This window comes from Vibrio sp. B172a (assembly GCF_030248355.1).
GTDB classification, from domain to species: domain Bacteria; phylum Pseudomonadota; class Gammaproteobacteria; order Enterobacterales; family Vibrionaceae; genus Vibrio; species Vibrio owensii.
The window spans coordinates 1-57,671 of record NZ_JAHGAC010000034.1 but is presented as its reverse complement, the minus strand read 5'-3'; the positions used below and the strand labels follow the sequence as shown (position 1 = coordinate 57,671).

General features: G+C 47.1%; 52 protein-coding genes and 1 tRNA gene (1 of these 53 running past the window's edge). 19 read left to right on the top strand and 34 right to left on the bottom strand.

From position 1 onward, the window contains the following. From acs to KIT90_RS24280, 3 genes are all read right to left on the bottom strand, one after another. A protein-coding gene (gene acs / locus KIT90_RS24290; RefSeq protein WP_005428764.1) for an acetate--CoA ligase crosses the window boundary here: on the bottom strand, window positions 1–128 show its 5' portion. It extends 1,825 nt beyond the left edge of the window; 128 of the gene's 1,953 nt are visible here — the first part of the coding sequence; its start codon is at window positions 126–128; its stop codon lies beyond the left edge, outside the window. Between the two features lie 218 nt (window positions 129–346). Then, a complete protein-coding gene (locus KIT90_RS24285) occupies window positions 347–979 on the bottom strand; it encodes a 3'-5' exonuclease (RefSeq protein WP_005440406.1) in 633 nt (210 codons plus the stop codon). 35 nt (window positions 980–1,014) lie between these two features. Further along, window positions 1,015–2,841 (bottom strand): DUF294 nucleotidyltransferase-like domain-containing protein, encoded by a 1,827-nt coding sequence (locus KIT90_RS24280; protein ID WP_285379110.1) that lies wholly within the window; start codon window positions 2,839–2,841, stop codon window positions 1,015–1,017. A 241-nt stretch (window positions 2,842–3,082) separates the two neighbouring features. On the opposite strand from KIT90_RS24280, the gene KIT90_RS24275 reads away from it, so the two are divergent. Next, entirely contained in the window at window positions 3,083–4,273 is a 1,191-nt protein-coding gene (locus KIT90_RS24275; RefSeq protein WP_285379109.1) for a 3-phenylpropionate MFS transporter, read from the top strand. 143 nt (window positions 4,274–4,416) lie between these two features. After that, a complete protein-coding gene (locus tag KIT90_RS24270; RefSeq protein ID WP_285379108.1) occupies window positions 4,417–7,848 on the top strand; it encodes a PAS domain-containing hybrid sensor histidine kinase/response regulator in 3,432 nt (1,143 codons plus the stop codon). 55 nt (window positions 7,849–7,903) lie between these two features. Here KIT90_RS24270 and KIT90_RS24265 read toward each other — a convergent pair whose 3' ends face one another. The 10 genes from KIT90_RS24265 to aspA form a co-directional block, all read right to left on the bottom strand. Further along, window positions 7,904–9,289, bottom strand: coding sequence for a lyase family protein (locus KIT90_RS24265; RefSeq protein ID WP_285379107.1), 1,386 nt, complete (start codon window positions 9,287–9,289; stop codon window positions 7,904–7,906). 16 nt (window positions 9,290–9,305) lie between these two features. Beyond that, window positions 9,306–9,686 carry a hypothetical protein gene (locus tag KIT90_RS24260; RefSeq protein WP_005440416.1) on the bottom strand — a complete coding sequence of 127 codons (381 nt, stop codon included), beginning with the start codon at window positions 9,684–9,686 and terminating at the stop codon, window positions 9,306–9,308. A gap of 215 nt (window positions 9,687–9,901) precedes the next feature. Further along, on the bottom strand, window positions 9,902–10,387 hold the full coding sequence (locus KIT90_RS24255) for a hypothetical protein (protein ID WP_285379106.1): 486 nt from the start codon (window positions 10,385–10,387) through the stop codon (window positions 9,902–9,904). 94 nt (window positions 10,388–10,481) lie between these two features. Further along, a complete protein-coding gene (locus tag KIT90_RS24250; RefSeq protein ID WP_005448271.1) occupies window positions 10,482–12,209 on the bottom strand; it encodes a sodium:solute symporter family protein in 1,728 nt (575 codons plus the stop codon). A 12-nt stretch (window positions 12,210–12,221) separates the two neighbouring features. Further along, the gene (locus KIT90_RS24245) at window positions 12,222–12,485 is read right to left on the bottom strand and encodes a DUF4212 domain-containing protein (RefSeq protein ID WP_005448273.1); all 264 of its coding nucleotides are present in this window, start codon (window positions 12,483–12,485) and stop codon (window positions 12,222–12,224) included. 200 nt (window positions 12,486–12,685) lie between these two features. Beyond that, entirely contained in the window at window positions 12,686–13,312 is a 627-nt protein-coding gene (locus tag KIT90_RS24240; RefSeq protein ID WP_005440423.1) for a MarC family protein, read from the bottom strand. Window positions 13,313–13,440: 128 nt separating this feature from the next. Further along, complete coding sequence (locus KIT90_RS24235) at window positions 13,441–14,076, bottom strand: response regulator transcription factor (RefSeq protein ID WP_005440424.1); 636 nt, start codon at window positions 14,074–14,076, stop codon at window positions 13,441–13,443. 195 nt (window positions 14,077–14,271) lie between these two features. After that, entirely contained in the window at window positions 14,272–16,092 is a 1,821-nt protein-coding gene (locus tag KIT90_RS24230) for a protein-disulfide reductase DsbD (RefSeq protein ID WP_285379105.1), read from the bottom strand. A gap of 161 nt (window positions 16,093–16,253) precedes the next feature. After that, window positions 16,254–17,561 (bottom strand): anaerobic C4-dicarboxylate transporter, encoded by a 1,308-nt coding sequence (locus tag KIT90_RS24225; protein WP_009707865.1) that lies wholly within the window; start codon window positions 17,559–17,561, stop codon window positions 16,254–16,256. Between the two features lie 176 nt (window positions 17,562–17,737). Next, a complete protein-coding gene (gene aspA, locus KIT90_RS24220; RefSeq protein WP_005440436.1) occupies window positions 17,738–19,189 on the bottom strand; it encodes an aspartate ammonia-lyase in 1,452 nt (483 codons plus the stop codon). 424 nt (window positions 19,190–19,613) lie between these two features. Between aspA and KIT90_RS24215 the strand changes: the two genes are divergently transcribed. Continuing rightward, on the top strand, window positions 19,614–20,132 hold the full coding sequence (locus KIT90_RS24215) for an FxsA family protein (RefSeq protein ID WP_005448278.1): 519 nt from the start codon (window positions 19,614–19,616) through the stop codon (window positions 20,130–20,132). Window positions 20,133–20,202: 70 nt separating this feature from the next. On the opposite strand, the gene trmL is transcribed toward KIT90_RS24215, so the two are convergent. The 4 genes from trmL to KIT90_RS24195 all read right to left on the bottom strand — a co-directional run bounded on the left by trmL (window position 20,203) and on the right by KIT90_RS24195 (window position 23,586). Then, window positions 20,203–20,682, bottom strand: coding sequence for a tRNA (uridine(34)/cytosine(34)/5-carboxymethylaminomethyluridine(34)-2'-O)-methyltransferase TrmL (gene trmL / locus KIT90_RS24210; protein ID WP_005440442.1), 480 nt, complete (start codon window positions 20,680–20,682; stop codon window positions 20,203–20,205). Between the two features lie 130 nt (window positions 20,683–20,812). Continuing rightward, on the bottom strand, window positions 20,813–21,421 hold the full coding sequence (locus tag KIT90_RS24205) for a superoxide dismutase (RefSeq protein ID WP_285379104.1): 609 nt from the start codon (window positions 21,419–21,421) through the stop codon (window positions 20,813–20,815). A 72-nt stretch (window positions 21,422–21,493) separates the two neighbouring features. After that, entirely contained in the window at window positions 21,494–22,897 is a 1,404-nt protein-coding gene (gene cpxA, locus KIT90_RS24200) for an envelope stress sensor histidine kinase CpxA (protein WP_005440446.1), read from the bottom strand. Beyond that, the gene (locus KIT90_RS24195; protein WP_005440448.1) at window positions 22,897–23,586 is read right to left on the bottom strand and encodes a response regulator; all 690 of its coding nucleotides are present in this window, start codon (window positions 23,584–23,586) and stop codon (window positions 22,897–22,899) included. Before KIT90_RS24195 ends, cpxA begins: the two co-directional genes overlap by 1 nt. Window positions 23,587–23,777: 191 nt before the next feature. Here KIT90_RS24195 and KIT90_RS24190 point away from each other — a divergent pair, with 191 nt between their 5' ends. From KIT90_RS24190 to pfkA, 3 genes are all read left to right on the top strand, one after another. After that, a complete protein-coding gene (locus tag KIT90_RS24190; RefSeq protein ID WP_005440450.1) occupies window positions 23,778–24,287 on the top strand; it encodes a CpxP family protein in 510 nt (169 codons plus the stop codon). Between the two features lie 123 nt (window positions 24,288–24,410). Next, window positions 24,411–25,319 carry a CDF family cation-efflux transporter FieF gene (fieF, locus tag KIT90_RS24185; protein WP_041060881.1) on the top strand — a complete coding sequence of 303 codons (909 nt, stop codon included), beginning with the start codon at window positions 24,411–24,413 and terminating at the stop codon, window positions 25,317–25,319. A gap of 285 nt (window positions 25,320–25,604) precedes the next feature. After that, complete coding sequence (gene pfkA / locus KIT90_RS24180; protein ID WP_005440457.1) at window positions 25,605–26,567, top strand: 6-phosphofructokinase; 963 nt, start codon at window positions 25,605–25,607, stop codon at window positions 26,565–26,567. 106 nt (window positions 26,568–26,673) lie between these two features. Here the strand turns inward: pfkA and KIT90_RS24175 are convergent, their stop codons facing one another. Further along, window positions 26,674–28,053 (bottom strand): MATE family efflux transporter, encoded by a 1,380-nt coding sequence (locus KIT90_RS24175; RefSeq protein WP_285379103.1) that lies wholly within the window; start codon window positions 28,051–28,053, stop codon window positions 26,674–26,676. Between the two features lie 228 nt (window positions 28,054–28,281). On the opposite strand from KIT90_RS24175, the gene KIT90_RS24170 reads away from it, so the two are divergent. The 3 genes from KIT90_RS24170 (at window position 28,282) to KIT90_RS24160 (ending at window position 31,332) form a co-directional block, all read left to right on the top strand. Beyond that, window positions 28,282–28,572, top strand: coding sequence for a co-chaperone GroES (locus KIT90_RS24170; RefSeq protein ID WP_005440461.1), 291 nt, complete (start codon window positions 28,282–28,284; stop codon window positions 28,570–28,572). Window positions 28,573–28,645: 73 nt separating this feature from the next. Next, window positions 28,646–30,292 (top strand): chaperonin GroEL, encoded by a 1,647-nt coding sequence (gene groL, locus KIT90_RS24165; RefSeq protein ID WP_005440463.1) that lies wholly within the window; start codon window positions 28,646–28,648, stop codon window positions 30,290–30,292. Window positions 30,293–30,768: 476 nt separating this feature from the next. After that, window positions 30,769–31,332, top strand: a complete 564-nt coding sequence (locus tag KIT90_RS24160) for a VC2662 family protein (protein ID WP_033006223.1) — start codon at window positions 30,769–30,771, stop codon at window positions 31,330–31,332. A 97-nt stretch (window positions 31,333–31,429) separates the two neighbouring features. On the opposite strand, the gene KIT90_RS24155 is transcribed toward KIT90_RS24160, so the two are convergent. Continuing rightward, window positions 31,430–31,927 (bottom strand): MgtC/SapB family protein, encoded by a 498-nt coding sequence (locus KIT90_RS24155; protein ID WP_005440468.1) that lies wholly within the window; start codon window positions 31,925–31,927, stop codon window positions 31,430–31,432. Between the two features lie 94 nt (window positions 31,928–32,021). Continuing rightward, a complete protein-coding gene (gene epmB, locus KIT90_RS24150) occupies window positions 32,022–33,044 on the bottom strand; it encodes an EF-P beta-lysylation protein EpmB (RefSeq protein WP_285379102.1) in 1,023 nt (340 codons plus the stop codon). A 32-nt stretch (window positions 33,045–33,076) separates the two neighbouring features. On the opposite strand from epmB, the gene efp reads away from it, so the two are divergent. The 3 genes from efp to KIT90_RS24135 all read left to right on the top strand — a co-directional run bounded on the left by efp (window position 33,077) and on the right by KIT90_RS24135 (window position 36,213). Further along, entirely contained in the window at window positions 33,077–33,643 is a 567-nt protein-coding gene (gene efp, locus KIT90_RS24145; RefSeq protein WP_005440472.1) for an elongation factor P, read from the top strand. A gap of 273 nt (window positions 33,644–33,916) precedes the next feature. Then, window positions 33,917–35,320: an SPFH domain-containing protein gene (locus tag KIT90_RS24140; RefSeq protein ID WP_005440474.1), complete on the top strand. Its 1,404-nt coding sequence runs from the start codon at window positions 33,917–33,919 to the stop codon at window positions 35,318–35,320. 209 nt (window positions 35,321–35,529) lie between these two features. Beyond that, window positions 35,530–36,213: a nitroreductase family protein gene (locus tag KIT90_RS24135; RefSeq protein ID WP_285379101.1), complete on the top strand. Its 684-nt coding sequence runs from the start codon at window positions 35,530–35,532 to the stop codon at window positions 36,211–36,213. Between the two features lie 75 nt (window positions 36,214–36,288). Here the strand turns inward: KIT90_RS24135 and frdD are convergent, their stop codons facing one another. From frdD to frdA, 4 genes are read right to left on the bottom strand one after another with little or no spacing between them, the layout of a single operon-like run. Next, entirely contained in the window at window positions 36,289–36,666 is a 378-nt protein-coding gene (frdD, locus tag KIT90_RS24130) for a fumarate reductase subunit FrdD (protein WP_009707853.1), read from the bottom strand. Between the two features lie 12 nt (window positions 36,667–36,678). Continuing rightward, window positions 36,679–37,062: a fumarate reductase subunit FrdC gene (gene frdC / locus KIT90_RS24125; protein ID WP_005440480.1), complete on the bottom strand. Its 384-nt coding sequence runs from the start codon at window positions 37,060–37,062 to the stop codon at window positions 36,679–36,681. Window positions 37,063–37,064: 2 nt separating this feature from the next. Then, window positions 37,065–37,823 (bottom strand): succinate dehydrogenase/fumarate reductase iron-sulfur subunit, encoded by a 759-nt coding sequence (locus KIT90_RS24120; protein WP_005440483.1) that lies wholly within the window; start codon window positions 37,821–37,823, stop codon window positions 37,065–37,067. Further along, window positions 37,823–39,643 carry a fumarate reductase (quinol) flavoprotein subunit gene (frdA, locus tag KIT90_RS24115; protein ID WP_061010659.1) on the bottom strand — a complete coding sequence of 607 codons (1,821 nt, stop codon included), beginning with the start codon at window positions 39,641–39,643 and terminating at the stop codon, window positions 37,823–37,825. Before frdA ends, KIT90_RS24120 begins: the two co-directional genes overlap by 1 nt. A 449-nt stretch (window positions 39,644–40,092) precedes the next feature. Here frdA and epmA point away from each other — a divergent pair, with 449 nt between their 5' ends. The 4 genes from epmA (at window position 40,093) to KIT90_RS24095 (ending at window position 43,248) form a co-directional block, all read left to right on the top strand. Continuing rightward, window positions 40,093–41,064 (top strand): elongation factor P--(R)-beta-lysine ligase, encoded by a 972-nt coding sequence (epmA, locus tag KIT90_RS24110; RefSeq protein WP_005440485.1) that lies wholly within the window; start codon window positions 40,093–40,095, stop codon window positions 41,062–41,064. A 9-nt stretch (window positions 41,065–41,073) separates the two neighbouring features. Then, window positions 41,074–41,448: a VanZ family protein gene (locus KIT90_RS24105; protein WP_258490814.1), complete on the top strand. Its 375-nt coding sequence runs from the start codon at window positions 41,074–41,076 to the stop codon at window positions 41,446–41,448. Window positions 41,449–41,469: 21 nt separating this feature from the next. After that, window positions 41,470–42,105: a TetR/AcrR family transcriptional regulator gene (locus tag KIT90_RS24100; protein ID WP_005440488.1), complete on the top strand. Its 636-nt coding sequence runs from the start codon at window positions 41,470–41,472 to the stop codon at window positions 42,103–42,105. A 186-nt stretch (window positions 42,106–42,291) separates the two neighbouring features. Then, a complete protein-coding gene (locus KIT90_RS24095; protein ID WP_039840844.1) occupies window positions 42,292–43,248 on the top strand; it encodes an acetyltransferase in 957 nt (318 codons plus the stop codon). 96 nt (window positions 43,249–43,344) lie between these two features. Here the strand turns inward: KIT90_RS24095 and KIT90_RS24090 are convergent, their stop codons facing one another. From KIT90_RS24090 to KIT90_RS24070, 5 genes are all read right to left on the bottom strand, one after another. Continuing rightward, window positions 43,345–44,493, bottom strand: coding sequence for a murein hydrolase activator EnvC (locus tag KIT90_RS24090; RefSeq protein ID WP_032803124.1), 1,149 nt, complete (start codon window positions 44,491–44,493; stop codon window positions 43,345–43,347). 26 nt (window positions 44,494–44,519) lie between these two features. Further along, window positions 44,520–45,341 (bottom strand): serine O-acetyltransferase, encoded by an 822-nt coding sequence (gene cysE / locus KIT90_RS24085; RefSeq protein WP_005440502.1) that lies wholly within the window; start codon window positions 45,339–45,341, stop codon window positions 44,520–44,522. 78 nt (window positions 45,342–45,419) lie between these two features. Then, window positions 45,420–46,457, bottom strand: coding sequence for an NAD(P)H-dependent glycerol-3-phosphate dehydrogenase (gpsA, locus tag KIT90_RS24080; protein ID WP_009707847.1), 1,038 nt, complete (start codon window positions 46,455–46,457; stop codon window positions 45,420–45,422). 205 nt (window positions 46,458–46,662) lie between these two features. Further along, window positions 46,663–47,127, bottom strand: a complete 465-nt coding sequence (secB, locus tag KIT90_RS24075) for a protein-export chaperone SecB (protein WP_005440506.1) — start codon at window positions 47,125–47,127, stop codon at window positions 46,663–46,665. A 201-nt stretch (window positions 47,128–47,328) separates the two neighbouring features. Next, window positions 47,329–47,763, bottom strand: coding sequence for a rhodanese-like domain-containing protein (locus KIT90_RS24070; protein WP_005425033.1), 435 nt, complete (start codon window positions 47,761–47,763; stop codon window positions 47,329–47,331). A 486-nt stretch (window positions 47,764–48,249) separates the two neighbouring features. On the opposite strand from KIT90_RS24070, the gene gpmM reads away from it, so the two are divergent. Next, the gene (gene gpmM, locus KIT90_RS24065) at window positions 48,250–49,782 is read left to right on the top strand and encodes a 2,3-bisphosphoglycerate-independent phosphoglycerate mutase (RefSeq protein ID WP_005425047.1); all 1,533 of its coding nucleotides are present in this window, start codon (window positions 48,250–48,252) and stop codon (window positions 49,780–49,782) included. Between the two features lie 119 nt (window positions 49,783–49,901). Here the strand turns inward: gpmM and KIT90_RS24060 are convergent, their stop codons facing one another. The 5 genes from KIT90_RS24060 to rsgA all read right to left on the bottom strand — a co-directional run bounded on the left by KIT90_RS24060 (window position 49,902) and on the right by rsgA (window position 56,708). Continuing rightward, window positions 49,902–50,789 (bottom strand): DMT family transporter, encoded by an 888-nt coding sequence (locus tag KIT90_RS24060; protein ID WP_285379099.1) that lies wholly within the window; start codon window positions 50,787–50,789, stop codon window positions 49,902–49,904. A 122-nt stretch (window positions 50,790–50,911) separates the two neighbouring features. Continuing rightward, complete coding sequence (locus KIT90_RS24055) at window positions 50,912–52,792, bottom strand: methyl-accepting chemotaxis protein (protein ID WP_264403898.1); 1,881 nt, start codon at window positions 52,790–52,792, stop codon at window positions 50,912–50,914. Window positions 52,793–53,078: 286 nt separating this feature from the next. Continuing rightward, window positions 53,079–54,494 carry a DASS family sodium-coupled anion symporter gene (locus KIT90_RS24050; RefSeq protein ID WP_032803123.1) on the bottom strand — a complete coding sequence of 472 codons (1,416 nt, stop codon included), beginning with the start codon at window positions 54,492–54,494 and terminating at the stop codon, window positions 53,079–53,081. A gap of 175 nt (window positions 54,495–54,669) precedes the next feature. After that, window positions 54,670–55,527 (bottom strand): archaetidylserine decarboxylase, encoded by an 858-nt coding sequence (gene asd, locus KIT90_RS24045; protein WP_005443754.1) that lies wholly within the window; start codon window positions 55,525–55,527, stop codon window positions 54,670–54,672. A gap of 116 nt (window positions 55,528–55,643) precedes the next feature. Then, on the bottom strand, window positions 55,644–56,708 hold the full coding sequence (rsgA, locus tag KIT90_RS24040) for a small ribosomal subunit biogenesis GTPase RsgA (RefSeq protein ID WP_009707840.1): 1,065 nt from the start codon (window positions 56,706–56,708) through the stop codon (window positions 55,644–55,646). A 128-nt stretch (window positions 56,709–56,836) separates the two neighbouring features. Here rsgA and orn point away from each other — a divergent pair, with 128 nt between their 5' ends. Next, window positions 56,837–57,382, top strand: coding sequence for an oligoribonuclease (orn, locus tag KIT90_RS24035; RefSeq protein WP_005443758.1), 546 nt, complete (start codon window positions 56,837–56,839; stop codon window positions 57,380–57,382). 156 nt (window positions 57,383–57,538) lie between these two features. After that, window positions 57,539–57,614: transfer RNA gene (locus KIT90_RS24030), tRNA-Gly, on the top strand. Window positions 57,615–57,671 lie beyond the last annotated feature (57 nt).

The window sequence follows — 57,671 nt, the reverse complement described above, 5'->3', positions numbered from 1 at the left end:
CCGTGTTCGCTCCAGAAGCCTTCAGGGTCGCTTACCGACTGCTGATACATGGCTAGGTAAGTGTCATTATCCGCATGCGTATGGTTTTTAATATTTTCTTTTACCGGATAAACGTGGGCTTCGCTCATGGCTTCTCTCCTTGTGCCTTTAATTCTCGACCTTCGTCTTTTGTAGGGCTGTTTCCGTTCTTTAGTCTGTGATTCATCAAGAACGTTGCTGTGCATATAACTGTCAGTCACAGCGCGTATTTCCACAATTAGACTTTAGGATGAGAGTGAGGAATGCGCCGCGATATTGCTGAATTTAAAGCGAATGTGGGAGGTGGATCGAAAGCTGCGTATTGAACCTATTGGGTATAAGGCACGCTCAGGTTTGGTAAATCGCCTTTGGTTAGGCGCACATACACCAAAGCAGCGGATTTTGCGTCTTGTAGGGCGTCGTGTTTGTCTTGAATCGGTAGCTCGAGGTGCTTACAAATTGCATCAAGACTTAAGTCGAAGTAGGCGTTAGGCAAATGACGTTCGAGCTTGTCGTGATAAATCTGGCTTACTTCGATGAGTGGGTTAGGTAGTGGAAAGCCTAAGTGCCTCAGACAAGCGAGGTCGAGGATCTTTTTGTCATAGCGAATGTGGTAGCCAACCAAAGGACGATTGCCGATAAAGTCGAGTAGCTTGATGAGCGCTTCTTTTTCGCTGATGCCATCCACCAAATCTTGATGGCGGATATGGTGAATTTTTACCGAGCCTGAATCGAGTGATTGCGGAGCGCGCAGTCGAACTTCGAACGGTTTGCTGGTGATGATGCGGTTGTCGATGATTTTGGTCGCTGCGATGGTGACCAGCTCGGCTCGATTTGGGTCCAAGCTGGTGGTTTCGCAATCGAGAGAGACAAATTCGCCTTTTTGCGGCGAACAAAACAGTGGCTGATAAGGTGAGCCTTTCAGCTTGTAATGCCAGTATTTCCTTTGTAGCCAATTCATCCCTGTTACCTCTCGTCTTATTTGCCTAAAAGACTCTAATCACGGATTTGATAATGGAAGCCTAAGAACTGCTTAAACTTCTTCACCACGTGTAAGCTGTGGCGCAGCAGATCTCGTTCTGTCCTGTCTAACTGTTTGATGTCGATATTGTTCAATGCTTCTTGCTTACTCAATTGCTGGTTCAAACGGATCTTGAAGAACAGCTTCAGCGCCTCATTGAGGTTATCGGCTGTTTCTGGTTCTAAGATACGCTTGTTTCTCAGTGCTTCGATACGCTCGAAGGTGTTCTTCTCTTCAATCGCGTATTCCAATGCCAAAGTGCGAATACCATGTACGATAGGGAAAATGCCACCGCGCTTAATATCTAGCCCATCTTTAGCACTTTTTACGTTACCAAACAGAGTAAGAGGCACGGAAAATTGCAGAGCAGGACGAGTGAAATCGGACAGAATCAACATACGATCTTTCATGCTGTCTCTGAGGTGATCTGCGATAGGCGTGAGTAACTCTCGATTGCCTGCGACCGCATGGGCGTCACTGAAGATGGCTAAATCCATGATTTGTTCTGGCTGTGCTTTGGCAATCCAACCATCGAGCGTTTTAATCCAGTCTTGCTGCGTTCGAACCCATTTCGGATTATTAACCATGACTTTGCCAGGGCAGAGTGGATAGCCCAGTTGCTGCAAGGTGTGGGTGAGGGTTTGCATGACTTCGGCGCAATGTTCCCATTCCAACCCATCTTGGATGATCAGTGCGTTGTCTTGATCCGTTTTAAGGATTTGCTCTCCACGACCTTCCGAGCCAAGCACAATCAGACAGCAGTGCTCGTGCAGTGCTGGTGGCACCACAAGCTCAAACGCTTTTTCGATGATTTGTTCGTTTACAGCAGAAATAAGCTCCATGATGAAGCGAGTGCGGATACCGTTAGTCAGCAAACTGTCCACCAACTGACGCTGTCGATTGGAAGCTAGGGCTAACTCTTCCACGCTGCTGGCTCGTGCAATACTGAGTGTCAGTACGTGTGAGTGAGTGGAAAACGCGCTGAGGATTTGTGTCATATCCAACATACCAACCGCTTGATTGCCTTCGCACACCATTAGACGCTTCATGCGATTGCGCGTCATGGTGATCATGGCGTTAAACAAGAAGTCACCATCATCGACGTGATAAACAGGGAAGGTCGCAATCTTACTCACTGGTGTATCGAGTGGATGGTCGTCAAGCATTACGGCATGGAGCATATTGGTTCGTGTAACTATCGCGTAGGGATGCGCTGATGGATATTGCTCTAGGCGTGGGTCATCTTGGTTAAGCTGAACCAAAGCGGCATCAATGCCATTGTCTTTAAGTGTTTTAGTGACCTGATTAATTGGCATATCGGGCGTCAATAGCATCGGTGGATGATAGATACTGCTATCGACTTTAGTCAGAATGAATTCGGCGAGGTTTTGTTGCTGTTGAGCTGCTTCAATGAGGGCTTGGCGTTTCGATAGGTTGTTATCGAAGTAGGCAGCGAACTGTCCGTTCTCGTTATATAGCTCAAGAAACACTTCTTTGGGCAGCAAGTACGATAGAGTATCTTCCAGTGCCACATATTGATGGCGCACGCTTTCTTCAAACAAAGAGCGCACATCAAACATGTCATCGTTGGCGTAGTGAGCAAACACTTCGTCTTGATCTTTTGAGCGCTCTTCTACAGCCCCTTTAATCAGCACGTGCAGGTGAGGGTTGTCTTGCCCACAAGCTAAAATGACATCTCGCGTTCGGTAGTACGCCACATCAAGAGACGAGCGCAGTCGATTTTGCTGTGCGTCAGTCAGGCGGTCGAACGGTGGAGATTGCATATTAAATTTGTCAGGCATGAGAGCACCTAAATTTGGTGGGAACACATTCTAAGTCTGACAAATTTCCCTGCCGAAGCCAGACGACTTTGGTCTAAATCGTCACAATCTAATTTTGCATTTCGAGACCCTGTGCCATTGAGGAAACGGTAAGTTGCCGATTCTTCCCTTTTTCTATTACGCATTGCGATCCATAATTCCGCGTCCCAAACGTTTACGTGGCGGAAGTCGTTAGTTTTTGTCGTTTTTTAGGATGTCAGTGATGTTGAAACCCTCTCCGTATGGCTGGATTTCCCAGTACTTTCTCGGATTCTTTTTTGCGTATGGCGTGTATCTGCCATTTTGGTCGTTGTGGTTTAAAGAGCAGGGCGTTTCTCCAACAGATATTGGTCTGTTAGTGGGTCTAGGTTTAGCGACGCGTTGTGTGGCGAACATGGTACTTACCCCACGTTTGCATAAAGTCGAACACCTTATGCCTGCATTACGCTGGTTGAGTTTTGCTGCCCTTATATTTGTTGGTTTCCACTTTTTCACTGGCGGCAGCTTCTGGTTGATGGCGCTTGCCACCGTCTTGTTCAACTTGTGTTGTGGTCCTGTAGTGCCTTTGTCGGATGCGATGGCGAACTACTACGCTCGTTTGAAAATGCTCGATTACGGTCGTACCCGTTTGTGGGGCTCGGTTGCCTTTATTGCAGGCTCGACTGTGGTGGGTTACTTGGTGGCAGAGTTTGGCTCTGACATGATTTTGTACACGGCGATGGTCGGTGTCTTTATCTCGCTCCTATTTGCAATGCGTAACACCAACCCAATGCCAGTGACTCGCGAAGGTCAACATTCTGAGCGTCCAAAACTCTCAGCGTTACTGACGGATAAACCGGTCGTGAAGTTCCTTGTGTTGATGGCGTTAATCCAAGGTAGCCACGCGGCGTACTACGGTTTTAGCGCGATTCACTGGAAAGCGGCTGGTCACTCAGAAGATGTGATTGGCTACTTATGGAGCTTGGGCGTGGCAGCTGAAGTTGCTGTGTTTGCTCTGAGTAAGCGTCTGTTCGCTGGCTGGTCTTTGCGCACTCTGTTTGTGGTTGCGGCTGGTGGTGTGATGCTGCGTTGGGGCATGACTGCGTCTACGACCTCTATTTTGGCGTTGGTGGTAGTACAAATGCTTCACGGCGTGACGTTTGCCATGGCGCACATTGCTGCGATTCAATACATCCAGAACTCAGCTGAGAACAAGATGGTGGCATTACAGGCACTATATAACGCAATCCCACTGGGTGCGTTTATCGCGTTGATGACAGTGATCAGTGGTTGGGGCTACGAGCACTGGGGTGCGAATATCTTCTGGTTGATGGCGGCGATGGGCTTTATTGCACTGTTTATCAAAGTTGATCCTCAAAATGATGAAAGTCATGTGGTTGATCTCTCAGCCAATGCACCCGAAGCACAGAATTAAGCTTCTGTGACAGAGATTAAAAACTAACCTTTGTCTCTGTTGTGAAAGCAGTGTTAAATGAAACCTCTCCCTTATGGAGAGGTTTTTTTATTCCTTGCTTTAAAAACAGCAAGAAAGGCAAGAAAAGTAAGAAAGGATATCGGATGCAAGGATGGCTAGTGATTCCCGTTTCTTTGGCGTATTTGGGAATCCTGTTTTTAATCGCTTGGTACGGTGACAAACAAAAGAGATGGTTAGCGCGTTGGCGACCATGGATCTACAGTTTGTCGATTGCGGTGTACTGTACGTCGTGGACCTTCTACGGCACGGTCGGACAGGCGAGCAACAATCCTTGGTCCTTCCTACCCATCTATATCGCACCGATCATCGTGTTTACTATCGGCTGGCGCGTCCTCGCTCGGCTGATCTTGATTGCCAAGCGCGAGCACATCACCTCCATTGCCGATTTCATTGCCGCCCGCTATGGCAAATCACAAGGCTTGGCGGTGGTTGTCACCTTAATCGCGGTGGCAGGCATCCTTCCATATATCGCTTTGCAACTGCGTGGTATCACCATGGGGTTGGAGATCATCGCGCCAGATTTAGCATCTGATCTCAGTTATCAAAACTACAGTGTGTCTTGGTTTGTGGTCGGGGCGATGGCGATCTTCACCATGCTGTTTGGTACGCGTCATATCGATAACACCGAACATCACCGCGGCATGATGATGGCGATTGCGTTTGAATCAGTGCTCAAGTTGGTGGCGTTTTTAGTGGTGGGTGTGTTTATTGTTTGGCTCGCGATGGATACCGAGAGCTTCCACCTTGCCGATATTGCTGCTGAAACCTATGAGTCACCTAACATTCCGACCTTGCTGATTCATACCATTCTGACCATGCTGGCGATTGTCTGTTTGCCACGTCAGTTCCATACCATGGTGGTTGAGAATGAACGGGCACAAGACTTACACGTCGCGCGTTGGTTGTTCCCGTTGTATCTGATTCTGATGGGCATTTTCGTTCTGCCAATCGCATGGGTAGGGCAAAGCCTGTTGAGTGGCAGCCCTGCAGATACGTACGTGATCAGCGTGCCGATGGCGGTGGGCGCGAATGACATCGCCTTGCTGGCATTTTTGGGCGGTACTTCTGCGGCAAGCGGCATGGTCATCGTCTCGACCATTGCCTTAGCGATTATGGTATCTAACGATTTGGTGATGCCGTTGATTTTGCGCCGGATGAAGTTATCAAAACGCAATCATCATCATTTTTCTACGCTGTTATTACGTATACGTCGCGGACTTATTCTGCTTCTTTTGATTGGAGCATGGGGCTTTTATCAGGCTTTAGATAGTATCCACTCACTCTCTGCGATAGGTTTTCTCTCGTTTGCTGCGATTACCCAGTTCGCTCCGTCTCTGCTTGGCGGTATGTACTGGCGTCAGGGCAATAAGAAAGGCGTGTATGTGGGTTTGCTGGTGGGTTTCACCATTTGGTTGATTACTTTGATGAGCCAAACCGACATGCTGGCAGGCGACGCAAGTAACAACTTGCTGATTTGGTTGATCACTCCGCCTGATTTATTGGCAGGCTTTGGTATTGCTGTTTCTGACTGGGGCATGATCCTCAGTGTAGTGGCAAATACCGCGTGTTTTGTCGCGGTATCACTAGCTACGCGCCCAAGCATAAGTGAACGCTTACAATCGGCATCATTCGTTGGTACGCCGTTGCCTGAAAGTGAAAACATCAGCTTGTATCAGAGCCGTGTAACGGTCAGTGAACTTGAGATGTTAGCGTCACGATTTGTCGGACGAACACGAGTGAAATCCGCCTTCCAAACCTATTGGAGTCAGCAACGCGAAGAGCTGCTTCCCAATCAACAAGCTCCCTCTACCTTGATTCGACATACCGAGCGCGTACTTGCCGGTGTGTTTGGTGCCTCTTCAGCTAAGTTAGTACTTACTTCTGCTTTACAAGGCAGAAACATGCAGCTTGAGGAAGTAGCGACCATCGTTGATGAAGCCTCAGAGCTGTACGATTTCAGCCGTGGCTTATTGCAAGGTGCGATTGAACATATTGGACAAGGCATCGCCGTGGTCGACAAGCAACTAAGGTTGGTGGCGTGGAACCAACGTTATCTGGAGTTGTTTGTCTTCCCGCCGGGATTGATTCAAGTCGGGCGTCCGATTGCGGATGTGATTCGTCATAATGCTGAGCAAGGTTTGTGTGGTCCGGGTGACCCTGAAGATCACGTTCGTCGCCGTGTTTATCACCTTGAACAAGGTACGAGACATACCTCTTCCCGTGTGCGTCCAGATGGTCGCGTAATTGAAGTGCAAGGCAACCCAATGCCTGGTGGTGGTTTCGTTATGAGCTTTACCGATATCACCGTGTTCCGCGATGCGGAGCAAGCTCTGAAAGACGCTAATGAGACACTAGAAGAACGTGTTCGTGCTCGTACTCGTGAGTTGGAACAATTGAACAAACAACTGGTGGCAGCGACCCAACGTTCTGAGCATGAGTCACAATCCAAGTCGCGCTTCTTAGCCGCGGTAAGCCATGACTTGATGCAGCCGCTGAATGCCGCTCGTCTGTTTGCTTCTTCTTTGTCGGAAGTTGCCAAAGACAGTGAAACCCAAAAGCTGTCGACTCACATTGAGAGTGCATTAGGCGCTGCGGAAGATTTGATTGGTGACTTGCTGGATATTTCACGTTTGGAATCGGGCAAGTTGGACGTCAATGTGCATGGTTTTGCGGTCAATGATGTGTTGGCAAACTTGAATGCGGAATTCAGCGCGCTAGCGAAACAACAAGGCATTGAGTTCACCATGATCCCATCATCTTTGATGGTGAAATCTGACCCGAAATTGCTGCGCCGCGTGGTGCAGAACTTCCTTACCAATGCGTTCCGATATAGCCCGAATGGCAAAGTGGCGCTCGGTGTGCGTCGCGTACAAGGGCGAGTGCGTATTGATGTATGGGACAACGGCATGGGCATCGAAGAAGGGAAGCAACAAGAGATCTTCGAAGAGTTTAATCGTGGTACTCAAGTCCGTTCTGACCAAGGTCTGGGACTAGGTTTGGCTATTTCGAAAGGTATTGCTCAAGTGCTGGGGCATGAAATCTCGATGCGTTCGTGGTTTGGTCAAGGCAGCGTGTTCTCGATTACCTTAGATAAGGCAGAGAAGGTGCACATTCCGGCAGTCAAAGCAGTGAAGAGTGCACAATCTGACTTGAGCCATATTCGTGTGCTGTGTGTCGATAATGAGCCAGATATTCTGGTCGGAATGGAAAATTTACTCTCACGCTGGGGGTGTGATATTCGCATTGCGACCGACATCGTTGAGAGTCTGAAAGCGATCGAAGACGATTGGCTGCCGGATGTGATTTTCTCCGATTATCGTTTAGACAACGGTCGAACAGGATTAGAAGTGTTGCAGCAATGTCGCTTGCGTCTGGGTAATCGCTTTGAAGGGGTGATCATCAGTGCCGACCGAACCGATGACATGATGGAAGGCATTAAAGCCAATGGGTTCAGTTTTATCGCCAAACCAGTGAAACCTTTGAAGCTGCGTTCGGTACTCAATCGAGTCGCCTAGAAAAAAGACCTCCGTTTGGAGGTCTTTTGCTTTAAGGGGGTGATCGGTCGGTGGCTTACTCTGCAACGCCGCCTTGAGTCAGTTTGGCTGGGTCGAGCAATCTTTCTAATGTGGCGCGATCTAAGTCCGTTTCTTCTTCCGCGACATCAATGATAGCGCGACCTTGTTTGTAGGCTTTCTTCGCTACTTCAGCTGCTTTTAGGTAGCCAATCACAGGGTTAAGTGCGGTGACCAGAATCGGGTTCTTCGCCAGTGCAACATCAAGGTTGTCTTGGCGCACTTCAAACGTCGCGATGGCTTTGTCTGCCAAAGCAACGGCGCTGTTCGACAGCAGTTCAATGCTTTCTAGTACATTGTGAGCAATCACTGGCAGCATCACGTTAAGTTGGAAGTTACCCGATTGACCTGCAACGGTAATTGTCGCGTCGTTACCAATCACTTGTGCCGACGCCATGGCCGCTGCTTCTGGAATCACAGGGTTCACTTTGCCAGGCATGATAGAAGAGCCCGGTTGTAAGCCTTGCAGTTCGATTTCACCTAAGCCGGCTAGTGGACCTGAGTTCATCCAACGAAGATCGTTTGCGATCTTCATGATCGCAACTGCTGTTGTTTTGAGCTGTCCCGATAGGGCGACGATCGCATCCTGACTGCTGAGATTGAAGAAGAAGTTTTTGCTTGAAGCAAACTCGATGCGCGTTGATTGCGTTAGGTTATCGGCAAAAAGATCGGCGAAGCGTGGATCGGCGTTGATCCCAGTCCCCACCGCTGTTCCGCCTTGGGCTAACGCTTTCACAGCTGGCAGTGTTTGCTCAATGGCTTGTTTAGCGTGTTCGATTTGGAACTGCCAGCCACCAAGCTCTTGGGCGAAGGTAATTGGCATCGCATCCATGAGGTGCGTACGACCTGTTTTCACAACATCTTTCAGAACTTGTTGCTTAGTCTCTAGTGTTTCACTTAGGTGGGACAGTGCAGGCAGTAGCTGTTTTTCAATCGCAATCGCAGAGCTAACTTGAATCGCAGTAGGCACTACGTCGTTACTGCTTTGACCCATGTTGACGTGATCATTTGGATTGACCGTTCCGCCTAGGTGCTCAGACGCCAATGTTGCAATCACTTCGTTAGCATTCATGTTTGAGCTGGTGCCCGAGCCGGTTTGGAATACATCGATAGGGAATTGATCGATGTGCTTACCATCAATGATTGCTTGAGCGGCATCGGCGATAGCATTGGCGATATCACCTTCTAGCAAGCCAAGTTGAGCGTTGGTGAGCGCTGCAGTTTGTTTGATGTGAGCGAGAGCTTGGATAAAGCCAGCCGGCATGGTGTGTTTACTGAAAGCGAAGTTATCGACAGCGCGTTGAGTTTGGGCTTGATACAAAGCGTTTGCTGGGACTTTGACTTCGCCCATGCTGTCCGCTTCGATACGGAATTCCGTGGTCATGGTAGGTTCCTTTTGTTTAATCGAGTGGCGTCTGTATCAGACGTAATTGTTGTTGTAATGAGAGAAATTTCACATCGCCATCCTCAAACTGGTAGTAGTAGCGTTTGAGACAAAGTAGCGGAGTGTGAATGGAATCGAGGCAGACTCGGCGGAAGATACGACTACGAGTAGGGTCTTGAATCGCGTCGAGAAGATGGAAGTAGACTTGGCGCAAATACAGCTCGCACAGCAACAGGTTTTCGTGCTCTGCATCGTGATCGTAGATGGACGACAGCACCATACCCCAATGGATGTAATCATGAATCACATCGGGTTCGAATCCGCTTGGCGCATACACATGAAGGAATCGGTCTTGCGCTTTAAAAAAGGCGTTGTAGATGGCTTGGCTGCTGTCCATAGTTACCTCGACACTTAAGATAATGATAATTATTATCAATTAATTGTCGATTAGCAACCACAGCTTTTTTGAGGAAATAACACAACAAAAAAAGCCGATACTCGGACTCAGTATCGGCTGAAGTGGGAGAGCTCAATCCCTACAATTAAGCTCGGTATTCTTTCGCGAGATAAGGTCGGCTCAAATGCGTCTTCAAGCCTTATGGAGCAAGTAAGTTATTTATCCGTAAACAGGGTTTCATATTTCACAAACGCCGTTTGCGTTTCTCCGTAGTAGAGCGTGCCTTCAGATTGAATCGCAACACGCAGCCAACTCTCGGCTGATGTAGGCTTAGGCAAAGTGATGGTCCAGTTTTGTCCGGATTGATCCGCTGGCGTCATGTCAATTGGCTGTGCGTTTTGCTCTTGGCTATCCACGACTGAAAGCTTCACCCCTTCCAGTGGATAAGCCGCATGTAAAGATAGTTCTAGGCTATCTTGAGTCAGCTTTTCTGAGCGAAACTTCACTTTAAAGTCGCCATTCTCCATATCACACAACCCACTGGTATAACGGCAATTCGACTTGCTGGCCAGTTTGTAGCTTTCCCCTTCTTTAGCGGCATGAGGCTTTTCACTCAGAGCCATGTCTGTACCGAAATAAGCGATCAAAGAAAGAATTGGGGCGATCAACAGAGCGATAATAAAGTGCTTGTTTTTGAACATGTTGGCTTCCTTGCTACAACTTCATAAGGTTAAATTAACCTAATCTAGCGAATAAAAAAGCCCCAAGCGGGGCTTTTGTGGTTTGCGTTATATTTTAGTGGTCTACCGCACCGCCAGCGCCTGCTGGTACACGTACGTGCTCGACTAGGTCTTTTACTTCTTGTGGTGTTTCTGCCGTTACTTTCGATACAGCGAATGCCACGATGAAGTTGAACACAGCGCCAATTGCACCAAATGCGTTTGGTTCGATGCCTAGGAACCAGTTCTGACCCCAGCTTTGTAGGTAAGTCCAGTCAGCAACAAATAGGATGCCTTTATGCTGGAATACGTAGAACAGCGTGATACTGATACCTGCAATCATACCTGCGATTGCGCCTTCTTTGTTGATGCTCTTACTGAAGATACCCATCATCAACGCAGGGAAGATGGAGGATGCTGCCAGACCGAAGGCGAGCGCTACCGTACCGGCTGCAAACCCTGGCGGATTCAAGCCTAAGTAACCGGCGACTGCGATGGCGACTGCCATGGAAATTCGACTCGCGAGCAGCTCTTTCTTCTCGGATATGTTCGGATTTATCACACCTTTGATTAAGTCATGGGATATTGCGGACGAAATCGCCAGTAGTAGACCTGCAGCCGTCGATAGTGCTGCTGCCAGACCACCTGCTGCGACAAGTGCGATAACCCAGTTAGGTAGCTTAGCAATCTCTGGGTTTGCTAGTACCATGATGTCACGGTCAACTTTCAGCTCATTGGTTGCTGGGTTTGATGTGTACTCAATCAGACCGTCGCCGTTCTTATCATCAAAGCCTAGTAGACCTGTTTTCTCCCAGTTCTTGAACCAATCAGGACGCTCATCATAAGCAAGGTGCTGACCCGGAGCTGGGTTAACGGTATCCATTAGGTTTAGACGTGCCATTGCAGATACTGCAGGTGCTGTTGTGTAAAGGATAGCGATGAAAACTAGTGCCCAACCTGCTGATGTACGTGCATCACGAACCTTAGGCACGGTAAAGAAACGGATGATTACGTGTGGCAGACCCGCAGTACCGATCATCAATGACATGGTGTACACGAACATGTTTAGTGTGTCGCCACGGACTTGGGTGGTGTATTCACTAAAGCCGAGCTCGGTGACCACTTGGTCGAGCCTATCGAGTAGATAAACATCGGTGCCTTGTATGGTACTACCTAAGCCGATCTGTGGTAGTGGGTTACCTGTTAGTTGCAGAGAGATAAAGATTGCAGGAATAGTGTAAGCAAGAATGAGTACGCAATATTGAGCAATCTGCGTGTAGGTAATGCCTTTCATGCCGCCCATTACGGCGTACATGAATACGATACACATCCCGATCAGTAGACCCGTTGAGTAATCCACTTCTAGGAAACGACCGAACGCCACGCCCACGCCTTTCATCTGACCGATAACGTAAGTTACTGATGCGATGATAAGACACACAACCGCTACGATACGTGCTGCGTTAGAGTAGAAACGCTCACCTACGAATTCTGGCACAGTAAACTTACCGAACTTACGTAGGTATGGCGCAAGCAGAAGTGCAAGCAGTACGTAACCGCCTGTCCAGCCCATCAGGAATACCGAACCGCCGTACCCCATGAAGGCAATCAAGCCTGCCATTGAGATGAACGATGCTGCTGACATCCAGTCTGCTGCGGTTGCCATGCCGTTAGCGATAGGGTTTACACCGCCGCCTGCTACATAGAATTCTTTAGTTGAGCCCGCACGAGCCCAAATCGCAATACCGATGTAGAGGACGAACGTCGCGCCAACCACCAGATAGGTAATAGTTTTCAAATCCATCTGAGTTACTCCTTACTCATCTACGCCGAATTCACGGTCGATTTGGCGCATTTTCCACGCGTAGTAGAAAATAATACCTAGGAAGGCATAGATGGAGCCTTGTTGAGCAAACCAGAACCCGAGTTTGTATCCACCTAATTGAAATTGATTAAGTACGTCGACAAATAAAATGCCGCAGCCGAAAGACACTACGAACCAGATGACCATCAGGGTAATCATGAGCTTCACGTTCTTGTCCCAGTAGGCTTTGGCTCTTTCTTCGCTTTCAAATGCCATTGCCGTCTCCTTACGATTGGTATTGTTGTTAAAAAAATGTTTCAACATGTACATTAGCAAGGCACTGGCAAGAACTCTTTTCAACTTTAGTCGGCACGCTAAAAAGCAAAAACGCCCGTTTTTAGGGCGTTTGAGAGGAGGTGGGAATAAAAGTGTGATGTTAATTTGATGTTAAATTAGCCAAAGGTCTAAGAGTTTTATCAATTAACATAGAAATCTTTTATACCAAGCAGCAAATTATTCAGTGCAACAGCAGCAAGGATAAGCCCCATTACGCGGCTGATGATGGCTGCGCCTACGTTACCAATCACTTTTTGAATCGTGTTTGCACCCAGTAACAAGAATAGGGTAACCAGAAGTACCGCAATCATGACGCCTGCGGTCATAGCTTGGTCGATGAAAGAGTAGCGGTTGTTATCGGTGAGCATCACGATGGCCATCATGGCACCCGGCGATGCAATCGAAGGGATCGCAAGAGGGTAAACGGCTAAGTCAGCGAGATCGGAGTGGCTGACTTCTTCGCCCAGTTTTTGTTCTTGTTCTGGCTTGCTTTCACCAAAGATCATCGATAATGCAAACAGCAATAACACTAAGCCACCAGCGGCTTGGAACGCGGGTAATGGGATTTGCATTGCTTCCAGCAACAACTGACCGGCAATAAGAAAGAACAGCAACACACCCATCGAAATGGCAATCGCTTTCAACGCGACGAGACGACGCTGTTTTGCCGTGAGGTGTTGAGTTTGTGATAGATAAACGGGTACTGAACCAATCGGGTCGATGACGGCCCAGAGTACGACGAATTGAGTGACGAGAATACTTAGCAAAGTATGACCTCCCAGAGTTAGCGGTTTAACAGAGGGATGAAAAGGCTACATAGTGCAGCCTGTTTATTTTAACGTCTGTTGTTCTTTTTGCGTCATATAAATGTGAATTAGATATATTTACTAACACATTACTGCTCGGGTTCCATTTGCTGCAGTAGGATGACGGCTTGAGTTCGGTTCTTCACGCCCAGTTTGCGGAAAATTGCCGTCATGTGCGCTTTGATGGTGGCCTCGGAGACATTGAGCTCGTAAGCGATTTGCTTGTTGAGTAAGCCATCGGAAAGCATACCCAATACTTTGTATTGCTGAGGGGTAAGTGCGGCAATTTTCTCTGCCAAGTCATTACAGGCTGCGTTATTGGTGATCAAGCCTTCTGGGAAGTATGGGTCGCCATTAAGGACTTGGTTAAGGGCATTGACCAGCTCACGCATGTCGCTCGATTTTGGAATAAATCCGAACGCACCGTGGCTCTTCACTTGCGTGACCACGCTAGGCTCTTCACTGGCAGACACCACTACCACAGGAAGATCTGGGTATTCAGCACGAAGGTGAATCAAGCCCGACATGCCATTGGCGCCTGGCATCTTGAGATCTAACAACACCAAATCTGGCTCTTCTTCTTTTTCCAGCAACGCGAGTAGAGCGTCCAGCGTATCCGCTTCGAGAAGGTTGGCACCACTCACAGCCATGTGTACCGATTGGAACAAGGCATTGCGGAACAGCGGGTGATCATCAGCGATGATAATGGTGTAGGTCGAATCCATGACGTTAAACACTTTTGACTATTTCGTTAATGGAATTATTGTCCACCTTTAAGAATGTGGACAATATTTATCCGCTAAAAGTCTGAACTAAATCGACTTTTATTAGAAAAATTGCATATAAACGCAACTTTCTTGGTTTTATTGAGACAACAAAAAACGCCAGTGAAAAATCACTGGCGTTTGAAAGATTCATCATCAGAATCGGTTGATGTGCTCTAAGAAAGGCTCGGCTTGCATAAAGCCCGTCAAACGAGCGTTTGAAACGTGTTCGCCATTGGCATCCCAGAACTCAATCGTTGGTAAACCAAGTACATTCATATGCTTAAGCAGCTCGATGTCTTGCACTTGGTTCTTGGTTACGTCTGCTTGCAGAAGAACGAAGTCTTGCAGTTTGGCTTCGACGCTTGGGTCATGGAAGGTGTATTTCTCGAACTCTTTACATGCTACGCACCAGTCGGCGTAGAAATCCAGCATCACTGGTTTGCCGGCTTGTTTCGCTTGAGTAAGTGCAGCCTCAAGTTCTGCCACGTTAGCAATACGAGTAAAACTCACGGTTGCTTGCTGAGTTTGTGTAGTGGTATTACCGCCAAACCAGTAGTTCAGTGCTGGTTGAGCAGAAGCAAACAGGCCAAGCACGGCAATGATGCCTACTGCGCTTTGCTTCCAACCGCCAAACTCTAAGCTGTTTTTGATGTGGTATAGCCAACCAAAAGCCGCGATGCCCAGTGCTGACCACAATGCCGTTGCCCACATTTCTGGCATGATGCGCTCAAGTAGGAAGATAGGTGCAGCCAGCAGAATGAAGCCGAACAGTGTCTTAACGCGATCCATCCAACCTCCAGCTTTTGGCAGAAGTTTGTTGCCGAATACTGCAACAAGAATGAGTGGAATACCCATACCCATCGCCAGTGCGTAAAGCGCGATACCACCTGTCAGTAAGTCACCACTTTGTGCAACGTAAAGTAGCGCACCAGACAGAGGCGCCGTGGTACATGGTGAGCACACCAGACCTGAAATCGCACCCATGGCGAATACGCCTGCGCTGCTGCCACCTTGTTGTTTGTTGCTGAGGTTGTTTAACCAAGTTTGTACGCCGCTTGGCAGTTGCAGGTTATAAACGCCAAACATAGACAATGCGAGTGTCACGAACAGCACACTCAAACCAATCAACACATAAGGATGTTGCATCGCTGCTTGGAACTGCATGCCAGCAGACGCGACTACAAGGCCGAGTAGGGTGTAAGTCAGCGCCATGCCTTGCACGTAGACAAACGACAAGCCTAGCGCGCGGCGTTGGCTCAGTTTGCCACTGCCAAGCACGATGCTGGTCAGAATTGGGTACATCGGCAGCACACATGGTGTAAACGCCAAGCCCACACCAAGCGCCAAGAACAGAAGTGGTGTCCACCAGTTATCAGCTAGGTTTGCGGCAAGGCTATCTTGCTGTGTTACTGGAGCCGATGATGTGTCGCCAGACGTAGATGATTGCGCCGCTGGTGGCGTTACCGTTGGTGTTTGCTCTGCTTTTGGTGCAGTCGTCGCCGCTGTTGAATCTGAGTTCGATGAAGTAAACGCGCTGATAGGAATCACGCGAGTTTCTGGTGGGTAACAGAAGCCTGCTTTCGCACAACCTTGGTATTGCACTACCACGCGTGCTCCGTCTTGCCAATCATGCATTGGTACGTTGACGAACAGAGGCTGAGTGTAGATATGCACGTCACCAAAGAATTCATCTTTATGCGGCGTTCCGTCTTCCATTTGCAGTTCGCCTAGCGATACTTTCTCACCCGCTACCGATAGGCGTTCTTGATACAGGTAATAACCATCGCGTACTTGCCAGTCCAGCATCAGTTTGCCGTCTTGTTGGTAGTAGTTGAATGGGAAAGCCTGATCGACAGACACAAAGGTATCGTTGCTGCTGCCAAAGGTGTTTTGGGTGTCATTACCAAACAGCGCAAAAGAAGGCGCAGAGAAGGTAATAAGCCCTAAAAGTAAGACGGAAAATAATGCACGCATAAAAGGTTCAATTCATCTTAGATAGTTGCCGTTAGTGTAACTCAATCAGACCTGCTGGCTAGCCAATAAGTTTCATGGAAGTGAAGATTTGTTAAGCGCTATCCAACGCGACAGGCAATAAAAAAGGGAGCCGAAGCTCCCCGAGTAAGACTCTGTTTCTACTAGATCAGTAGACCACCAAATGCGAAGCCTAGTGCTACCGCTGAAGCGATGGTCACCACACCTGGTACGAAGAATGGGTGGTTGAATACGTACTTACCGATACGAGTTGAACCCGTGTCGTCCATCTCAACCGCTGCTAGAAGCGTTGGGTAAGTTGGCAGTACGAATAGCGCACTTACTGCTGCGAAAGACGCAACTGCGGTAAGTGGTGCCACACCGATTGCTAGTGCTGCTGGCATAAGCGCAACGGTAGTTGCACCTTGCGAGTAAAGCAGCATTGAAGCGAAGAATAGAACAAGTGCTAGCATCCATGGGTAGTCTGCTAGTAACGCACCAGCCACTTCTTTGATGCCGTCAACGTGCGCGTTAACGAACGTAGAACCTAGCCATGCCACACCAAGAACACACACACACGCTGTCATACCAGAGCGGAATGTTGCTGCTGCTGGGATTTTGCCAGCGTCGATTTTACAGCTCATTACGATAGCTGCCGCAGCTGCTAGCATAACCGTCATGATAGCTTCGTTACGACCTAGCGCAGGGTTCTCGATAAGGCCAACAGAGCCAGAGATTGCTGCTGCGTAACATACTACGAATGCGATTGCGCCTAGGAAGATGAAGGTTGCTTTCTTCGCTGTTGGCAGGATTTCGCGCTTAGATTCTGTGTTTAGCTTGATCAGGCCTTTTGCTAGACGGTCTTGGTATTCAGGATCGTCTTTAAGCTCGCTACCCATGAAGTTCGCTACGAATGCACCGATCATACAAGCGATGAACGTTGTTGGGATACAGATTGCTAGTAGCGTTAGGTAGTCAACGCCAAATGGGTGAAGCATTGCTGCGAACGCTACAACAGCCGCAGAGATTGGCGACGCTGTGATAGCGATTTGCGATGCTACTACCGCGATAGACAATGGACGAGAAGGACGAACACCTTGGCCTTTCGCTACTTCTGCAATAACAGGAAGAGTAGAGAATGCCGTGTGACCAGTACCCGCAAGTAGTGTCATTAGGAATGTCACGATAGGTGCGTAAAAGGTGATGCGTTCGGGATGTTTACGCAAAAAGTCTTCCGCAACCTGAACCATCCAGTCCAAACCACCCGCTACCTGCATTGCAGCGATAGCAGTAATTACAGACATGATGATCAGGATTACATCGACAGGGATGAAAGACTGGCTTGTCGGGACACCTAGGATTAAAGACAATGCAATTACCCCAGCACCACCGGCAAAACCAATGCCGATACCACCGATTCTTGCCCCCAAATAAATGAAGAGCAGAACCACGAAGAGTTCGACCATTACCATATTGATACCTCTTTTAGTTTTTAATGATTCTGATTTTTTGAGCACTCAGGAACAGGAGTAAGTGTTCAGAAAATCAGAACCCGAGCGGCTTACGGCAATAAAAAGCGCATAAAAATTGTGGTTAACCGTATTCGAGCCTAAAAAAGGGCCCCGTCAGGGGCCCCTTTCACATGCGATTACTCGTAGCGTTTCGCTTTATAAGTCGGATGCATGAAGTTTTCAACCGATAAGATGTCATCTAGCTCTTCTTCAGTTAATAAACCGCGTTCTAGAACTACATCACGTACACTCTTACCTGTTTCTGCACAGATCTTACCAACGATATCGCCTTCGTGGTGGCCGATGTATGGGTTTAGGTAAGTTACGATACCGATAGAGTTGTAAACGTAGTTTTCGCAAACTTCTTTGTTCACAGTGATGCCATCGATACATTTATCGCGTAGGTTCACACACGCGTTGTGTAGTAGAGAGATAGACTCAAACACACTTTGTGCGATAACTGGTTCCATTACGTTTAGCTGTAGCTGACCGCCTTCTGCTGCGAAAGAAACCGTGTTGTCGTTACCTAGAACTTTGAAGCAAACTTGGTTTACTACTTCTGGGATAACTGGGTTTACTTTAGCTGGCATGATTGAAGAGCCTGCTTGCATTTCTGGTAGGTTCAGTTCGTTAAGACCTGCACGTGGACCAGAAGAAAGTAGACGAAGGTCGTTACAGATCTTCGACAGTTTCACTGCTAGACGTTTCAGCGCACCGTGCGTCATTACGTAAGCACCACAGTCAGAAGTCGCTTCGATTAGGTCTTCTGCTGCAACCACTTCAACGCCAGTTACTTCTGCTAGGTGTTTAACTGCTAGCGCTTGGTAACCTGTTGGTGCGTTTAGACCAGTACCGATTGCTGTTGCACCTAGGTTGATTTCTAGTAGTAGCTTAGACGTGTAATCTAGAGCACGAATTTCTTCGTTTAGTGTTACAGCCCATGCGTGGAACTCTTGACCCACAGTCATAGGAACCGCATCTTGCAGCTGAGTACGACCCATCTTCAAGATGTCTTTGAATTCTTGTGCTTTAAGCTCGAATGCGCCTTTTAGGTATTCGATCGCTTCCATCAACTGATGAACACTGTTGTAAACCGCGATACGGAAACCTGTTGGGTACGCACAGTTTGTTGATTGGCTCTTGTTTACGTGATCGTTCGGGTTGATGAACTCATATTGGCCTTTTTCCTTGCCCATAAGTTCAAGTGCAACGTTCGCGATAACTTCGTTAGTGTTCATGTTCACTGACGTGCCTGCACCGCCTTGGAAGACGTCTGAAGGGAACTGATCCATGCACTTACCTGTTTCAAGGATCAAATCACACGCTTCTAGGATGTAGTTAGCAACGTCTTTTGGAATTGCGCCTAGCTCTTTGTTTGCTAGTGCAGCGGCTTTCTTAGTCATTACCATGCCACGTACAAATTCAGGTACGTCAGAGATGGTAGTGCTTGAAATGTTGAAGTTTTCGATAGCGCGAAGTGTGTGGATGCCGTAGTAAGCATCGGCAGGGACATGACGTTGGCCTAATAGATCTTCTTCAATACGAGTGGCTTGGTTTGCTGTCTTTGGAGCATCAGATAGTGTAGCCATAACAGGATCCTTAGATAATAATTCTGATATTTAAGTTATTTATTAGCCATTTCTGCAATCTAGAATCCATTCATCAGAGTTTTTGGCTGGAAAAACCGTCCTGACTTATGTGGCACATCATACTGCACCTAGCGCATAAAAATAGTAAGTGGATCACCTTTTTCGCTTTTGATGCGTCAATATTTTGCAAAGTATGAACGGGATATTAATAACCCTTTATGGGTAGGCGATTTTCCTCGACAAACATGGATATTAAGAGTCCGAAAATAGCACTTTTCAACGACCAATTTTTGTATATGCACCTTTATTCAAAGGGCGTTTTTTGCGCAACGCATTCTCCCTAGTATGAACACGCTTTTTTACAACGATTCGTTTGAGCTTAGTAGGCTTTTGCCATTACACTGAAATCAACAAAGGAGGGCGTGTGTTTCCTATCTTATTATTGGCGTTTATTTTCGTCCCGATCATCGAAATCGGCTTATTTATTCAGGTGGGAGGCTTCTTAGGTCTCTGGCCTACGATTGCTTTAGTATTGATTACTGCATTTGTTGGTGCGTCTTTGGTGCGTAGCCAAGGCATCCAGACATTGATGTCAGTGCAAGGTCGCTTAGAGCAAGGTGAGCTTCCGGCTCAACAGATTTTTGAAGGTGTGATGCTGGCAGTTGCAGGTGTATTGCTGTTAACACCAGGTTTCATGACCGACGCATTGGGTATGTTGGTGTTGTTGCCAGCACCACGAGCGGCGATTGCGAAATACCTAATGAGCAAGATGGTCGTGAAGACCATGAATGGTGGCGGCTTCCAAGGTGGCTTCTCAAATCAAGGTCCATTTGAGCAAGACCCATTCCGTCGTGACCCATTTGATTCTCAATCGGATAATGGCAACACCTTCGAAGGTGAATACGAGCGTAAAGACGACAATGATCGCAACAAGCTCAACTGATTCAACCGGTAAGTAAGAAAAGAAAAAGGGCGCATTCAGCGCCCTTTTTAGTATCTGTTATTTGCAGTGCTTACAACGCGCCTTCAAAGCCCATTTGACGCCATGCTTCAAACGCAATAATCGCCACGGCGTTTGAAAGGTTCAGGCTGCGCGCATCCGGCATCATCGGAATACGAATACGTTGTTCCATTGGCAGGCTATCAATCACGTCTGCTGGCAGGCCGCGTGTTTCTGGACCAAACATCAAAACATCGCCTTCTTGGTATTTTGCATCCACATGATGACCTGTGGTCTTTGTCGTACACGCAAACAGGCGGTAGTTGCCTTGTTTCTCTTTCTCTAAGTATTCCAAGAATGCTTGATAATCTTTATGACGAGTCACGCGAGCCAAATCGTGGTAATCCAAACCTGCGCGGCGGACTTTCTTCTCTTCTAGATCGAAACCCAGTGGCTCAATCAGGTGGAGATTCGCACCACAGTTAGCACACAGGCGAATGATGTTGCCGGTGTTCGGCGCGATTTCTGGTTCGTATAGAGCGATATCAAACATGGTATTGAATTAGATTGGTCAAAACAGGCGAGCAGTATATACCCAAGTCACCATGAGAAGCGAGATTCAACACAATGACGGGTAATAGAAGAGGGCAACCACTTCATTGTGTTGCCCTCATTTGGATAGATTAACTCAGAGCGCGAGCGTAGTTCTCTTCCACTGCGCGCCAGTTGACGACATTCCACCATGCGTTGATGTATTCAGGACGACGGTTTTGGTAGCTGATGTAGTAAGCGTGCTCCCACACATCCAATGCTAGAACTGGCACGCCTTGTACTGCGGCAACGTCCATCAGAGGGTTGTCTTGGTTGCTGGTGGAGGTAATGTGAATCTCACCATCTTTTACGACTAGCCAAGCAAAGCCAGAGCCGAAGGTATTGATAGCCGCTTGGGCAAATTCGTCTTTGAATTTTTCGAAGTCACCAAACTTGTCGTTGATGGCCTCTGCAAGAGCACCTTGAGGCTCACCGCCACCATCTGGTGACATGCAGTTCCAGTAAATGATGTGATTGTAGTAACCACCGCCATTGTTGCGGATAGCTGGGCTGTGTTGAGAAATGCTAGCGAAGATGTCATCGAGGCTTTGGGTCTCGAGAACGCTGCCTTTGGCGGCAGCCATGAATTTATCGTAATAGGTTTTGTGGTGTTTGCTGTAGTGAACTTCCATGGTTTTCGCATCGATGTAAGGCTCTAACGCATCGTAGCTGTACGGAAGCTCTGGGAAAGTGTGCGACATTGTAAATCCTCCTTAATGGAGGATTTACTTTAATGTTAATGAAAATCATTATCAACTTTGATCTTTGTGGGGTTATTTTGCCTCACTGATCAATGGCAGGGTAATGGTGACGCGTAAACCACCCAATGGGCTGCGACTTGCGATAATCGAACCACTGTGCTGACGAATCGCACTTTCGGTGATGGTTAAGCCTAACCCTGTACCACCTGAATGGCGGTCGCGCGCGGTCGACACACGATAGAACGGACGGAAAATCGCTTCCAACTCTTCCTCTGGTACGCCTTCACCGTTGTCATCCACCACAATGCGTAGCGTATCGAATGAATCCTGAATGTTGATTTTCACTTCGTCTTTGCCGTAGTAAATCGCGTTGCGGATGATGTTCTCTACCGCGCTCATCAACAGTTTCGGGTTACCTGAGATACTGCGTTCTGGCACAGCAGAGTAGCTAAGCGTTTTACCCATCTGTTCCGCTTCGAACTGTGCGTCTTTAATGATCTCTTCCCATAAGCTAGCAATCGGCTGGGTTTCACGCGTCATGTGGCTGTTCACTTGCATGCGTGACAGCTCAAGCAGCTCGGCAATCATCTGTTCTAAGCGTTGGGCTTCGGTATCAATACGAGTCAGTTCTGGACTTTCACCTTGTTTACGAGTCGCCAACGCACTTGCCATACGCAGACGAGTCAGCGGGGAGCGTAGCTCGTGAGAAATATCCGAGAGTAAACGCTGCTGACCAGAAATCATTTGATTCACCGCCTCAACCATTTGGTTAAAGCTGGTACCTGCTTGGCGAAACTCCGTAGTGCCTTTTTCCAGATTCGGGTCGATAACAAACTCACCTTTGGCCACACGCTGTGCCGCGGTTTCCAGTCGTCGAGCTGGTTGGCTCAATGCCCATGCGAGCCACAGCAGTAGCGGTGTGCTCACCAACATGACGGCGAGCAGCAATTGCAATGGGTGATCAAACAGGCGCAACATGATCGGCGGCGGCTCGTTCCATTTAAAACCGACGTACATCAATAAGTCAGAGTTAGCGATTTTGATCGGCACCGGGCCTGCGATCATGTAGCGGCCGTAGAGTTTTTGTTTCGGCTGCGACTGATCTTCAATGCTGGTGACAAAGTTTTGCAGCGCACGCAGTTTGAAGTCTTTGTGGCTCGATGTGGTTAACACATTGCCTTCGTGATCAGAAAAGAAGATACGCGGACGCGGATCATGCTTGCTACGTCGCTGACCTTCGATGCTGAACAAAATCTTGCCGAGGTTATCTTGCTTGCGATACTTCTTCTCAATGCCGTCACGTATGTCAATCATACGCTGATAGTGGTCTTGTGGGATGTCGCGTGCTTTCCGTGGGTCAAGGTGTGGCAATGACAGCACCGCCATCAGAACCAAGAACATGGTGAACCAAAAGATGGCAAAGATGCGTCCATACAAGCTGTTTATCTTCGGCAGTTTGAAGCGTGGTGCTCGCATTAATCCTCCTCAATCAACATGTAGCCGCGCCCTCGTAGGGTTTTAATGCGTGGCTTACCGTTGCTTTGGTCTGGCAATTTTTTACGTAGGTTGGAGACGTGCATATCGATCGCACGGTCAAAGGCAGCAAGGCGTTTACCAAGCACATCAAGGCTGAGGGTTTCTTTCGTTAGCACTTGGCCTGGGTTCTGCACAAAGTGCGTTAACAGCGCAAATTCGGTCGTGGTTAAATCCAAAAGAGCTTCTTCACAGTACGCTTCTTGTTTGCCTGGGTAGAGTTTGATTTCTCGATACTCAATGCAATCGCTGTTCTTGGTGTTCTTTTGAGTACTGCTGGTGCGGCGTAAGATAGCTCGAATACGCGCTAACAGTTCACGGTCGCTAAAAGGCTTTGGTAGGTAATCATCGGCGCCAAGCTCTAGGCCAATTACGCGATCGATCTCTTCACCTTTGGCGGTGAGCATCAATACTGGTGTTTCCCAGTTTTCGCGCAGGCGTTTTAGGGTCTCCATTCCATTGAGTTTTGGCATCATGACGTCAAGCAGTACAAGATCGATCTCACTGTTAATAGCCAATAAGCCTGCTTCACCATCATTGGCTTCACTGACTTCGTACCCTTCAAAGCTCAGCACTTCTTTCAGTAGGCTGGTTAGCTCTGTGTCATCATCAATCAAAAGAATGTTCGCCATTTGAATACCTATTTATCATTCGTGGTTGCTTTAATATTACATGGTAATGACGAGGAGGAATGAGTGTAAAAATCACTCTTTACGATTCTTTACGGTCTCTATACGTCGCTTTACCTAGTAGGTCGTATTCTACACTCAAGCGCTGTGAGAACAGCTCAGAAGAATCACTAACCTGTGTAAGGAATCTCATTATGAAAACTGCAAAGAAATTAGTACTAGCGGCTGTTGTTCTACCTCTAACTCTAGGTACAGCGAGTGCATTCGCATTCGGCGGTAAAGACCACAAAGGTCATCGCGGTGAATGTGGTATGGGTATGGACCGTGGCATCATGCGTCAACTAGACCTAACTGATGCACAGAAAGACCAGCTAAAAGAAATGCGAGAAGCGAACAAAGCAGAAATGAAAGCGAAATTCGCCGACGGTCACGAAGCTCGCATGGCAGAGCGTCAAGCACACCACGACAAAGTACAAGCGCTACTATTGGCGGATAACTTCGACGAAGCAGCGGCAAACGACCTAGCGAAAGAAATGGTTGAGAAGCAAACTGAACGCCGCGTTAAGATGATGGAGAAAAAACACCAAATGCTGAGTGTTCTGACTCCTGAGCAAAAAACAAAATTTGTTGAGCTACAAAAAGAGCGTCAACAAAAGTGTGGCGAAAAAATGCAAAAACGCATGGAAAAGCACCACAACAGCTAATCGTTGAAAGATAAAGTGAAAGAGGTAGCCAGAGTGCTGCCTCTTTTTGATCTTGGCGATTTCATACTCATTAAATCATTCTCAAGGTATACTCAAAGCACGGTTTGAGTTAACTATTTGATTATGAAACAGCAATACGCACGTTTAGTGACGATGGCAGCTTGGACGGCAACCATCGTGGCGACGCTTCTTTTGATTGTCAAAGTCATCACGTGGTGGGTGACGGGCTCTGTCAGCTTACTTGCCTCATTAATTGACTCCATGTTGGATATTGCCGCATCGGTAGTGAACCTTATTGTGGTGCGCTATTCCCTCCAGCCGGCAGATAAAGAACACACCTTCGGGCACGGCAAAGCCGAGTCTTTAGCTGCGTTGGCACAAGCGATGTTTATCTCGGGCTCCGCGGTGTTTTTGATCCTAAACGGTATCGAGCGCTTCTTCCGTCCACAAGATCTGCAATCGCCAGAGTTGGGTGTTTACGTTTCACTGTTTGCTATGGTGATGACATTTGGACTTGTGATGTTCCAAAAGCGTGTAGTGCGCATGACGGGCAGCCAAGCTATCGCTGCAGATTCTCTGCATTACCAAACAGACCTTTATATGAACGGTGCCATTATGGTGGCGCTAGGTTTGAGCTATTTTGGGGTAACGCAAGCCGATGCGGTGTTTGCGGTCGGTATCGGTATCTTTATTTTGTACAGCGCGTTCAAGATGGTCAGCGAAGCGATTCAAACATTACTAGATAGAAAGCTACCTGATGAAGAGCTGGAGCAAATTCGTCAAGAGTGTTTGAAGGTCGAAGGTGTCTTGGGTGTACACCAACTCCGTACCCGAATGTCTGGGCCAACGCGTTTTATTCAATTGCATTTAGAGTTGAATGATCATCTACCTTTAATAGAAGCCCATCATATTGCAGATGAAGTGGAAGCGAATTTGTTGGCCTTGTTTCCAGAGGCAGATGTGCTAATCCACCAAGATCCGTTATCGGTGATATTTGGACCAGAGAAAGAGCAAAAAGCACAAGATTGGTAGCGGTCGAAAAATCAGACCAAGCGTGACGACAAATAGACGCTTATTGACTATCTTTCCATCACTACTTGCTAAGAATCGTGATCCTGATGTGAATCAACGAAGTTGCAAAGAGAAACTGTAATACTCTTACATAAGTAGAAAAGTTACATAAAAAAGTGTGTTTTCATTGGTATTCCTGTAGAGGAAATGTAACATAACGCACAGTTCTGGATTATGCAGGTTGCTTGGTAACAAGGGGCCTAAAAGAAAATTAAATAAATTGATTGCCAAAGATCGAGGGTGAGCATGATTAAGAAGATCGGTGTTTTAACAAGTGGCGGTGACGCACCTGGTATGAACGCTGCAGTACGCGGCGTAGTTCGTACAGCACTATCTGAGGGATTGGAAGTTTACGGTGTTTACGATGGCTACCTAGGTCTTTACGAAGACCGCATCGCAAAGCTAGATCGTTCTAGCGTTTCTGATGTGATCAACAAGGGTGGTACATTCCTAGGCTCTGCACGTTTCCCTGAATTCAAGGAAGTGGCAGTACGCGAACAAGCGATTGAGAACCTTAAAAAGCACGGTATCGATGCACTAGTTGTTATCGGTGGTGACGGTTCTTACATGGGTGCTAAGAAACTGACTGAAATGGGTTACCCATGTATCGGTCTACCAGGCACAATCGATAACGACATCGCGGGTACGGATTACACAATCGGTTACCTAACTGCACTAAACACAGTTATCGATGCAATCGACCGTCTACGTGACACGTCTTCTTCTCACCAGCGTATTTCTATCGTAGAAATCATGGGTCGTCACTGTGGTGACCTAACTCTGATGTCTGCAATCGCAGGTGGCTGTGAGTACATCATCACTCCAGAAACTGGTCTAGATAAAGAGAAGCTAATCAGCAACATCCAAGATGGCATCTCTAAAGGTAAAAAACACGCAATCATCGCGCTAACTGAGCTGATGATGGATGCAAACGAACTAGCGAAAGAGATCGAAGCGGCAACTGGTCGTGAAACTCGCGCAACGGTTCTTGGTCACATCCAACGTGGTGGTCGTCCAACAGCATTCGACCGTGTTCTAGCATCTCGCATGGGTAACTACGCTGTTCACCTACTAATGGAAGGTCACGGCGGCCGTTGTGTTGGTATCGTGAAAGAGCAACTGGTTCACCACGACATCATCGATGCAATCGAGAACATGAAGCGTCCAGTACGCAACGACCTATACCAAGTTGCTGAAGAGCTATTCTAAGCCTGCTTGATAAAGTCAAAATCAAAAAAACCGCGGTTATCCGCGGTTTTTTATTATCTGAAATTTGTCCGAGCTGAAGTTTGTTTGAGACAGGCTTTGTGCCGAGTTAAGAACTTGGGTGCTCTGCTAACGTCAGGCGACGCTCGCGCAGGGCAAAGAGATAGCCTAACAACCCGCCCAATGTGTTACCCAGAGCAATACCAATAAACAAACCTTCGATGCTATAAAGCTGACTGCCTATCCATGCCGCTGGCAACGTAAAGACGAACAAGCGCATAAAGCTCCACTGGAAGGCTCGCAGCGGTTTGTGCATCGCGTTATAGCCACTCACCAACATCATCACAATCCCTTGGAAGCCGTAGCTAAATGGCACGACTAATAGATAATGCCACAGCAAGTCTTTTACCGTTGCTTCTTGAGAGAAAAGCGCAGCAAGAGGAATGCTGAGAGGCACCATCATCAAAAAGATAAAGCCTTGGAAGACCACCGCAAAGCGCATGCTCAGGAACCAGCCAGAGAATGCACGAGCAGGATTATTAGCCCCAAAGTTTTGCGCCATAAACGGGGTGAGTGCAGAGGTCAGCGACATCAGCACCAAAATCAAGATTGATTCAATACGTTGCGCAGCGCCATAAGCCGCGACCGCTGCGGTGCCGTGGCTAGACAAAATCATCATCAAAATCGCGCCCGATAATGGGTTCATTGCGTTCGATAGTGCTGCCGGTGTGCCTATTTTTAAGGTTTGTTGCCAGTCTTGTTTGATGAGCGACCAGTGCGGTGCGGCAAGTAATTTCTCGCGTTTCACCAATACATAGAAAGACCCGCAGAGCGCGCCAAACCAACTGAATGCACTGGCGATAGCAGCGCCCTGAATACCGAGCTCAGGAAAAGGGCCGTAACCAAAGATCAGCAGAGGATCGAGAATGCCGTTGATAAGCCCTGCGAGCATCATGATCTTGGCTGGGGTTTTGGTGTCACCTGTCGCCCTAATAGCGCTATTGCCTGCCATTGGGATCACCAATAGAGGAATGGTTAAATACCAGACCTGCATGTACTGCTCAATCAGTGGAATCGAGTCTTCTTTTGCCCCGAGTAAGCTGAACAGTGGCTCAATAGTAAAGAAACCCAGTGTCGAGGCGATGGTGACTAAAACAACAGCGAGCAGTAAACCATGGCTGGTAAAGCGAGCTGCTTGAGAAGCATGTCCTTGACCAAGCAGGCGGCCGATATTGGTCGACAATCCCATACCAATACCCATGGTGATGCAGTTCACCGCAAAGGTTACTGGGAAGGTATAACTGATCGCCGCGAGCGCTTCGGTACCCAATAACGAGATGAAGAAGGTATCGACCAAGTTAAACATCAAAATCGCGATCATGCCCATGGTCATGGGTACGGTCATTTTGCGTAAGGTGTCGGGAATGGAGGCGGTCAACAAACCATGTTTGTCTTCGGCCTGGTTGCCCGGCTTATTCTTTTCCAACATTTTTGACGTCTATCTGGTGAGGGAAGGGAAAGGATACAAGAAAGCCATTGCCTCGGCGAGCGAGCATTTCGCACGCAAACCGTTGCTTAGCTGCTGGTTATTTTAACTAAGTCACAAAAATTTCACGTCTACCCCTTGGGATCCTTAGCTTTGCCCTTATATACAGATCACGTGCCCCTGAGCGGGCAATTATCAAATAATCATGGAAATTTTCAGGAGAGACGACCGATGAACATTCGTCCATTACATGACCGAGTTATCGTTGAACGTAAAGAAGTTGAATCTAAGTCAGCTGGTGGCATCGTTTTAACTGGTTCTGCTGCGGAAAAATCGACTCGCGGTGTTGTTCTAGCTGTGGGTAAAGGCCGCATCCTAGAGAACGGCACAGTGCTACCGCTGGACGTTAAAGTTGGTGATACCGTTATCTTCGCTGAAGGTTACGGCACTAAGACTGAGAAGATCGACGGCAAAGAAGTTCTTATCATGTCTGAAAACGACATCATGGCTATTGTCGACTAATAGCAATCGTTGAGTAATTTTTTGCTCTGATTCAAAACGCAATCAAAAACAGAATTTAGAAAGGAAATCAAAGATGGCTGCTAAAGACGTTAAATTTGGTAATGACGCACGAGTTAAAATGCTAGAAGGCGTAAACGTTCTAGCGGACGCAGTGAAAGTAACACTGGGTCCTAAAGGTCGTAACGTAGTTCTAGACAAATCTTTTGGTGCACCAACAATCACTAAAGATGGTGTATCAGTAGCGCGTGAAATTGAGCTGGAAGACAAATTCCAGAACATGGGCGCACAAATGGTTAAAGAAGTTGCGTCTAAAGCAAACGACGCAGCGGGTGACGGTACAACAACAGCAACCGTACTAGCGCAAGCAATCGTAAACGAAGGTCTAAAAGCAGTAGCAGCGGGTATGAACCCAATGGATCTTAAGCGCGGTATCGACAAAGCAGTTATCGCAGCGGTTGAGCAACTAAAAGAGCTATCTGTTGAGTGTAACGACACTAAAGCAATCGCACAGGTTGGTACTATCTCTGCGAACTCTGACTCAAGCGTAGGTAACATCATTGCTGAAGCAATGGAAAAAGTTGGCCGCGACGGTGTTATCACTGTTGAAGAAGGTCAAGCGCTACAAGATGAGCTAGACGTAGTAGAAGGTATGCAGTTCGACCGCGGTTACCTATCTCCTTACTTCATCAACAACCAAGAAGCAGGCAGCGTTGATCTAGAAAACCCATTCATCCTTCTGATCGATAAGAAAGTATCGAACATCCGTGAACTTCTTCCAGCACTAGAAGCAGTAGCAAAAGCATCTCGCCCACTACTGATCATCGCTGAAGACGTAGAAGGTGAAGCACTAGCAACACTAGTTGTGAACAACATGCGTGGCATCGTTAAAGTAGCAGCAGTGAAAGCGCCTGGTTTTGGTGACCGTCGTAAAGCAATGCTACAAGACATCGCTATCCTAACTGGCGGTATCGTGATTTCTGAAGAAGTAGGTCTAGAGCTAGAAAAAGTAGCACTAGAAGACCTAGGTCAAGCGAAGCGCGTTGCAATCACAAAAGAAAACACAACCATCATCGATGGCGTGGGTGAAGAAGCAATGATCCAAGGTCGTGTTGCTCAAATCCGTCAGCAAATCGAAGATGCAACTTCAGACTACGACAAAGAGAAACTACAAGAGCGCGTTGCTAAGCTAGCTGGCGGTGTTGCAGTAATCAAAGTTGGTGCAGCAACTGAAGTTGAAATGAAAGAGAAGAAAGACCGCGTAGAAGACGCACTACACGCGACTCGCGCAGCGGTTGAAGAAGGCGTAGTTGCTGGTGGTGGTGTTGCACTAATCCGCGCTGCATCTAAGATTGTTGACCTAGAAGGCGACAACGAAGAGCAAAACGTTGGTATCCGTGTTGCACTACGTGCAATGGAAGCGCCAATCCGTCAAATCACGAAGAACGCAGGTGACGAAGAGTCAGTAGTAGCGAACAACGTGAAAGCGGGTGAAGGTTCTTACGGCTACAACGCAGCAACAGGCGAATACGGCGACATGCTAGAGATGGGTATCCTAGACCCAACTAAAGTAACTCGTAGCGCACTACAATTCGCAGCATCAGTAGCAGGTCTAATGATCACAACTGAAGCGATGGTTACTGACCTACCACAAAAAGACGGCGCAGGTATGCCTGATATGGGTGGCATGGGCGGTATGGGTGGTATGGGCGGCATGATGTAATTTGCTGCTTGTCTTGTCGCTCTAACGCCTTATAGCTGCATCGAAAGTGCTCATTTACGTGTGTAAACTCCGCGCTTTCTCTTTGCTCTAAGACGTTATAGCTTAAAGACAACCGACCAAACCAAACTAGGAAGCCGAGGTGAATGCCTCGGCTTTTTTGTGTCTGTTAGTTTGGGACAGAGCTTTCTGTGCGTAAGTTTGTAGGTTTATTCTTACTTTTTCTTTTTAATCTGATAGTTAGTGAGTAATTATTACGCTTAATTTTTATCAGGTTAATTGGTTTAAAAATACGCAATTGTGTGGCTATTGTGCGCAAACGGTCAGGAAAAATGCAGAAAAATAAGTTTGATGAATCAATTGCTTATTTATTCAAGCGGTTAAATATGACTTCCCGCTAACATTTATTTGGTTAAAATGACGCAAACTTTGAACATTACAGTGTGTTGTAAACACTAAATTCCCCCATGGAGATAAAAATGAAAAAGCTAATGACGTCACTGGCTGTTGCAGCCGTTATCGCTTCACCTGTTGCTCTTGCTGATAGCTCACCAGTTATGTTCTCTACTATCGACAACACTAACGCACCTTCTAACTCTTCTGTTGGTGGTGTTCGTCTTGCGGTTCTTCACGGTCAAGTGAACGAAGTAAAAGGTGTCGATTTCTCTCTACTAGGTATGTCTGAAACAGACCGTACTACTGGTGTGAACTTCGGTCTTTTCTTTGGTGCGTCTAAAGTAAACCAAGAGATGAAGGGTGTTTCTCTAGGTCTATTCAACTGGAACCAAGGCCAAACAACGGGTCTTAACCTAGGTGCGGTAAACGTAACTAACAACGTTGAAGGTCTAAACTGGAGTGCTGTGAACTACTCTGAAGGTTACACAATGGCAGATATCGGTCTGGCAAGTATCTCTAAAAAATCTAACTTCCAGCTAGGTTTCTTCAACATGACTGACCAAATCGACGGTGTTCAAATTGGTCTTCTAAACTGTGCGGACAACGGCTTCTTCAAGTGTTTCCCAATCGTGAACTTCGCTAAATAGTTAGCGAGCTTCGCCAAAAGTTAAGTCACCTTCCTAACTTAACGCCAGATACAAAAAGACCCCGGCATGATGTCGGGGTCTTTTTTATTGTGCTTGATTACTTAACTAAACGCGTTGATGTTTTTCGTTGCTGCATTTTCTGGTGCACACCACGACGCAATGCTTTGACGCGGTTTTCCGCTTTGTCCACTCCGAGTAAAACGGTCAGTGCCAATACGGTAATGATGATCGACTGTGATAAGTAACCCAAGCCAATCATCAAGCCTAGCCCCGCCAACACCCAAATGACGGCCGCTGAAGTCACGCCGTGAATTTTACCGTCTTGAGTCATCATCACACCGGCACCTAAAAAGCCGACACCAGTAATGATCTGACCAAGTACACGGGCTTGATCTAATGTATTTGGCGACAAAGAGACCGCCATCGACATAAATAGGTAAGTACCTGAGATAACTAAAATTGCGGTACGAATACCAACGGGTTTACCGCGAGTTTGGCGCTCAATGCCAATCATTAAACCATTGATGGCACAACAAAGCAGCGCAGCCCAACTAAAAGGGCCAAGATCGAAAAGGTGTTCAAAAGTTGCTTGCATCTTAACCTCCAAATTTGCGGAGTATGCATAGATAAGACCGTCTGATCGAACAAAAGCTTTTGCTCGTAACGACAATCTTTATACGGCGAGCAACTTATTCTAGATGCAGATCCAGTGGTGTTTTACTTGGGCGACCGCCAATTTCACGGGTGAGCTTAGGCACTAGGTAACCAGAAACTCGCGTGATCACACCGCGCATGATTTCTTTGGCTTCTTCGTCGGGAACAAAGTAATGCGCCGCACCTTGGACTTTATCCAAAACGTGCAAGTAGTACGGCAAAATGCCAGCATCGAATAACGCTTCGTTTAGCGCAACCTGTGCTTCAACGCTATTGTTAACGTCTTTCAGCAGTACACCTTGGTTAAGCAGAGTGACACCAGCTTGCTTTAGCTTCGCCATTTGAGCAGCAAACTCAGCGTTGATTTCGTTGGCGTGGTTAATGTGCGTCACCAATACGATCTGTAGACGAGAAGCGCGAAGTAGGTGGCATAGTTCGTCGGTGATACGTGCAGGGATCACCACAGGCAAGCGGCTGTGAATACGCAGGCGTTTGATGTGTGGGATTTTTGCGATGTGTTCAAGCAGCCAGTGGATCTCATCGTCTTTCGCCATCAGAGGATCGCCACCAGAGAAGATTACTTCATTGAGTTCTGGCTGCTGTGCCATGTACTCCAAGCACTTCGTCCACGCCTGTTTGCCGCTTTTATTCTCTTGATATGGGAAGTGGCGACGGAAGCAGTAACGGCAATTCACCGCACAACCACCTTTCACTATCATCAATGCACGATTGCGGTATTTGTGGAGCAACCCTGGAAGTTCGTTGTCTTGCTCTTCTAGCGGATCATTCGAATAGCCTTCATGTACCTCAAACTCTTCGCTCAAAGGTAATACTTGGCGCAAAAGTGGATCGTAAGGATTGCCTTTTTCCATCCTATCGACAAAACTTTGCGGTACACGCTGTGCAAACAGCTTACGCGCAGCGAACCCGTCCTGCCATGGTGAAGGATCGATTTCCAACATTTCCAGCAATTTTGCAGGATCGGAGATCCCATTCGCTAACTGTTTGAGCCAGTTTTGCTCAACAGATTCGACTTTTCGGGTTATTATGTGCGGCATTGAATTTAGCTCTAAGAATGTAAGAGGAAAAAATGGCTACAGTTAGCACCAATGAATTTAAAGGCGGCCTTAAGTTAATGCTTGATAACGAGCCTTGTGTAATTCTGGAAAACGAATACGTTAAACCAGGTAAAGGCCAAGCGTTCAACCGCGTTAAAATTCGTAAACTTCTTTCTGGTAAAGTGCTAGAGAAAACATTCAAGTCTGGTGACACTTGTGAAGTGGCAGACGTAATGGATATCGACCTAGATTATCTATATTCAGACGGCGAATTCTACCACTTTATGAACAACGAAACTTTCGAGCAGATCGCTGCTGACTTGAAAGCGGTTGGTGAAAACGCTAAGTGGTTGGTAGAAAACAACACTTGTATGATCACGCTTTGGAACGGTAACCCAATTACTGTTACTCCACCAAACTTCGTTGAACTAGAAGTTACTGACACAGATCCAGGTCTGAAAGGTGATACTCAAGGTACAGGTGGTAAACCAGCAACACTATCAACTGGCGCTGTAGTACGTGTACCACTATTCATCGCAATTGGCGAAGTGATCAAAGTTGACACTCGTACTGGTGAATACGTAGGTCGTGTGAAGTAATTCACCTTAGACTTTCTGATTGAAAAGGTCGCTTCGGCGGCCTTTTTTATTGTCCGCTATTTTCCTCTCTTTGATGCCTCTGTGCAAAACATCGATATCTTTCGCAAATTTCTGATGATTTTGTATTATTCGTAAAAATCTTATTTATTTCATGAATCTTTCGATTATTTCTTAATGTAACAATTTGATACATTAGACCTCGTTGTCAGCGAGTTGCATAGCAATTTGATTTTTATCGATTTAACTCAATGACAATCCAAAAAGGAGAACAAAATGGAAAGCAGAGGCTTAGGACGAGGTTTAAAGGTGGAAGAGAGACGTCAGTTACTACATAAAGGATTGAAAGCAGCCGTATTTGGTATTCCGCTGCTGGCAATAGGCTTAACGATTAACAGCTCAGTGCTGATGACCGATGCGGGTTACAGCTATGTGCATCAGAACAACATCACTGGTGAATTGGACGTCTTCACAGAGCCGGGCATTCACTTTCGCATGCCGTTTCTGTCCAAGATTACCAAGTATGACCAAGTGATCACCGTGTCATTTGGTAACAGCAAGGGCGAAGATTTTTATCAACGCCTTGATGCGATTCAGGTTCGCTTTGCCGATACCTACATTGGTCAGATCCCAGTGACATTCCGCTTCAAGTTAAGTAATGACCCAGAAGCGGTGAAGAAGATGCATAAAGAGTTCCGCAACAACAGTAACCTAATTGATGCATTGTTGGTGAAGAATGCACGTAACGTGACGGTGATTACCGCGACTCAATACACAGGTGAAGAGTTTTTCCAAGGCGGCTTGAACCAGTTCAAATCCAAATTGGGAGACCAACTGCGTGAAGGTATTTATCTGACAGAGCGTCGTCAGGTAGAAGTGGAAGAGCTAGATCTTGCTCCGGTGGGCGCGAATCAGTCGAACGCGAACCAACTGCAACGCACTAACCAATTGGTTTGGAAGACGGTGCCGGTAGTGGACAATACTGGCCAACCAATCCGTCAGGATAACCCACTACAGCAATACGGTATTCAAGTGACGCAGGTGACCATCGGTGACCCGCAACCAGAGAAGCAGCTTGATCAATTGCTCGCAGATAAAAAGCGCTTAGTAGCAGACCGTATCCGTGCGATTCAGGAGCAAGAGACCTCCAAAGCACAAGCAGAGACTGAGCAGTTACGTAAAGAGATTCAACGTACCCGTGAAGTACAAGATGCTCAACGTAGTAAAGAGCTTGCGATCATCGCACAGCAAAAAGAAGTCGAAGTTGCACGTCAGATTGCAGAGCGTGAAATCGTCGAAGTTGAGAAAACCAAGCGACTGGCTGAGGTGGAAAAAGAGAAAGAGCTAGCGATTGCAGAAGCGAACCTAGCGATTCAAAAAGCCAATGCTCTATCAGCAGAATTTGAAGCAAAAGCGATTCTTGAAAAAGGCCGTGCAGAAGCGGAAGTCTTGAAAGCGAAGTACGCGGCACTGGGTGCAAACCGAGAAGTGTACTTGGCAGAGCTGAACCGAGATGTGGCGAACTCGCTGTATAACAACCTGCAAAACTTCCAAGTGCAGATGCCACAAAACTACATCGGTGGTGGGGAAGCGACAGGTCTGAAAACCAACCTTGATGTGATTACTGGCTTTGGTGCTCTTGGTTTAATGGACCAAACCAAGAAGGTCACACAGCAATAAGATCATAGGTGACCAAAAGCTCTGATAGCTGTACAAATCAGAGTAATGCAGAGGCTGATACGTGTTATCAGCCTCTCTTTTTTGTTGGTGAAATACGGCTGAATATTTGCGCTTTATCTCAATATCACATTGATTTTATGAAGATAAAAAGGCGAGGGTGAAATTTGTGGCTATAGTGAATCAACACCCAATAAGCGCAAGGAAGCACTATGTCGACTCAAGAGCAACACCATCCACTCAATGATTTTGTTGAGTACCCTCCACAGGAAATGGCAGCAAGAGCTGTACACAACTTTGAGCAACTTCAGCGCCGTCATTCGATTCGAAGTTTCTCTGATCGCCCAGTAGCGAAAGAAGTCATTGAGCACTGCATTCGAGCAGCGGGTACGGCACCTAGTGGGGCAAACCATCAACCTTGGCATTTTGTTGCGATTAACAGTGCAGAAGTGAAAGGGCAGATCCGTCAAGCCGCTGAAGAACTAGAACGTTCTTTCTATGAAGGTCGAGCAGGGCAAGAATGGTTAGATGCACTGAAGCCACTTGGCACGAATGCCAGTAAGCCGTACTTGGAAAAAGCGCCGTGGCTGATCGCGGTGTTTTCGCAAAAGAAAGGTGGTATGAGTAACGATGGGGAGCAAGCCAATTATTACGTGCATGAGTCAGTCGGGATTGCTACAGGCTTTTTGCTTCAAGCATTACATAACGCCGGTTTGGGTACCTTGACGCACACGCCAAAGCCGATGAGTTTCTTGAGTAAGATCTGTGGGCGAGACAACGATGTCGACCGTCCGTATATGTTGATTGTGACCGGTTATCCGGAAGAAGACGCAACCATTCCAGAACATGCGATGCACAAAAAGTCGCTGGATGAAATCGCGACCTTTATTGAATAGCACTGACGATAAATACAAATAACAGGTAATAAAAAAGCTGGCGAGGTGCCAGCTTTTTTCATTTCCGTCGGTCTCTTAAATCATGAAGATAAAGATAACGGCTAGTGCAGAGATAAGACCTGCAAACGCGTAACATGCGATTTTACCTACCACACCTGTGTGGAATTTAAGGTCGTGCATGCCGTGGTGTACACGGTGCATTGCATGCCACATTGGCAGTGCTAGCGTACCGATGATGAACAGTGCGCCAATGATGCTAGTCGCGAATTCAGACACGCGCTCGTAGCTCATTGCTTCTGCATCAATGATGCCTAGTGGAACTAGGATACCCAGTACGAGTACTGTGATTGGCGTGATCATCGCAAACCAAGTACCACCTGCACCAAATAGACCCCACCAGATTGGCTCATCAGAACGTTTCGGTGCTGTATTAACACTATAATTCGGTTTCATTACTCAAGCTCCTTACATCACGATGAGAACGATCAGTGAGATGAACGCTACCGCTGCCCACTGAGTCAGAACGATGATCTTCTTATCTACAGGTTTGCCTTTCAGACGAATTGGCATTACCTGTGGCATCATGCTGAAGAAAGTTTGTGCGTGGAATAGGCTACCTAGCAGTGCAACGATGTTGATCGCTACCACGATAGGGTTTGCCATGAACTCCAACCAACCTTGCCAAGCTTCAGGGCCTTTCACTAATGAACCTAGACCGAAAGTCAGGAAGATAGTGAACAGGATTAGAGGAAGCACCGTTGCTTCACGTACCATGTAGAAGCGGTAGAAAGGATGGTTCTTCCACCATGTGCGTTTTATTTCACGAACGTAAGGTTTACGGTTGCTCATCCTTATGCCTCCACTTTCTTTGGTGAACCATCAGGTTTCAACATCGCAATCACGAAGTCCATAGAAGACTCCACTTTGCCTTGGTTTACTGCTGCTGCTGGGTCAACGTTCTTCGGACAAACTTCAGAACAGTAACCAACAAACGTACAACCCCAAGCGCCGTTTTCACCATTGATCAGCTTCATGCGCTCATCTTTACCGTTGTCACGGCTGTCTAGGTTGTAACGGTGTGCCAGAGTCAGTGCCGCAGGGCCGATGAACTCAGGGTTCAAACCGAACTGAGGACATGCTGCGTAGCAAAGACCACAGTTGATACAGCCAGCAAACTGCTTGTATTTCGCCATTTGCTCTGGTGTTTGTAGGTTTGTGCCGTCTTCTGGTTTGCGGTCGTTACCAATGATGTAAGGTTTGATCGCTTCTAGGCGCTCGATGAACGGCGTCATATCAACGATCAAGTCTTTCTCGATTGGGAAGTTTGCTAGAGGCTCGATAGTTACGCCATTCGGGTAATCACGTAGGAAGCTCTTACAAGCAAGCTTAGGCACGTTGTTTACCATGATGCCGCAAGAACCACAGATCGCCATACGACAAGACCAACGGTAAGACAGATCTTTATCTAGGTGATCTTTGATGTAGCCAAGTGCATCAAGTACAGACATGGTTTCATCAAATGGAACTTCGAATGTTTGCGTGTATGGTTCCGCGTCCTTCTCAGGGTCGTAACGCAGAATGTCTACTTTTTGAATGCGGTTTGCTGACATTATGCTTGCTCCTCTGTGCTCTTCGCTTCTGCTTCAGCGGCTTTTTCAGCTGCTGCAGCTTTCTCTGCCGCTTCACCGTATAGACGTGCTTTTGGCTGAGATTTAGTGATCTTCACGCCGCTGTAGTCGATACTTGGTGCTGCATCTTCTTTGAAGAAAGCAAGCGAGTGTTTCAGGAAGTTCACGTCATCACGCTCTGTACAACCGTCGTCTAGACGTTGGTGCGCACCACGAGATTCTTTACGTAGGATCGCAGAGTGAACCATCGCTTCTGCGACTTCTAGGCCGTAACCCACTTCGATAGCGTATAGAAGGTCAGTGTTGAACACTTTGCCTTTGTCTTTGATGCTGATTTTCTTGTAACGAGCTTTAAGTTCAGTGATCTTATCAATCGTTGCTTGCATCAAATCTTCTTGGCGGTAGATACCACAACCTGCTTCCATGGTGTGACCCATTTCAGTACGGATATCAGCCCAGTTTTCATCACCTTCTTGGTTCATTAGAGCAGCAATGCGATCTTCTACAGCTTTCACTTGAGTCGCGATAGACTCTTCGTTCCAGCCTTTGAATTCTGCCGCGCGTTTCACCGCTTGTTCACCCGCAACGCGACCGAATACTACGAACTCAGCCAGCGAGTTAGAACCTAGACGGTTTGCACCGTGAAGACCAACAGACGCACATTCGCCAACCGCGAATAGACCTTTAATGCGAGTTTCACATTCGCCGTTGGTTTCAATACCACCCATGGTGTAGTGAACCGTTGGACGAATTGGAATTGGCTCTTTTGCAGGGTCAACGTTCACGTAAGCTTTCGCTAGCTCACAGATGAACGGTAGACGCTCTTGTAGGTACTCTTCACCTAGGTGGCGAAGGTCTAGATGCACCACATCACCAAGAGGGTGTTTGATGGTGTTGCCTTTCTGTTGTTCGTGCCAGAAAGCTTGAGAAACTTTGTCACGTGGACCAAGTTCCATGTATTTGTTCTTAGGTTGACCCACTGGAGTTTCTGGGCCCATGCCGTAGTCTTGTAGGTAGCGGTAGCCGTCTTTATTGACGATGATACCGCCTTCACCACGACAACCTTCAGTCATTAGGATACCCGTGCCAGGAAGACCTGTTGGGTGGTACTGAACGAATTCCATATCACGTAGAGGAACGCCGTGACGGTAAGCCATCGCCATGCCGTCGCCCGTTACGATACCGCCGTTGGTGTTACAGTGGTAAACGCGACCAGCGCCACCTGTTGCTAGTACGACAGACTTCGCTTTAATCGTAACTAGTTCACCTTCAGACATGTGGATTGCAATCAGACCTTGTACTTCACCTTCATCAACAAGCAAGTCGACAACAAAGTACTCATCAAAGCGCTTGATGTTGTCGTACTTCATCGACGTCTGGAATAGCGTGTGAAGCATGTGGAAGCCAGTTTTATCTGCAGCGAACCAAGTACGTTCAACCTTCATACCACCAAAGCGGCGTACGTTGACTTCACCGTTCTCTTTACGACTCCATGGGCAACCCCATTGCTCCATTTGGATCATTTCGCGAGTCGCGTTCTCTACAAAGTATTCAACAACGTCCTGTTCACATAGCCAGTCACCACCGCCAACAGTGTCGTTGAAGTGGTTGTCTAAGCTATCTTCATCCTTGATAACTGCTGCTGAGCCACCTTCTGCAGCAACCGTATGGGAGCGCATTGGGTAAACTTTAGAAATAAGCGCTACTTCTAAGTCCGGGTTTGCTTCAGCCGCTGCAATAGCAGTACGAAGACCAGCGCCGCCTGCGCCGATGACTGCGATATCTGTGGTGATAGTTTGCACAGTTATCCTCCAGTGTGTGATTGCGGAAATCCGCTTGTTATTGTGAGTGTGAGGGCACCGTTTTTAGGCTATCCCTCAAAAGTAGTAGGGTTAGTGTAGGGGAGCCTTATGGCAGAAAAATTGATGTATTTGGGTTTTTTCTCCGGTAATGCACACGAGAGCATAGAAATTCTAGGTTATGTGACTGCTATCACGGCACGAAACAGTTGAGGGATAAACGTAAAGCTGCTCAATGTTACACAGGTGTTGCACGACATTACCCTCATTGATAATAGGGTAAGTTGTGAGTGTTTTTTGTACTGTAGAACGTGGAATGCTTGCTTCAATTCTGATCGAGTTTTATTCGTATTTAGACCAATACAATTAAGATGAATCCCCCCTCGCCGAGCTAGGCAAAGCGTGCCAAAATTGCTATTTTCCTCGCTCACTTATGTATTGAGAGTCTTGTTATGCAAACGACCTGGCAACCTACTGCTTCTATGGAACAACTTCGTCAACGTGCCGCGTTGATCACCGCTATTCGTCAATTCTTTGCCGAGCGACAGGTGATGGAAGTCGACACGCCAGCCATGAGTCACGCCACTGTGACCGACATTCATTTGCATACTTTCCAGACCGAGTTTGTTGGCCCAGGTTATGCCGATGGCAGCAAGCTGTTTTTTATGACTAGCCCTGAATTCCATATGAAGCGCTTACTAGCCGCAGGCAGTGGTTGTATCTACCAAATCAACAAAGCGTTTCGTAATGAAGAGAATGGTCGTCACCACAATCCTGAATTCACCATGTTAGAGTGGTACCGCATCGGCTTTGATCACCACAAGCTGATGGACGAAATGGATGACCTGCTACAACTGGTATTGAAGTGCGGCGCTGCCGAGCGCATGACTTACCAGCAAGCTTTTATTGACGTACTTGGCGTGTGCCCGTTAGAAGGCTCGATGCAAGAGCTAAAAGCGGTGGCGGCAAAGCTGGGCTTGAGTGACATTGCCGAGCCTGAAGAAGATCGCGATACTTTACTGCAACTGCTGTTCAGCATCGGTGTGGAAGCTAAGATTGGTCAGCAAGTGCCGGCATTTGTTTATGATTTCCCTGCATCGCAAGCAGCATTAGCGAAGATTAATCCACAAGACAATCGCGTTGCTGATCGCTTTGAGGTGTACTTCAAAGGTATCGAGTTGGCGAACGGTTTCCATGAGCTAGATAACCCGAAAGAACAATTGGCGCGCTTTGAACAAGATAATGCTAAGCGTCTTGAAATGGGTTTGAAGCCACAGCCGATCGACTACCACTTGATTGGCGCGTTAGAAGCAGGCTTGCCAGATTGTGCCGGTGTGGCGCTCGGCGTTGATCGCTTGATCATGTTGGCTCTTGGTTGTGACCATATTGACCAAGTGACTGCTTTCCCATTCCCAATTGCTTAAGGATTGACGATGAATCTGACCGCTGCACGTTTGGTGCTACTTAGTTACGCGACATTAATTGCTTACCTATCTTTGAGCTCTGGAGAGTTGCAAGATTGGGGGAATATTGCGTACTTAGATAAGATGCAGCACGCGATGGCGTACAGTGGTTTTGGCTTCTTGGGCTGTTTCTGTGTAGCAAGCTGGCGTCAGCGTTGGATTGTGGCACTGAGCATTCTGTTATTCAGCGCTGTGATTGAAGTTTTACAAGGTTATGTGGGGCGCCAAACCTCATGGCACGACTTGATTGCGAACTCGATTGGCATTCTAACTGGTCTGCTATGTTACCGTATTTGGAGCCTCTATCGACCTAGGTTGGTGAAGTCGCTATACTCGATTCGATAATGAAGAGGGAATACGATAACCATGAAAACGCGCGACAAAATCGTTTATGCCGCACTGGAGTTGTTTAACCAACATGGTGAGCGCAATATTACAACTAACCACATTGCTGACCATATTGAAATTAGCCCAGGCAATCTTTACTACCACTTCCGCAACAAGCAAGAAATCGTGCGTGAGATTTTCGCGCTTTACTCTGCGGAACTGCTAGAACGCTTTACTCCAATTCAAGGTTCTCAAGAGAGCCTGACCATGCTGAAAAGCTACCTCGATTCAATCTTCACTCTGATGTGGAAGTACCGTTTTTTCTACGCGAACCTGCCAGAAATCCTTTCTCGAGATGAGCAACTGCATGATGAATACATTGATGTTCAAGAGAAGCTGCAAGCCAATCTCATTGCAATCATGCAAGAGTTTGTGTCGCTGAAGCTATTGAATGTCGACCAAGAGCAGTTGAAATCACTGGTTTGCACGCTGCATCTTATTGCGTGTAGTTGGTTAGCTTACCAATCGGCGATGTCATCAAAGACCGATATTACCGAGCTAATGGTGAAACAAGGCATGTTGCAGATGCTTAACGTGGTGAAACCCGTGGCGACCGAGCAGGGCATGGAACAGTTGCTTTTGCTTGAAGAAGCAGTGAGTCGTCTGCACAGTTAATACTATTTTCCTTCCTTATTCATTTCAGAAAATGAGAGTATGGCTCAACGCTTAAGGTTTAGAGCGCAGCTCTCATTTTCAACTCCTTCCTTGAGTTGACTTGCTGTGCTCATTTCGCACAATAGAACTCATGCTCTTCCATACTTTCTAGTGGAAGATGATTCTCGATAAAGGAACTATCGTTCAATGAATTACGACATTTTTAATGGCGATGCCGACGGCATCATTGCATTGCTGCAATTGCGCTTAGCGGATCCCATCAACGCTGAGTTGGTGACAGGCGTAAAGCGCGACATCAAACTGGTGGAAAAAGTGGGTGTGCAAGCGGGTGATGAGCTGACAGTGTTGGACATTTCAATGGAAAAGAACATGGTAGGTCTAGAGCAAGCTTTGGCTCAAGGCGCGCATGTTTTCTACGCTGATCACCACAAAGCGGGCGAGATTCCTCAACACGGTAATTTGGACGCGCACATCGATCTCGATGCCAACATGTGTACTGCGTTGATTGTCGATAAACTGCTTGATGGCCGTTTTCATACATGGGCGATTACCGCTGCTTATGGCGATAACTTGATCGCTAAAGCGGATGCATTGGCGGACAAAGCCGGACTTAATCAAGAGCAGAAAGCACAGCTAAAAGAGCTTGGCACCTTAATCAACTACAACGGCTATGGCTCTAAAGTAGACGACCTTCATTTTCACCCAGCGGACTTGTACCAAGCGTTGAAGCAATACGTTTCACCATTCGATGCGATTGCAGATAAAGCGTCACCTTACTACCAATTGCAATCGGCTTATCAACAAGATATGGATGCGGCGCAGGCGGTTCCTGCTACTCACGAAAGTGCGAAGCTCAAGCTATTTGAACTGCCAAACAATGCAGCATCACGTCGAATTAGTGGTGTTTATGGCAACTGGCTTGCAAACCAAACCCCAGACTCTGCGCATGCGGTGTTAACTGAAAATGCAGACGGTACTTACACGGTTTCTCTTCGCGCGCCACTGAATAACAAGCAAGGTGCCGTGGCTGTGTGTGGACAGTTCCCGACAGGTGGTGGTCGAGAAGCTGCGGCGGGCATCAATGCGCTAAGCAAAGATGATGTTAGTGCCTTTATTGATGCGGTTGAGACCTACTACGCATAGCACTTTCCAAAATATACATACAACAAAGGAGCCGAGTGGCTCCTTTGTTTTTTGTGTCGTGATAGTGCTGATTAGAACTGCGATGATAAACGACAGCTACATACGCTTTAACCAAGATTTTGGGTTTTGCGCTTCACTGTTACGGCGAATTTCGAAGTACAGTGAAGGTCTGTCTTGACCACCTGTATCACCCGCAAGGGCAATTACTTCACCGGCTGTTACCTTATCGCCTTCTTTCTTGGTCAATGCTTGGTTGTAACCGTAGAGCGTCATGTCGCCTTTACCATGGTCGAGCAGAACGACTAGACCATAACCGCGTAAGTATTCAGCGAATACAACGGTACCTGGGTAAACGGCTTTGACTTGTTGACCGTAGCTTGCTGAAAGCACCATGCCTTTCCAGTTTACTTGGCCAGTTTGTCTGGTTCCGAAGTTATGCAAGACTCGGCCTTTGAGTGGCCAAGGCAGTTTGCCACGTTGTTTCGCAATACCATCCATCGGTACTGCGTTACGTTTCGCGGCTTTCGCGATCTCCGCTTTTAGGCGGGTTTCGTTGCGTTGCAATTCTGAAAGGTAACGTTTGTCGTCTTTGATGCTTTTCTGAATCTTGCTTAGCGTGCCTTTACGTTTCGATTGCGTGCTTGCCAATGACGAGCGCTTTTCCGATTGCTGCTTAAGCAAGGTTTCTATCTGTTCTTTTTCCAACTCAAGTTGGTTTTTATTGTGCGCCAACTCTTGAGTGGTTTTAGTAATAGCATCAATAACCTCCGCACGTGCTTTCGCTAAGTGTTGGAAATATTGACTGATGCGATCTTCTTCAACCCCTTCATTGAGCAGATGTCCATTGGCTTTGGCGCGTTCCGTCACGTAGTAGGTTTGAATGAGCTGTTTTAGCTCTTCCTCTTGCGCTTGGCGTTGACCTTCTTGCAGTGCAATTTTCTCTTCCAACTTATTTATGTTCTGATCGGCTTGCGCTAACTCGGCCTTAGTTTGCTTAATTTCTCTTTCTAGTTTCGAGATACCAAGCTCTTGGTCTTTAAGCGACTTTTGCAGATCGTTAAGTTGTTTTTCTTGAGAAGTGAGCGATTTACGCTGACGGCTGATTTCGCTAGAAACGCCTTTTAACTCTTGCTGACTGGCAGCGGAAGAGGTGAGGGGATATGTGGCAGATAAAGCACAAGTTAATAAAATAGCCGAGCGTAGCACTGGGTGATTTTGTTTTCGCACTTGAGAGTTACCTACCACATTATTGTCAAAGGATCAGATGACGATTAAATACCATCTCCATGGATAAAGCTTTGCGATTTGCCATTAAAGCCTTGATCCATATCGAGAGAAGGTTTGTCCGTTTTCGGACGACCAACGATTTTTGCAGGCACACCAGCCACAGTTGTGTGGGGTGGCACTGCTTGCAATACCACAGAACAAGAGCCGATTTTCGCCCCTTGACCGACTTCAATATTGCCAAGAATCTTTGCACCTGCGCCGATCATTACGCCTTCGCGAATTTTCGGGTGACGGTCACCGCACTCTTTGCCGGTACCACCAAGGGTGACGTCCTGCAAAATAGACACGTCGTTTTCTACTACGGCGGTTTCACCAATCACGATGCCAGTTGCATGGTCTAGCATGATACCACTACCGATGCGCGCTGCAGGGTGAATATCGACCTGACACGCCACAGAAATCTGATTTTGCAGGTAAGTCGCAAGAGCGTGACGACCTTGCTTCCACAACCAGTTTGCTACTCGGTAGCCTTGCAGAGCATGGTAGCCCTTTAAGTACAATAATGGCATTGAGTACATAGAAACCGCAGGGTCGCGATTGACCGTGGCACAAATATCACAAGCTGCACCGTCCGTGATAGTAGGATCGGCAGCAAATGCCTCTTCAACCACTTCACGCACTGCCATAGCAGGCATCGATGCAGTGTTTAATTTGTTGGCCAGAATATAGCTCAATGCGGCACACAAGCTGTCATGCTTAATAATGGTCGCATGATAAAAGCTCGCCAGCATAGGCTCTTGCTCTGACATCTCACGGGCTTCTGAAACGATTTTGTTCCAGACTTTTTGTTTTTCGCAGTGTTTCATTCTCAATATCCTGAGTGGTTCTTCCGTGACCCGACAACTTCTATTCTTCTCAGATGAGGTGCAAAGGGAGCTAGGGTGCTACTTTCCTTCGGCTTTTTTGTCACGAGCAAGTAAATCTTGCGCTGCCAGGCGTGCATCTTTTCCTTGATACAATACTTGATAAATTTGGTCAACAATTGGCATCTCTACGCCCATGCGCTGAGAGAGCATCCAAACTTCTTTGGTGTTGCGGTAGCCTTCAACGACTTGACCGATTTCTTCTTGCGCAGTGTCGACGTCTTTACCTTGACCTAGTGCCAAACCAAAACGACGGTTACGCGATTGGTTATCGGTACAAGTTAAAACAAGGTCGCCCAAGCCAGCCATGCCCATAAAGGTTTCTGGTTGTGCGCCCAGAGCTGCACCAAGACGGCTCATTTCTGCCAAACCACGTGTAATCAAAGCGGTTCTTGCATTGGCACCAAAGCCGATACCATCAGACATACCTGCGCCAATCGCGATAACGTTCTTCACCGCACCGCCAAGTTGCATACCGATAAAGTCGTTGTTTGCGTAGACACGGAAAGTTTTGCTGCAGTGAATCTTCTCTTGCAGGTCAGCAACGAAGTCTGCGTCTGGAGAGGCTACAGAGATAGCAGTAGGCATACCCATCGCAAGCTCTTTAGCAAACGTAGGGCCAGACAGTACCGCTAGCGAATAGCTGTCACCGATGATGTCGAACGCCACTTCTTTTAGTAGGCGACCGGTTTCTGGCTCAAGACCTTTGGTTGCCCAACAGATGCGAGAATCTTCGCGTAGGAAAGGCTGACAGCTTTTTAGTACGATGCCGAAAACGTGGCTAGGAACCACAACTAACAAGTCACGGCTTGCTTGAACGGCTTTTTCTAAATCCGACTCAATGATCAAGCTCTCTGGGAAATCAATACCAGGTAGGAATTCGTGGTTGGCACGGTCTGCTTCAAGGCGTGCCATGTGCTCTGGCTCGTGACCCCAAAGGATGACGTTCGCGCCGTTACGAGCAAGGGAGATTGCCAAAGAAGTGCCGTATGAGCCAGCACCGATCACAGTCATTGCGATGTCTTTACCGTAAGCATTGTTTGTATTTGCTTGTGTCATGCTACCGCCTAATTGTCTTTCTACTAGTAGAATCTAGTTCATAATCGCTAGAGTTTACGCTCTCAAGGGGTTAGGAACTAGGAACTTTTATCAGAAATAAAAAATGCACATTGCATCGCAGAGAGGACGCTTTGTGCATTTTCTTCAGGTATATGACGTGTGCTCATTCTCTATGAAGGGCAACACGTCACTTACAAAACGTGAATTACGCTTCAGCTTCGCCTTGTTGAGCTTGCTGTTGTAGGTAGTTCATGAATAGCGCGTCGAAGTTAACTGGCGCTAGGTTCAGTTGAGGGAACGTACCTTTAACCACTAGGCTTGAGATAGTTTCACGAGCGTATGGGAATAGGATGTTCGGGCAGAATGCGCCTAGGCAATGTGCAAGTTGACCTGCTTCCATTTGCTCAGCAGTGAAGATACCACCTTGTTGAACTTCACATAGGAACGCTGTTTCTTCTTCGTTCTTAACAGTAACAGTTAGACGTAGAATTACTTCGTAAACACCTTCACCAAGCTCACGGCTTTGAGTGTCTAGGTCTAGTTTAACGTCTGGGTTCCACTCTTTTTGGAAGATTACTGGAGAGTTAGGCGCTTCGAAAGAAACGTCTTTTAGGAAGATGCGTTGAATTGCAAAGTTTTGTTGTGCGTCTTGTGGTGCTGCTTCAGCCATTTTTAAATCCTTAATAAACATTTGTTGGGTCTAGGATTATCTAAACCCAGAAATATGGTTTGTCCTGAGACTAACTGAGCAAATCTACCTTGACTAGATGAAGCGCTTATTACGTGCAAAGCATCACAACTTAGTGCTTCAACTGCTTTCTATTTGCTCAGTTTATATAAACGAGGCTGGCAAAATTGTTTTACCGCGACCTTATTTCTTACCACGTACTAGTGGAAGGTTCGCTTCGTTCCATGCAATCAAACCGTTTTTCAGTAGGCTTACGTTTTCGAAGCCTGCTTTAGCTAGTAGGTTTGCACTTTCTTGAGCGGTTTGACCCGTTTTGCATACCACAATGATTGGGTCTGATTTACGGTTTTCAAGGCTACCAAAGTTACCTGCTTTGATATCAGACGGCAAAATGTGAAGTGCGTCGGTGATATGACCTTGTTTGAACTCATCTTTAGAGCGGATATCCACCACAACGCCGTTTTCACGGTTCATAAGGTGAGTCAATTGGTTTACGTTAATCTCTTTGTATGCGGCTGTCGCTGATTTCACGAGGTTCATGATAAATGCGACAAGAAGACCTACCCAAACCAAAGATAGAATCATGTTCTGTTGGAAAAAATCAATGTACTCTTGCATGTCTTGAGCTCTTGCAATGTTGGCGGAAAAATAAAGCAGGAGTATAGCGGGGTTAGTCGTCTTAGGCGAGAGGGTTAAAATTTTCTAACGAATAATTGAGATCTACGCGCTTGCCCCAGGGCTTTTCTGATGTGTTATTCATGCAATCTTATTATCACTTCCTCCTATCAATTCAATCGGCGTAATTGACTTCACTTCTGGTCGAAAAAGCGCACAATGGGTCACAACAAAAAGTTTTTCACCAAAGTATTTCGGTGGTCGTACAAAGCGTCTTGAAAGTGACTATGCTTGTGGAACACGTTTGCTGACTGAGTCGGGTTGCTTGCTAACTTGTAAGATAGCAACAATAAATCGCAAACATTATTTGATCTTAACCTACAGTTTTGGTTAAAAAGTGTAGTAAAATTACGCTAGTTTTGTTTCAAGGTTAGATAGAGCAGCGAAGCTCTACACCGAAAGTTACTTAAATTTGATGAGGTCATCACTATGTCTGCTAAGAAGCCATTGGCTCTAGTTATCCTTGACGGTTACGGTTACCGTGAAGACACAGCAAGTAACGCAATTGCAAATGCTAAAACACCAGTAATGGATGCACTAATTGCGAACAACCCTAACACTCTAATCTCTGCTTCAGGCATGGACGTTGGTCTACCTGACGGTCAAATGGGTAACTCAGAAGTTGGTCACACCAACATCGGTGCAGGTCGCGTTGTATACCAAGATCTAACTCGTATCACTAAGTCTATCGCTGACGGTGAATTCGCTGAAACAGCAGCACTAGTTGAAGCTATCGACTCTGCAGTAAAAGCTGAGAAAGCAGTACACATCATGGGTCTTATGTCTCCTGGTGGTGTTCACTCTCACGAAGACCACATCTACGCAGCGGTTGAAATGGCAGCAGCTCGTGGCGCTGAGAAAATCTACCTACACTGCTTCCTAGACGGCCGTGACACGCCACCACGTAGTGCTGAAAACTCACTACAACGTTTCCAAGACCTATTTGCGAAACTAGGTAAAGGTCGCGTTGCTTCTCTAGTGGGTCGTTACTACGCAATGGACCGTGACAACAACTGGGATCGCGTTCAAGTTGCTTACGATCTTCTAACTCAAGCGAAAGCTGAGTTCACAGCAGAAACGGCAGTTGCAGGTCTAGAAGCGGCTTACGCTCGTGAAGAAAACGACGAATTCGTTAAAGCAACAGCTATCAAAGCGGAAGGTCAAGAAGACGCAATCATGCAAGATGGCGATGCAGTTATCTTCATGAACTACCGTGCTGACCGTGCACGTCAAATCACTCGTGCATTCGTTCCTGCATTTGACGGCTTCGAGCGCGCTGTATTCCCAGCAATCAACTTCGTGATGCTGACTCAATACGCAGCTGATATCCCTCTAGCTATCGCATTCCCACCTGCGTCTCTAGAAAACACTTACGGTGAGTGGCTATCTAAGCAAGGTCAAACTCAGCTACGTATCTCTGAAACAGAGAAATACGCGCACGTAACGTTCTTCTTCAACGGTGGTATTGAGAACGAATTCGAAGGCGAAGAGCGTCAACTTGTTGCTTCTCCAAAAGTAGCAACTTACGACATGCAGCCAGAAATGAGTTCTCCAGAGCTAACAGAGAAGATGGTTGCGGCTATCAAGTCTGGTAAGTACGACACTATCATCTGTAACTACCCGAACGCAGATATGGTTGGTCACACTGGTGTTTACGAAGCGGCTGAGCAAGCTATCGAAGCACTAGACGAAAGCGTTGGTAAAGTGGTTGAAGCAATCAAAGAAGTGGGTGGTCAGCTACTGATCACTGCGGACCACGGTAACGCAGAGATGATGATCGACCCAGAAACTGGCGGCATCCACACTGCTCACACTAACCTACCAGTACCTCTAATCTACGTAGGTGACAAAGCGGTTGAGTTCAAAGAAGGCGGTAAACTGTCTGACCTTGCACCAACAATGCTTTCTCTAGCAGGTCTAGAAATCCCTGCAGAAATGTCTGGTGAAGTGCTAGTTAAGTAATTAACTGACGATTCAGAATGATAAAAGCCCGAGTTCGACTCGGGCTTTTTTGTATCTGTAATTCTGTGTTCGGTAAGGCGGTGAGTTACTGGGCTCAACAGGCCCTAATTGAACCTGATCTATTGCACTAAGATGCCAGTGCCGATGACCGCCAGTGCTGCGCCAAACCAAGCGAATCGATTCGGACGTTTCTTGGTGTAAACCCACAACAATGGCAGCAACATGATCGGCGTTGTTGAAGAAAGCAGAGCCACCATCCCGACATTACCTTCACGCAGGGCATAGAGAATCAACGTCATACCTACCGCCATGGCCAAAAAGCCGTTTAATGCAGTAATACCAAAAACTTTCCATGTGATGGTTTGAGTCGCGCGAGCGACTTTGGCGCCAATTAACCAAAGTGCGCAATGTGCGACGAAAGCACTGATCATACGAATCGCGGAAGCGGCGACTGGATCGACACTGGTTTGCATGACAGGCTTAGCAATAATGCCGCCCAGAGCCTGACACATAGCGGCAGTTAAACCGAGCCCGACGCCAATCCAAACGTTGCCTTTGATCTCTTCTAGCGCATTGCTGGTTTGTCCGCGTCGGCCGTAGAAAATTGCCATGACGACACCGCTAAAAACTAAGGCGGCACCAATCAGCTCCATACCCGTCATGCTTTCGCTAAATAGGAAGTAACCTAAAATGGCGGAGAAGACGGCGTGACAAGAAAACAGTAAACCTGCTTGGCGTGGCCCCATGCGGTTCAAACAAGCGAATAGCGCGGTATCGCCAATAAAGATACCAATCAAACCGGACGTCATCATCGGTGTAATGTGTTCCGACGAGACACTCAGCCAACCACCCGTTATCCACGCCATCGTGGAGAGGATTACCGCGGTACAACCCATACGCCAACGGCTATAGGCAAACGCACCAAGATGCTGAGCGGGAACAACAGAAATTAAGCTAGAAACAGCCCATAGGAAAGCAGCGCATAGCGCCAGCCATTCATAACCCATGATTGCGAGACATCCTTGTAGAGCAGGGTAAGGCTCTAATATGCATCAATTTATAGAGATGTAAAAGAGCATCTTATCGCTAATAAAAAAGCAGCTCGTTGAGCTGCTTTTGATGGGGAGGATTACACTCTAAAGCGACTGATGTTCTCACGCATGGTATTGGCGGTATCGTACATCTGGCGTGCGCCTTCACTGCTTTTAAGCGATTGTTCGGCAATCATGTCGGCATCGTCTTTAATGCCTTGTGTGTTGCGGCTGATATCTTCGCTTACCGCGCGTTGCTCTTCTGCAGCGCTTGCGATTTGCATCGCCATGTCGTTGATCTCCGTGATCGAGTTAGTAATGCTAGTTAAGCTGTCGTGTGCTTGCTGAGCATAATCCACGCTAGTATCTGCCAAACTGGTGCTGGTTTGCATGCTATTGACTGCCAGCTTGGTGTTGTTTTGCAACGTTTCGATCATGGTACGGATTTCTTCCGTTGAACCATGGGTGCGCTGGCTAAGTACACGTACCTCATCTGCAACCACGGCAAAACCGCGACCTTGCTCACCAGCACGAGCTGCTTCAATTGCCGCGTTGAGTGCTAACAAGTTGGTTTGCTCGGCAATACCCTGGATCGTTGATAGGATTTGGTTGATGCTCTGTGTGTTCGCTTCTAGCTCTGAAATCACGCTGGCGGCATCACTGACTTGTTCAGCCAGTTCGACAATCGCTTCACGGTTTTTCTGGATGACGTTTTGCCCTTCCATACAAGCCGATGCGGAGTTTTGCGAAGCGCTTGCTGTTAGCTCTGCATGACTTGCTACCTCAGCAGCGGTTGCTGACATCTCATGAATGGCTGTGGCAATTTGGTTGACGTCATTTTGCTGATGTTCAACACGACCTGCAGCCATCGCAGAAAGCTCATTTGCTTGATTAGCCTGCTCAGAAAGTTGCTCACTGTTTTCAACAATACTCTTCAACATGGTCTGCATTTGAGCAAGGAACTGGTTCACGTGAGTGGCAAGTTCCCCAATCTCATCCATGCGTTCGATCTTGATGCGTTGAGTAAGATCACCTTCGCCCTGTGATAACTCTGAAAGCGCATCAGACAGTGTTTGAAGTGGCTGCAGTAGGCGGGTGATGATGTAAGTGCTGATTGCCGCAATAATCAGGTACAACACAATCGAAGCAATAGCGGTAAACGTTACTTGCTCAGAGACAGACGCAAATGCCATTTGTTTGTCTTGCACAATACCTAGAGACCAATCGGTGTTAGGCACTTTAGCCACGTAAATCAGCTTATCGCCTTGGCTCGGCCATTGAATGGTGTCTAGCTTCGCATCACCGGCCAGCGTCATCATCGTGCTATGAGTTAAGGCTGGGTTGAGTTCTGTCAGCGGTTTTTGGCTGAGCTTTTCATCTTTGTAAGCCACTAAGTTGTTGTTGCCATCAACTAGGAACGCAAAGCCATCGTTATCAAGCTGAATATTAAGGACTTCTTTGATGATGTCAGTTACTGCTAAGTCAGCGGCAAGTACCCCTTTTTTGCCTTGATTGAATGCCTTAGCAAAGCTAACCACAATGCTGCCATCGAAATCTTGGTATGGCTCTGTGATGATCAACCCCGATTTCGCCATTGCATCTTGGTACCAAGGGCGAGTGCGTGGGTCGTAGTCAGAAGGCCAAGATTCAGATTTATCACCGTAGGCAATCGAGCCGTCAGAGAAGCCAGCGTAGACCGATAAAAACTTACCAGCACGCTTGGTCAGTAGCATCTCGCGATCGGCGTTATCAGTGCCAGCGATGATGTTTTCATTCGCGAGCATCATGTCGCTGCGAATCGCCAGCCAATCGCTGATATAACGGTTGGTCGATTGAGAGATGTTTTGAATTTCTCGATTAAGGGTAGAAGTGGTTTCTTCGCGTAATTGATTGACGGAAACCCAAGCTTGAACGCCACTAACAATGGCGATAATGACTGCAATCGCAATCTGTATTTTAAGTTTGATGGTATTTCTCATTGCCTTACCTTCATAAAACAGACAAAAAGATCAATGTCACGAGCCGTGACTTCAAAGGGTGTGAGACGATTCAAGCACTGAAAGTTACATGAAAGGCTGTAGCTAATTTATCGACGTTTTACGTGGAAACTTGAGATAAATAGCGTGATTTTTATTCAATGTGTTGATTATAAAAGTGATTTTTCTAGATTCGAAAATCGATATGGATTTCGCAAATATCGCTGTGGGTTGAAAGTGCTGGAAGGAAAGAGTCTGGGGTGGCGTGAACCACCCCGAAGTTAGCGTGTTAGAACAAGATAATCACAGCGCCATAGACGATGAATAGGCCCACCAAACCGATAATCAACCCGACTTTTGCCATGTCTTTGCTTTCAATTAATCCTGTTGAGTAAGCGAGTGAGTTAGGTGGTGTAGAGACTGGCAAAATCATACCGAGCGATGCCGAGAAGGCGACCACAACCAACAAACCTTGTAGGCCACCGATAGCAACCAGGCTCGGCATAGAAGCCCCAATCGCTGCAGCAATCGGCATCAATAAGTTCGCGGTAGCAGTGTTGGACATAAAGTTTGCCATTAGCCAACACACGACCGATAGGGCAACGACGACCGCAAATGGAGATAGGGACTCATAATCGATTGCGTGAGCGAGGGCTTCAGCCAAGCCGGTTTTATCTAGCGCAATACCAATAGCGATACCACCGGCTACCAGCCACAGCACATCCCAGTTGATAAGCTTGAGCTCTTCTTTGCCCATGATGCCTGTTAGTGTGAATACGGCGAGTGGAATAATGGCGACGACATAGGTATTCATGCCGTGAACTTTGGTTGTCATCCACAGTAGGATGGTCATGGCGAAGGTTACATAAACCACGATCGCGCGCCAGCTTTTCTTAAATTTACCATCCAAGCGCAGCTTCATTTCAGGTTCGCTAGAAGGGAAGAGCTTTTGCAATAGGAACCAAGCCAGCGTCAGTTGCACTAAGACAAAAGGCAAGCCCATCATCATCCAAGATAGGAAATCGATGCTGTTTTCTCCGGTTAAATATTGCAAGGCAATCGCGTTAGGCGGGGTACCGATTGGCGTTGCGATACCACCCGTATTAGCGGCAATAGGAATACACAAAACCAGCGCTTTGATCCCTAAGTCTCCTTTTGGTGCTGAAGCAACAATGGGACCAAGGAGAGCTAGCATCATCACGGTCGTCGCAGTGTTCGACATAAACATCGAGAACACGGCTGTGATCAACATTAAGCCCAGCATGATGAACTTAGGTTGAGTGCCAAACGGCTTGAGCAGCACACGAGCAAGGTTGTTATCAAGCTCGTATTTAGAGGCAGCAATAGCGAGTGCGAAACCACCCATGAAAAGGATGATGATAGGAGAGGAGAAGGCGGAGAAAATATCGGTGTAAGCGATCAACTCACCCAAGTCATGTCCCGCTGGTGGATTGCGAAATAGGTGCAAGCCTTTGTCCGATATCATGATCAATTCAAGTGCGATGATAAGAATCGAAGTCGCGAATACGGGAACCGGTTCTAAAACCCAAAGTAGTGCAGCAAGAAGAAAAATAGCCAGAAGACGATGCTGAATTAAAGTGAGATCGTCAATTGGAATGGCATCTATCGGCATCATTAAGACACCGAGTGGAATCAAAAAACACACCAGTAACTTGACCAGTGTGTCCGCACTCATCTTTGGCATTGGCAGCCCCTTTTATAATCATCCCTCAACGCAGAATAATTGATTGCGCTTTTAGGTACTTAGAGGCAAGTACGAGTTTGAAAAAGAGAGGCGAAATTTCGAACAGAGTTTTGCTTTTTGTCAATAAAAAAGCCCCCGCGAGCGGAGGCTTTAAAATCAGTTTGAGCGGAAAAGCTTACTGCTGGTGCGCGTAAGGAGTACCCATTACGGTTGGCTTACCATTTTCCATGCTTTCATCGAATGCAATTGCATCTTTTGCGAACAGGTTGATAACGGTTGAGCCAAGCTTGAAGCGACCCATTTCCTCGCCTTTCTTCAAGATAACGGCTTTATCGCCTTCTGCAGGGTAATCCCATTTGTAAACCGAGTTACCACGTGGTGGCGTGATAGTGCCAGCCCATACTTGCTCGATGCTACCTACGATGGTTGCACCAACCAGTACTTGTGCCATTGGACCAAACTCAGTATCAAAGATACATACCACTCGCTCGTTACGTGCGAATAGGTTTGGCACGTTCTCTGCCGTTAGTGGGTTTACCGAGAATAGGTCACCAGGTACGTAAATCATCTGACGCAACGTGCCGTCACATGGCATGTGTACACGGTGGTAATCACGAGGTGATAGGTACAAGGTTGCGAAAGAACCGTCTTGGAACTCTTCCGCTAGTTTTGCGTCACCGCCAAGTAATTCTTGTGCCGAGAAGTTATGACCTTTCGCTTGGATAAGTTGACCATCTTCAATTGGACCGAATTGGCTTACACACGCGTCGGCAGGGTGAGTTATCACGGCATCGCCTTCAGCAATTGGGCGTGCGCCTTCCTTTAGCTCACGTACAAAGAACTCATTGAAGGTTTTGAAGTGTTTAGGATCGGAGTGCTTCGCCTCATCCATGTTCACGTTGTATTGCTTGATAAACCAGCGAATGATTGCTGTTGTTAGACCGCCAGCCTCAGCTGAAGCTAGTTTGCCCACTAGGCGTGTTAACCCATGTTGTGGGATCCAGTACTGCAGTCCAACTTTAATCTTGTCCATCTTTAATTCCGATACTTCTGTTTGATTCTCGCTTTAGGGCGCGTGATGTTACTGAAATTTAATCTGCTTGTCAGTATTAGGTGATGATTTCTTACACAGTTGCAGCCTTAACTCAGCTACAGATCCGCTTTCTTGCTGCGTGAGTACTGACGGTTTGCTTTGTTTTCACTCATGCTTTCTAGGATGCGATGGTAGTTTTCAAAACGGACTTCACTCACTTCGCCTTTTTCCACTGCTTCTCGCAGGATACAGCCAGGATCGTCGTTGTGCTTACAGTCGCGGAACTTACACCCACCAAGATAAGGACGGAATTCAACGAACGCTTTGGTCACTTCTTCTGCTTCTAAGTGCCACAGGCCAAACTCACGTACTCCTGGTGAGTCAATCAGATCACCGCCAGTAGGGATGTGGTACAAGCGAGCAGCTGTAGTGGTGTGTTGACCCAAGCCTGAGTTCTCAGAGATCTCACCTTCTTCAACTTCTTGCTCAAGTTCTGGCATTAACGCGTTCACTAAACTTGATTTACCTACACCAGATTGCCCAACGAAGATGTTGATACGATCGCGTAGTTGCTCTTCAAGTTCTGCAATGCCCTCGCCTGATTGCTTACTTACAAACAATACTTTGTAGCCAATACGCTTGTATTCTTCTAGCCACTCCTCGTACATTGCTCGATCTTCATCAGCAAGCAAGTCGATTTTGTTGAGTACTAGTAGCGGTGCGATGTTGAGTGTTTCGGACGCCACTAGGTAGCGGTCGATGATGTTGAGTGAAAGCTCTGGCAAAACCGAAGAAACGATCACCATTTGATCGATGTTCGCGGCGACGGGTTTCAAACCATCATAGTAGTCAGGTCGAGTCAGCATGGATGTTCTAGGTTCAACGGCTTCAACAACACCTGAAATACCAGCCATTGATTCAAGACCTTCGCGCCATAGCACGCGATCGCCTGATACCAGTGATTCGATACCACGACGAAGGTTACAGCGCTGCACTTCACCAGTTTCTAGATCTTCGATGTCAGCGTGCTGACCGAAACGAGTGATAACGAGACCCTGTTTACTTGCGCCTAGCATGTTCTCATCCCACTGGATGGACTCTTCTTGCTTCTTTAGGCGTTTTTGTTGGTTGCTGCGTACGCGGCGCACCTGACCTTTGGTTAACTTTTTCTTTTTTGCCACAATCTTGTACTTAATGTGAGTTAACTCAGTTGATTAAACGGAATCTTCGTCAATCGAGTGAGTATCGTGTTTCAAGTATTTTCAGGTATAGTACCTCTTTTATCGATAAACAAATAGGCGGCGTAATCATGTCCTTTAGCGATCAAAACCTGATTTGGGTGGATTTAGAGATGACAGGGCTCGATCCTGAAACGCATAAAATCATCGAAATTGCTTCTATCGTCACGGATAGTGAATTGAATATTTTGGCTGAAGGTCCTGTTCTTGCTGTCCATCAGCCAGAAGAAGAATTGGCTAAGATGGACGACTGGTGTACTAATACACATACGGCAAGTGGTTTGGTTGAGCGTGTTCAAAACAGCCAAATTTCAGAGCAAGATGCTGTTGCGCAGACCATTGAGTTTCTCGAAAAATGGGTACCAAAGGGCGTTTCTCCAATTTGTGGTAACAGCATTGGTCAAGACCGTCGTTTCTTGTACAAACATATGCCTGAGTTGGAAGAATACTTCCACTACCGCTATTTGGACGTGAGTACGCTAAAAGAGCTGACTCGCCGCTGGAAACCAGAAGTGTTAGACGGTTTTTCGAAGCAGGGCACGCATCTGGCATTGGATGATATCCGTGAGTCGATTGCTGAGCTAAAGTACTACCGCGAAACGATCTTTAAGATCTAACTGTTAAGGCTGCGATCCAAATTGTTGTAATTAATGAGCGTTTTGCTTGCTTTTTCATCTGTTGGTAAAAAAATAAAGTTTTTTTGAACGAAGGACTTGCATCACAAAAAAATGCTCTTATAATTCGCAGCCCTGAACGACGGAAACGTTGTTGATGCGACACTAGCTCAGTTGGTAGAGCGCAACCTTGCCAAGGTTGAGGTCACGAGTTCGAACCTCGTGTGTCGCTCCAAATTAAAAGGCCTTTCATCATGCCTTAAATGGTGAACTATGGACGCGGGATGGAGCA

Excerpts from the sequence above, each read along its gene's own strand:
- KIT90_RS24285 (WP_005440406.1), bottom strand. The coding sequence starts at position 979 with ATGAATTGGCTACAAAGGAAATACTGGCATTACAAGCTGAAAGGCTCA.
- KIT90_RS24280 (WP_285379110.1), bottom strand. The coding sequence starts at position 2,841 with ATGCCTGACAAATTTAATATGCAATCTCCACCGTTCGACCGCCTGACT.
- KIT90_RS24275 (WP_285379109.1), top strand. The coding sequence starts at position 3,083 with ATGTTGAAACCCTCTCCGTATGGCTGGATTTCCCAGTACTTTCTCGGA.
- KIT90_RS24270 (WP_285379108.1), top strand. The coding sequence starts at position 4,417 with ATGCAAGGATGGCTAGTGATTCCCGTTTCTTTGGCGTATTTGGGAATC.
- KIT90_RS24265 (WP_285379107.1), bottom strand. The coding sequence starts at position 9,289 with ATGACCACGGAATTCCGTATCGAAGCGGACAGCATGGGCGAAGTCAAA.
- KIT90_RS24260 (WP_005440416.1), bottom strand. The coding sequence starts at position 9,686 with ATGGACAGCAGCCAAGCCATCTACAACGCCTTTTTTAAAGCGCAAGAC.
- KIT90_RS24255 (WP_285379106.1), bottom strand. The coding sequence starts at position 10,387 with ATGTTCAAAAACAAGCACTTTATTATCGCTCTGTTGATCGCCCCAATT.
- KIT90_RS24250 (WP_005448271.1), bottom strand. The coding sequence starts at position 12,209 with ATGGATTTGAAAACTATTACCTATCTGGTGGTTGGCGCGACGTTCGTC.
- KIT90_RS24245 (WP_005448273.1), bottom strand. The coding sequence starts at position 12,485 with ATGGCATTTGAAAGCGAAGAAAGAGCCAAAGCCTACTGGGACAAGAAC.
- KIT90_RS24235 (WP_005440424.1), bottom strand. The coding sequence starts at position 14,076 with ATGGATTCGACCTACACCATTATCATCGCTGATGATCACCCGCTGTTC.
- KIT90_RS24230 (WP_285379105.1), bottom strand. The coding sequence starts at position 16,092 with ATGCGTGCATTATTTTCCGTCTTACTTTTAGGGCTTATTACCTTCTCT.
- KIT90_RS24225 (WP_009707865.1), bottom strand. The coding sequence starts at position 17,561 with ATGGTAATGGTCGAACTCTTCGTGGTTCTGCTCTTCATTTATTTGGGG.
- aspA (WP_005440436.1), bottom strand. The coding sequence starts at position 19,189 with ATGGCTACACTATCTGATGCTCCAAAGACAGCAAACCAAGCCACTCGT.
- trmL (WP_005440442.1), bottom strand. The coding sequence starts at position 20,682 with ATGTTTGATATCGCTCTATACGAACCAGAAATCGCGCCGAACACCGGC.
- KIT90_RS24205 (WP_285379104.1), bottom strand. The coding sequence starts at position 21,421 with ATGTCGCACACTTTCCCAGAGCTTCCGTACAGCTACGATGCGTTAGAG.
- cpxA (WP_005440446.1), bottom strand. The coding sequence starts at position 22,897 with ATGCGAGCACCACGCTTCAAACTGCCGAAGATAAACAGCTTGTATGGA.
- KIT90_RS24195 (WP_005440448.1), bottom strand. The coding sequence starts at position 23,586 with ATGGCGAACATTCTTTTGATTGATGATGACACAGAGCTAACCAGCCTA.
- KIT90_RS24190 (WP_005440450.1), top strand. The coding sequence starts at position 23,778 with ATGAAAACTGCAAAGAAATTAGTACTAGCGGCTGTTGTTCTACCTCTA.
- fieF (WP_041060881.1), top strand. The coding sequence starts at position 24,411 with ATGAAACAGCAATACGCACGTTTAGTGACGATGGCAGCTTGGACGGCA.
- pfkA (WP_005440457.1), top strand. The coding sequence starts at position 25,605 with ATGATTAAGAAGATCGGTGTTTTAACAAGTGGCGGTGACGCACCTGGT.
- KIT90_RS24175 (WP_285379103.1), bottom strand. The coding sequence starts at position 28,053 with ATGTTGGAAAAGAATAAGCCGGGCAACCAGGCCGAAGACAAACATGGT.
- KIT90_RS24170 (WP_005440461.1), top strand. The coding sequence starts at position 28,282 with ATGAACATTCGTCCATTACATGACCGAGTTATCGTTGAACGTAAAGAA.
- groL (WP_005440463.1), top strand. The coding sequence starts at position 28,646 with ATGGCTGCTAAAGACGTTAAATTTGGTAATGACGCACGAGTTAAAATG.
- KIT90_RS24160 (WP_033006223.1), top strand. The coding sequence starts at position 30,769 with ATGAAAAAGCTAATGACGTCACTGGCTGTTGCAGCCGTTATCGCTTCA.
- KIT90_RS24155 (WP_005440468.1), bottom strand. The coding sequence starts at position 31,927 with ATGCAAGCAACTTTTGAACACCTTTTCGATCTTGGCCCTTTTAGTTGG.
- epmB (WP_285379102.1), bottom strand. The coding sequence starts at position 33,044 with ATGCCGCACATAATAACCCGAAAAGTCGAATCTGTTGAGCAAAACTGG.
- efp (WP_005440472.1), top strand. The coding sequence starts at position 33,077 with ATGGCTACAGTTAGCACCAATGAATTTAAAGGCGGCCTTAAGTTAATG.
- KIT90_RS24140 (WP_005440474.1), top strand. The coding sequence starts at position 33,917 with ATGGAAAGCAGAGGCTTAGGACGAGGTTTAAAGGTGGAAGAGAGACGT.
- KIT90_RS24135 (WP_285379101.1), top strand. The coding sequence starts at position 35,530 with ATGTCGACTCAAGAGCAACACCATCCACTCAATGATTTTGTTGAGTAC.
- frdD (WP_009707853.1), bottom strand. The coding sequence starts at position 36,666 with ATGAAACCGAATTATAGTGTTAATACAGCACCGAAACGTTCTGATGAG.
- frdC (WP_005440480.1), bottom strand. The coding sequence starts at position 37,062 with ATGAGCAACCGTAAACCTTACGTTCGTGAAATAAAACGCACATGGTGG.
- KIT90_RS24120 (WP_005440483.1), bottom strand. The coding sequence starts at position 37,823 with ATGTCAGCAAACCGCATTCAAAAAGTAGACATTCTGCGTTACGACCCT.
- epmA (WP_005440485.1), top strand. The coding sequence starts at position 40,093 with ATGCAAACGACCTGGCAACCTACTGCTTCTATGGAACAACTTCGTCAA.
- KIT90_RS24105 (WP_258490814.1), top strand. The coding sequence starts at position 41,074 with ATGAATCTGACCGCTGCACGTTTGGTGCTACTTAGTTACGCGACATTA.
- KIT90_RS24100 (WP_005440488.1), top strand. The coding sequence starts at position 41,470 with ATGAAAACGCGCGACAAAATCGTTTATGCCGCACTGGAGTTGTTTAAC.
- KIT90_RS24095 (WP_039840844.1), top strand. The coding sequence starts at position 42,292 with ATGAATTACGACATTTTTAATGGCGATGCCGACGGCATCATTGCATTG.
- cysE (WP_005440502.1), bottom strand. The coding sequence starts at position 45,341 with ATGAAACACTGCGAAAAACAAAAAGTCTGGAACAAAATCGTTTCAGAA.
- gpsA (WP_009707847.1), bottom strand. The coding sequence starts at position 46,457 with ATGACACAAGCAAATACAAACAATGCTTACGGTAAAGACATCGCAATG.
- secB (WP_005440506.1), bottom strand. The coding sequence starts at position 47,127 with ATGGCTGAAGCAGCACCACAAGACGCACAACAAAACTTTGCAATTCAA.
- KIT90_RS24070 (WP_005425033.1), bottom strand. The coding sequence starts at position 47,763 with ATGCAAGAGTACATTGATTTTTTCCAACAGAACATGATTCTATCTTTG.
- gpmM (WP_005425047.1), top strand. The coding sequence starts at position 48,250 with ATGTCTGCTAAGAAGCCATTGGCTCTAGTTATCCTTGACGGTTACGGT.
- KIT90_RS24060 (WP_285379099.1), bottom strand. The coding sequence starts at position 50,789 with ATGGGTTATGAATGGCTGGCGCTATGCGCTGCTTTCCTATGGGCTGTT.
- KIT90_RS24055 (WP_264403898.1), bottom strand. The coding sequence starts at position 52,792 with ATGAGAAATACCATCAAACTTAAAATACAGATTGCGATTGCAGTCATT.
- KIT90_RS24050 (WP_032803123.1), bottom strand. The coding sequence starts at position 54,494 with ATGCCAAAGATGAGTGCGGACACACTGGTCAAGTTACTGGTGTGTTTT.
- asd (WP_005443754.1), bottom strand. The coding sequence starts at position 55,527 with ATGGACAAGATTAAAGTTGGACTGCAGTACTGGATCCCACAACATGGG.
- orn (WP_005443758.1), top strand. The coding sequence starts at position 56,837 with ATGTCCTTTAGCGATCAAAACCTGATTTGGGTGGATTTAGAGATGACA.